The organism is Kitasatospora sp. NPDC048296, assembly GCF_043201815.1.
Classification (GTDB): domain Bacteria; phylum Actinomycetota; class Actinomycetes; order Streptomycetales; family Streptomycetaceae; genus Kitasatospora.
Genome location: NZ_JBICZB010000048.1, coordinates 1 through 57,671, shown reverse-complemented (window position 1 = coordinate 57,671; position 57,671 = coordinate 1). Strand labels below are relative to the sequence as shown.

Sequence of the window (57,671 nt, the reverse complement as noted above, 5' to 3'; positions counted from 1 at the left end):
GGACGACCGCTCCGGCATCCCGTACGGCTGGAGCGACCAGCACCCCGCCCGCATCGGTGTCATGCCGCGCGGAACCGACGGCACGCAGGCGGTGCGCTGGTTCTCCATCGAGCCGGGCAACATGCTGCACGTCGCCAACGCATTCGAGGACGGCCAGGGCCGCATCGTCCTGGAGGGCCCCACCGTGGACCGCGAGGGCTTCCGGCTCTCCTGGAACTGGTGGATCGGCGCGCCCGGGCGCGGTACCGAGCCCGTCACCCGCTCCTACACCCGCCGCTGGGTGATCGACACGGCGGCCGGCAGCGTGGACGAGCAGATCATCGACGACCTCGCGGTGGAGTTCCCGACCCTCAACGAGGAGTACCTGGGCACCGAGAACCGCTACCAGTACGCCGTCTCCTTCCCCGACGAGCGGGGCTACGGCGGCTACGGCGTGGTCAAGTACGACCGCACCACCGGCGCCCGCCGCATCCGCCAGGTCGGCGACGCCCGCATGCCCGGCGAAGCCGTCTTCGTCCCCGCCGCCGGAGCCACCCGCGAGGACGACGGCTACCTCCTCACCGTGGTCTCCGACCTCAAGCAGGACGCCTCGCACCTGCTGGTCCTCGACGCCTCCGGCCTCGACCAGGTCGCCACCGTCCACCTGCCCCACCGGGTGAGCGCCGGACTACACGGCTCCTGGATTCCCGACACCGCCCTCGACGGGAACCAGGACTGACCACCGCCACACACCTCGGGGGACCGTCGCGGCCCGTCCCCCGAGGTGCCGGGCACCCCGAAATTCCCTTATCCCAAGGAGTACTGATGAAGCCCCTGCTGTTCCCGAACGACGCCCAGTTCTGGTACGAGACCCTGCGGTCGTTCGGCCACATCGCCTACGGCGGCGCCGACTTCGGCGAGGTCGTCTCGACGAGCGCGCGCATCGTGGAGGGCGACTACGACAGCTGGCACGACGAGTGGCTGGCCACCGCCGACCGGGTGGCCGGCGAGGCCCGGCGGGCCCTGGAGGCGGGCCACCCGGTCAGCGCCCGGGACGGCTTCCTGCGGGCGTCGAACTACTACCGGTCGGCGGAGTTCTTCCTCCACGGCAACCCGTGCGACCCCCGCCACGACCACGCCTACGACCGCAGCGTGGAGTGCTTCCACGCTGCGGCGGCACTCTTCACCCCGCGGATCGAGCCGGTCCGCATCCCCTACGAGGGCGGCACCCTGCCCGGCTACCTCTACCGGGCCGACACCTCCGGAACGCCCCGGCCCACCGTGATCATGCACAACGGCTTCGACGGCACGGCGGAGGAGATGCACTACTTCGGAGCCATGGCGGGCGTCGAGCGCGGTTACACCGTCCTCGTCTTCGACGGACCGGGGCAGCCCGGGCCGCTCCACCGCGACGGACTGGTCTTCCGTCCCGACTGGGAGAACGTCGTGGGCCCCGTCCTCGACTTCGCGCTGACCCTGCCGGAGGTCGACGGCGACCGCGTCGCGCTGCTCGGCAACAGCATGGGCGGACTGCTCGCCCCGAGGGCGGCCGCGTTCGAACACCGGCTGGCCGCCGTGATCGCCCTCGACGGCGTCTACGACCTCGGCCCGGCGGTCACCGACATCGTGCCCGGCGACCGGGCCGACGTCGAACGGCGGCTGCGCGCCGCCTCGGATCCCGAACTCGACGCCCAGCTAGACCACTTGATGGCCACCAACCCGGTCATGCGCTGGGCTTTGAACCACGGCATGTACGTGATGGGGGCCGACACCCCCCGCGCCTTCGGCGCCGCCTATCTCGACCACCACCTCCGCGACGGCATCGCCGAGAAGATCGAGTGCCCCGCCCTGATCTGCGAGGCCGCCGAGGACCTGTTCTTCGCCGGGCAGGCCCGACAGCTCTACGACCACCTCACCTGCCCCAGGACGCTGATCGAGTTCACCGCGGAAGAAGGCGCCGACGCGCACTGCCAGGCGGGAGCCCAGCGACTCGCCCTCGCCCGGGTCTACGACTGGCTGGACGACACGCTGCGGCACCGGCCCGCGGTCGGCCAGCAGCGCGACGCGCGCCGTGGGTGACGGTGCGTCGTGCCCGCGCCGGTCGTTGACGGCGTGGGCACGACGCACCTCCTCACGGTCAGCGGACGACGTCGATGTAGCTCATCATGCCGTTGTCCTCGTGGGCCGCGATGTGGCAGTGGAACATCCACTTGCCCGGGTAGTCGGCGAAGGCGACCCGGATCACCACCTGGCCCGGGACGCCGTCGACCGCGTGCGGCACGGGGACGGTGTCCTGCCGGTGGGTGTAGGGCTGGGCCACGCCGTTGACGGACACCACCTGGAAGGCGTTGGTGTGCAGGTGGAAGGGGTGGTCCTCGCCGGAGTGGTTGACGATGGTCCACTCCTCGACCGTGCCGACCTTGGCAGGGGTCGCGAAGACCGAACTGTCCATCGCGAACTGCTTGCCGTTGATGTAGAAGGTGTTTCCGTCCGCGCTCTCGGACAGGTCCAGGGTCCGCTGCTGGGCGATGGGCACCGCGGAGAGGTCGGCCGGGGCGGTGGGGACGGCTCCGGTGACGTCCGCCAGCCGGCGTACGGGGTCGCCCGCGACCTTGACCGTGGCCAGCTCCGTGTCCGGGTAGGAGTCGCCCTGCGGGCCGTTGCTGTAGGCGGTGGTGCGCAGCACCGTCCGGGCGGGGTGGGCGCCGGCGGTGACGAGGACGTCGTAGCGCTTGCCCGGGGGCAGCAGCAGGGTGTCGGGGGTGGTGACCTGGGCGACGGGGGTGCCGTCCTCGCCGATGACGGTGAAGTGGTAGCCGTCGAGCCGGAGTTGGTAGAAGATGTCGGCCCCGGCGTTGGCGAGGCGCCACAGCTGGGTCTCGTTGGGCTTCATCGACAGCACCGGCCGCAGCTGGCCGTTGACCAGGCGTACGGTCGGGTTGCCGGAGTTGATCGAGGTGGTGTCGCTGTTCTGCGGGATGTGGCCGGTGGAGTCGAGTTGGACGTCCTTGAGGACGAGGGTGTGTGCCTCGATGTGCCGCAGCGGCTTCGGCAGCAGGGTGCGGTCGTCGCCGACGACGAGGGCGCCGGACAGGCCGGCGAAGATCTGGTTCTCCACGTCGCCGGGCATGGCGGCCATGCCGGGCATGCTCTGGGCGCCGGGCGCGGGGCAGGTGGTGCCCATGGCGTGGCTGTGGTACCAGAAGGTGCCCTGCGGGTGGTCGGCGGGTATCGCCAGCTGGTACGTGGTGGACTGCCCCGGCGCCACGCACAGGAACGGGTCGTCGGACTGTCCCTCCGGGGAGACGTGCAGACCGTGGAAGTGCAGGTTGGTGGCGACCGGCAGGTGGTTGACGAGGTGGATGGTGACGGTCGTCCCCGGGGCCGCCTTGATGGTCGGCGCGACGAACGCACCGTTGTAGGAGTCGCCGTGGACCTCGCGCCCGGAGACGTCGAACCGGGTACGGCCGGCCCCGAGGTCGATGGTCAGGTTCGGGTCCGCGCCGTCCGTCTCGGCCGAGGCCGGGTCGTGGAACGGCAGCCCCACCCGCATGCCCTTCTCCTGGTCGGCCGTCGAGGGCGGCTGCGGAACGTCCGCCGGTGAGGCCGCCATCGCCTCGGCGCCCACGGCGGCCGAGAGCAGGACCGCCAGTGCGGTGACGGCGTGGATGGCGCGCCGGGTGCGCCGTATCTGCTGCCGGTGGGTGTCGGCGGCGTCTTCGATGTCGCGGGACATCAGGTCTCCGTATTCGTGTTGTCCGTGAGGGTTGCCGAGCTGTTGCGCCAACTGCATGGGAGGGAAGTCGAGCTGGAATAGCCGACCGGCGACCAGCATGCCGGTGTCGGCGGTCCCGAGTCACCAGCCGGGTGCAGGACCGGCGCCCGGTGGACAGCCGGGCTCGGGGGGGGGGGGGGGGGGGGGGGGGGGGGGGGGGGGCCGCCCCCCCCCCCCCCCCCCCCCCCCCCCCCCCCCCCCCCACCGGTGCGTCAGGCCGAGGTCGGGGTCACGGATCGCAGACCGTCGGCCGGCTCTCCGTCAGCGGCGGTGTCGGGGGCGTCGGCGGTCGCGACGGGCCGCGGCTTGCGCGGGATGCCCAGGGCGCAGAGTCCGCCGAACACCACCACGCCGACGCCGACCCAGGTCGCCGGGTGCAGCCCGTCGACGAACGTCTGCGGGCTGAGGGGGCTGCCGCTGTGCGCGAAGACCGTGCCGAGGACGGCGATGCCGAGCGCGCCGCCGATCTCCCGGACGGTGGCGTTGGCCCCGGAGGCCTTGCCCTGCTGCTCCGGTCCGGCCGAGGCGAGCACCACGGAGGCCGTGGGCGCGAAGACGAAGCCCATGCCCGCGCCGCCGAGCAGCATCCCGCCGACCAGGTGGGAGTAAGGGGTGTTCGAGGTGGCCTCCAGGTTGATCCAGGCGAGGCCCACCGCCTGGAGGAAGAGGCCCAGCGCCATCAGGCGCCCGCCGCCCACCTTGTCGGTGACGGCCCCGGCGACCGGCGCGACGGCCATCGGCATCAGGGTCCAGGTCAGGGTGAGCACACCGGCCTGGAGGGGGGTGCGGTGCGGAGCGACCTGGAGGTACTGGGAGAGCATGAAGATCGAGCCGAAGACCCCGAAGTACATGCCGGCGGAGACGACGTTGGTCAGTACGAAGGCCCGGGAGCGGTACAGGCTGAGCGGCAGCAGCGGGTGCCTGGCGCGCAGTTGCCAGAGCACGAAGAGGACCAGCAGCACCGCGCCGCCGATGAAGGCGCCCAGGATGCGGCCCGACGTCCAGCCGTCCTGCTGGCCGTTGACGATGCCCCAGACCACGGCGACCAGGCCGACGGTGGCCAGCAGCATGCCGAGCAGGTCCAGGTGGGTGTCGGGGACCTTGCTCTCCTTCAACGCGAAGACCACCAGCGGGACGGCGACGACGCAGACCGGCACGTTGATCCAGAAGATCCACTGCCAGGCGAGGCCGTCCACCACCGCGCCGCCGACCACCGGGCCCAGCGCGATGGCCAGGCCGCTGAAGGCGGACCAGAGGCCGAGCGCCAGGCTGCGGCGCCCGGCCGGCACGGCGGTGGCCAGCAGGGTCATCGAGAGCGGCATCACGGCGGCGGCACCGAAGCCCTCGATGACCCGCCAGAAGATCAGCTGGTCCGTGGTCGTGGAGAGCCCGCAGCCGATCGAGGCGAGCGTGAAGACGGCGATGCCGCCCAGGAAGATCTTCCGCCGGCCGAAGCGGTCGCCCAGCGCGGCTCCGGTGAGCAGCAGGCAGGCGAAGCTCAGCACGTAGGCGTTGACGAACCACTGGAGGTCCTGGGTGCCCGCGTCGAGCTTGACGGCGAGCGTGTGCAGCGCCGTCGACACCACCAGGTTGTCGAGCGCCACCATGAACATGGGCACGCTGCAGGCGACGATCGACAGCCAGAGCGGGATGTGGCGACCGCTGCCGGCCGCGGGTGGCAGGGCCCCATCCGAACTATTCGTCGTGCTCATGACACTCCTTACTGGAGGCCGTCCCGCGGGACCTCCGCGGGACGCGCGGTCGTGCTGGACGAGGACAGCAGAGGGCGTCGCCGGCGGGCACCGGCGCCCGATGGGGCGTGCCCCGGCCCGGGGCGGGGGACCCCGGGCCGGGAGTGCGGGGGCGGGACGGCGCGGCCGCCCGGGTCAGCGGCCGGCGCCGCCCTTGGCGGCATCCAGCCGCGCCTGCTCGGCGAGCTGCCGCTTGGCGTTCTCCCAGGCGATCGGCAGCTCCCCCACCGGCACCACCCAGAAGGTGAACGTCGAGTCCCGCATGGTGGAGCGCAGGCCGTTCATGATGCTGCGGTGCGGCTCGGCCTTGGCGTACGCGTAGAGGGCGTCACGCCCCTCCCACGCGGAGAGCGTGAAGAAGGTCCGCTTCAGCGGCTGGGCGATCAGCGAGGCACCCAACGCGCCCGGCGCGGAGCGGACCTGGCGCCACGCCGACAAAGACTTCAGGAAGAAGCGCGGCACATCGGCGAAGGACCGCACCTCGAAGCGGGATGCCATGACGAACGCCTGCGTGTTCGGCGAGGCCGGATTCGGAATCGTCCAGGGAAGAGTTGGCACTGTACGCCCCGCCTTCATACTTGGTGAGTGACAGTGTCTATATTAGACAGCGTCAGTAACCAATGGCTAGTCGAGCGCACCGTCAACTTCCGGCCTCCAGGCGCGCATCGGTCTGCGCCCGCCATCAGCGCCCCTGGCATCCCCGCGCCCGCTCCCGACGGCCTCGGCCGCCCCTTGGCCGGCAGCCCTCGCCCTCCCGGCTGGCGAGTGGCAGTATCTACAGAAAGGGACATGGCAGTATCTAGATCGAGACCGTGTGGCCGTAGCCGATGCCAGTCGAGGACAGGACGAATTGCGAATCTCCGAGTTGACCCGCCGCAGCGGGGTCCCGAACGCGACCATCAAGTTCTACCTGCGCGAGGGGCTCCTGCCCCCGGGGCGCGCCACCTCCGCGACCCAGGCCGAGTACAGCGAGGCGCACCTGCGGCGACTGCGGCTGATCAGAGCCCTGATCGGAATCCGCGGACTGAGCGTGAACGCCACCCGGGAGGTGCTGAACGCGGTCTCCGAGCACGAGGCCGAGGTGCACCAGGTGCTCGGACTCGTGCTCGGCGTCAGGCCCGTGGACAAGGACGAGGACAAGGACGTGGACAAGGACGAGGAGCCCGACCACGAGCCCGGCAGGTCCGACGTGGACGCCCTGGTGGAGCGGATGGGGTGGCAGCTCTCGGAGCACGCCCCTGCCCGGAGCGTGATCGCCGAGACCTTGGAGACGCTGCGCTCGCTCGGCGCGGACTTCGGCTGGCGCACCCTGATCCCGTACGCGGAGCTCGCCCAGCAGACCGCCGCACTGGACCTGGACCAGCTGAAGAACACGGACGACTCGCTCGAACAGGCCGAGCGAGCCGTCCTGCTGACGATCCTGCTGGAGCCGGCCCTGCTGGCGCTGCGCAGGATGGCCCAGGAGCACGAGTCCGCGGTGCGGCACGGCGGCTGAGCGTCCGCCCCGCGGGCGCGGCGGGCGCCGGCATCACCGCTCGACGTCCACCCGCTCGCTCCCGGTGTGCTGCGGCGGCTCCTCCTCACCCGGGTGGACGTCCGGATGGACTCCCAGCCCCAGGCACAACAACTCCACCAGGCTGAACGTGAGTTGCTGGTGTCGCTCGCTGGGGACCGATTCCCCTCGGACGGTGTTCCACAGAGCCATGTCCCGTACCTGCCTTTCGGCGCCGGCCGCCGAGCGGACCGGAATCGGAGTGTGACACTGGTCGAGGTGCGGTGGGCGGAACCGGACGGGGGTCAGGCTTTCCCGCCGGAGGGCAACTCGGCACCGGGCGGGAGCCTGAAGATGGAGAGGTACCTCACCTCGGTGTCGGCGACGAAGTCACTGTGCACCGAACCGGCCGAGGCCGCGAAGACGTCCCCGGTGCCCATCGGCACGCCCTGGTTGCGCATGGTCCCGCTGATCACGTAGAGGAACTCGGCGTACTCGTGGACGTGCGGTCGGGTCCGGTAGCCGGGCTGACCCTCGACCAGCGCGATGTGGTAGCCATCGGCCCTGGCCAGGACCTTGGCACGGGCCATTCCGCCAGGGCCCCAGGGAATCCACCGGATCCCGTCGAACTCGCCGACCCGTGCGATGTCCCAGCCTTCGAGTGACGGCGCCTTCGGCTCCTGGGCCGGCCCCTCCATCGGTTCCTCCGGCGCTTCCTTCGGTGACGGGGTGTCCGACCGGTCGCGGCTCACCGGCCCGGCAGCTCGCGCAGCAGCTGGGCCGCGGCCTCCATGCCGGAGGAGTAGGCCGCCTCGTGCGAGCCGATCTGGTCCCAGTGCAGCGCCTTGGAGTGGAAGTAGGAACCGCAGAGCTTCACCCGGGTGCCCTCGTTGACCCGGTAGATGTCCTTCTGCAGCTCCCGCACCCGCACGTCGATGATCGGGTGGGTGTACGGGAACTCGGCGATCACACTCTCCGGGTCGACCTCGCCCGGGTAGTCCAGGGTGACGAAGTAGTCCTTCTCCGCGGTGAAACCGTGCAGCTTGTTCATGTAGTACGCCACGTAGGTGCGGGCCTCGCCGCCGTCGACCGCCACCTTGCCGTAGTTCCACGCCTCCCAGCGGCTGCGGTCGCCCGGCATCACCGAGGCGTCGGTGTGCAGGACGACCCGCGAGCCGTTGTAGCGGATCGGGGTGAGCACCTCGCGCTGGCGCTCGGTGGGGTTCTCCAGCAGGGCGAGCGACTCGTCGGCGTGGGCGCCGAGCACCACGTAGTCGAAGGTCTCGCTGCCGTTCGCGGTGGTCACCGTGACCGAGTCGGCGTCCTGGCGGATGCCGATGGCCGGCTCGGCCGTGCGCAGCTCGGCGCCGATGGCCGCGATCGCCTTGCGGACGTAGGAGACGGAGCCACCGCTGACGGTGCGCCAGTCGACCCGGCGGCCGCCGAGGCCGCCCTCGTCGTGGCCCAGGAAGAAGGCGATCACCGTGGCGGCGGGCATCTCCCAGATGAGCTCGGCGGGCACCGACCAGACCGCCGAGGCGAGCAGGATCACGTAGGAGTGGCGGAACTCCTCGCTGTAGCCGCCGCGGTCGAGGTACTCCCCCAGCGGGATGTCGGCGAGCTTGCGCACGAAGTCCTTGCGCCCCTCGGTGTGGAAGCGGTGGGCCTCGCGCCAGATCGTGAGGAACTGCGGGTACCGGTCGCCGTACTTGGCCACCACCTCCTCCTCGCTCCACTCCAGCTCGTTGGTGCCGTACTCCAGGCCGCTGTCCAGGTCGAAGAAGTTGAAGCCGCCCAGGTGCTGCACGGCGCCCACGCCCAGCTCCTCGAAGAACCGGAAGATGTTCGGGTAGGCGGGGCGGTTGAAGACGACGAAGGCCGTGTCGATGCCGAGGATCCGGCCGTTCTCCTCGACCTCGACGGTGTTGGCGTGGCCGCCGAGGCGGTCCTCCCGCTCGAAGACGGTGATCCGGGCGTGCTCGCGCAGGTGGTAGGCGGCGGAGATCCCGGCGACACCGGCACCGACGACGGCGACGCGGGGGGTGGGGTTCAGCGGCATGGCTGTGTCCTTCACAGTCCGATGGGGATGGGCGAAAGCTCGGTACGGCGCAGGGCGCCGGGGCGCCCGTGCTCGACGGCGACGGCCAGGACGTGCTCCGGGCCGGGATGCAGCAGGTCGAACCACCAGCGGTCGCCGGCGCCCGCGGGCTGCTCGAAGTCCTCGACGGTGATCCGGCCGGCTGCGGGCCCCCGGAAGCGGAACCCGCCGAGTCCTCGGGTCATCCCGGTGCCCAGGGCCTTGAGGTACGACTCCTTCAGCACCCACAGCTCGCTCAGCCTGGCGTGGCGCGCCGCGGGTTCGAGGGCGGCCAGCTCCGCGCGTTCGGCGGCGGCGAAGTGGCGGCTGAGGTGGCCGGCCGACTCGGGGTCGGCCGGCGCGCGTTCCACGTCCACACCGCAGGCGCGGTCCTGGGTGACCACGCAGGCGATGAGGCCGTCGGTGTGCGAGAGGTTGAACCTGACGCCCTCGCACTCCGGTTCCGGCTCGGGCCGGCCGAACTCGCCGAGCCGGAACCGCCAGCCGTCCGGCGGACGGCCGGTGCGGGCGCTGAGCGCGTGGCGGCAGAGCAGCCGCGCGCCCAGGTAGCGGCGCCGGGCACCGGCGGTGCACAGCCGCTCGTGCCGGGCCCGCTCCTCCTCGGTGAGCAGCGCGGGCCCGCCCCGTTCGGCGGCGAAGGCGGCCACGGCGTGCTCGGGCAGCAGCCACAGGTCGACCGCGTCGGAGCGGATCGCCCGCCTGGTCACACCGTCCTCCTCCCGCACGCCGCTCGCTCCTCGGTCATCGGTCATCGGTCATCGGTCGTCGGCCGTCAGTCGCGGGCGGCGGACAGGTCGCCGGTGCGCTCCGCGAGCGGGAACTGCCAGTGCGAGAACAGCCGGTTCCCGTGGTACAGGTGGCGCAGCACCCCCATCACCTCGTCGATCACGCCCGGGTCCGTCACCGCCTGGTGCGGGTACCACCGCCGGCGCAGCCGTTCGAGCTGGAGCAGCAGCAGCGCACCGCTCGGCAGCGGGTCGTCCAGGGCGCCGTGCGAGTGGACGAAGGTGAGCACGCAGGCGGCCGCGGCGTGCAGCAGGCAGTACTCCTTGGCCAGGTCGAAGAGTTCGGCCGACTGCCCGTACTCCCGGCCCGGTGCGGCCCGCAGCGCGGCGTTGCGCTCGGCCAGCGGACCGGCTTGGGCGAGCAGTTCCTCGGCCACCGCGGCGGCGCGCAGCAGCCGCTCCCGCTCCTCCTCCTTGGCCTCCCCGGCCAGCGCCCGCAGCCGGCGCAGCCCGTCCGGTGCGGCGAGCAGCGCGTCGTCCAGGCCCCGGCTGTGCAGCTCCTGCTCCCAGGGCCGGTAGGGCGGCATGGCCCGGTCGATCCCGTAGAGCACGGCCGCCCGTTCGACGGCGGCGGCCCGGACCTCCTCGCCCGCCCCGGTGGCCGAGGCCAGCAGACCCTTCAGCTGGCTGCCGAGGTTGCGCAGGTTCACCACCGTGTTGCCGTCGGCGAAGTTGGCCACCAGCAGGTCGCGCAGCATCTTCTGGTAGACGCCGTAGTGCGGGTGGCCGCGCAGGAAGAACCGGGCGCCCAGCACCACGCTGAGCTGCGACATGGTCCGCTCCAGTACGGTCGGCACGAGGTACTTCGCCACCGACGACCAGACGCTGGCCTGCTGCGGCACCACCTGGAGCGCGCGCACCGCGCCCAGGCTGACCGCGTCGCAGACCATCAGGTCCGCGAAGACCTCGGTCAACTGGCGCCTGCTGTACGGGATGTCGCTGACCGCCCTGCCCAGGATCACCCGGCCCTCGGCGAAGTCGAGGGTGAGCCGCAGCCCGGTGTCGACGGCCGACAGCGCGATGCTGCTGATCTGCGCGCGGGCGGTCTGGGTGGCCTTGATCGCGATCTCCAGGCCCTGCCCCTCGGTGCCGACCAGGGCGGAGTCGGGCACGAAGACCTCGTCGACCTCGATTCCGCTGATGTCCATCGCGCGCAGGCCGTGCAGCCGCTCGCCGGGCAGCTCGACCACCGAGCCGACCGGCGTCCGGCGCTTCTCCAGCACGAAGATCGAGAAGCCGCCGGGGCCGCCGCGCTCACTGGTCCGAGCGAAGACGCACATCCCGTCGGACCGGGTGGCGTTGCCGATCAGCCACTTGCCGCCGGTGAGCAGGTAGCCGCCGTCGACCTTACGGGCGGTCATCTCGTTCGCCAGCAGGTCGCTGCCGTGGCCGCGCTCGGACAGCCCCCAGGAGAGCCGCAGACCGTGCCTGACGGCCTCCACCACGGCCCGCTTCTGCTCCTCGCCGCCGCCGATCCACACCGGCATGAAGGCGAGGTTGGTGATGATCATCGCGGTGGCGGTGGTCGGGTCCCGGCGGGCGATCAGCCGCACCAGGTTGAACTCGGCCTCCACGTCGCCCGCCCGGCCGCCCTGGGCGGCGGGCAGGGCGTACTCGGGCACGCCCCAGCGGCGCAGGTCGTTGACGAAGGTGTGCGGGTACTGCTCGCGCTCGTCGTGCTCCATGATCTCGGTGAACGGCATCCGGCTGCCCGGGTCGTGCGGGTCGCCGAGATGCGCTTCGAGCCGGGCCGCCAGCGCGGTCAGATCGGCCTTGGGCATCAGGATTCCTCTCGGGAGACGGCGAGCCGGACGGGCAGCGCGGTGAACAACCGGTCACCGTCGCGCAGCGCGGCGACGGCGTCGAGCGCGGGCAGCAGCACGGACCCGTACCGCCGGGGGTCCGTCCCGTCCGCGCGGGCGAGCAGGTAGCCGAGCACCGCACCCGGCCAGCCGGTCGAACCGGGCTCGGTGCCGTACAGCGAGCCGTGGCGGTTGGCCCGCCACAGCTGGACGCAGCAGGCGGCGGCGTGCAGCCAGCTGTACCGCTCGGCCAGGTCCACCGGCGCGTTCGGGTCGGCGCCGGGCCGCCGGGCCGCCGCGGAGCGCGCGCCGAGCCCGGCCACCGCCTCGGTGAGCTGCTCGACCAGCGCGGTGGTGCCGGCCGCGGCCGGGTCCGCCGCCGACTCCTTCGCCAACTCGTCGGCCGCCCCCGGCAGTCCGTCCAGCACCGGGTCCGCGCCCCGGGCGAAGAGGTCCAGCCGGGCCGGGACGTACGGCGGCAGCTCCGCGTCGAGCGTGAAGACCGTCCGCAGCTGCGCCTCGGCCTCCTCGGTGGGCCCGGCGTGGGCGGCGGCCCGCTCGACCAGGGTGGGCAGCTGGCCGGCGAAGGACTTCAGGTTGGCCAGCGCGCTGGCGTCGATCACCCGCACCACCGCCGAGTCGCGCTGGACCTTCTGGAACAGCCCGTCGCGCAGCACCGAGCGGGTGGCGAGCACCGAGGCGCAGCGCCGGATCAGGTCGTCCGAGGCGTCAGCCACCACGTGCTTGGCCGCCAGCCCCCAGACGCTGAACACCTCCGGCACCACGTGCACCCCGCGCGCGGCGGACAGCGCCACCGCGTCCGCGGCCAGCAGCGCCGCCGAGGCCACCGCCAACTCGCGGCGGGAGTAGGGCGCGTGGGTGAGGACGGTGCGGCCGACCCGGCGGGTCCGCGCGAAGTCCAGGGTCAGGCGCACCGCGGTGTCGGCGCAGCCGAGACTGCCGGCCATGCTCATCAGCCGGACCGCCTGCTGGGCCTTGACGGCCACCTCCAGCGCCTCGCCGCGCCGGCCGACCAGCGCCCCCTCGGGCACCGGCAGACTGTTGAAGCGCAGCCGGGCGAAGTCGATGCCGCGCATCCCGCCGGTACGGGGGGCCGGCAGACGGGCGAAGTGGTCCGCGGGCAGCCCGGCCGGCTCCAGCAGCACGGCCGAGAAGGCGCCCGGGCCGCGCTCACCGGTGCGGGCGACCACGTAGACCGCCTCGCAGCGGTGGCCGAGGCCCACCATCCACTTCTCGCCGTCGAGCAGCCCGTCCGGGGAGAGCCGGACCTCGCCCGCGAGCAGGTCGCTGCCGTGCTCCGCCTCGGTCAGCGCGAAGGCCACGGCGCCGCCCCGGCGCAGGATCTCCGCGGCCCGCCGCTGCTGCTCCTGGCTGCCGTGCAGCTGCAGGCAGGTCGCCGCGATGATGCTGAACATGGTGCCGGGCATCACGTTGACGTCCCGGCGGGCGGCGGCCCGCACCAGGGTCAGGCTGCGGTCGAAGGACTCGAAGGTGCCGCCCCACTCCCGGGGCAGGTAGTTGAGGTGGAAGTCGGCCCGGCGCAGCGCCTCGCACAGGTCCTCGGGGAACTCGTCGTGCTCGTCGCGGGCCACGGCCGCCGCGAAGCCGTACGGGTTGGCCGCGTCGGTCGGGTCGCCGAGCAGCAGCTCCAGCGCCTCGGGGGTGAGGGCCGCGGGCCGGTCGGCGCCCGGTGCGGTGGCGCTCACCGGATGCCCGCCGAGCTGCCCAGGACCGGGGCCTCCAGCGGCACCGGGCGGTAGTCGGCGGCGGGCGCCGGGATGTGCACCCCGGCGTTGCGCAGCTGGGCCAGCCGGGTGTGGAAGGCGGCGCCGCGCATCAGGTGGTGGGCCACCTCGGCGACCCGGCGGTTGCCCGGGGTCCTGAGGTAGCTGCCGGTCACCCAGTCGTTGAAGCTGCCCATCGCCGGGCCGGTCCAGATCTGGTAGTCCATGGTGCGGTCCGCCTCGCCGGTGACCGCCCAGCGCGAGGACATCCCCAGGTACCAGCGGAAGACCAGCGCCATCCGGCGCTTGGGGCTGCCCGCCGCGCGGACCAGCTGCTCGGGGTCGCGCCGCTCGAAGTAGCGCACGCACTCCTGCCAGACGTCCTCCAGCGGCCTCCGGAAGACCTGCTGCTCCAGCTTGCCCCGCTCGGCCGCGGGCAGCGCCTCCAGGCCGTCGTGGGCCTGGTAGAGCTGGTACAGCCGCTGCGCCCGCATCGGGAAGAGGGTGCCCTTCTTGAGCACCTGGAGCTCCACGCCCATCTCGAACATGTCGGCCGCCGGGGCCATCTCGCAGTCGGCGATGCCGGCTTCGGCGAGCAGCGCCTTGGCGGCCGGGGAGGCCCCGGACTCCACGCAGGACTGGTTGACCGAGCCGGTGACGACGTACGCGGCGCCCATCGCGAAGGCCGCGGCCACCGCCACCGGCGTGCCCAGCCCGCCGGCCGCGCCGACCCGGATCGGCACGGCGTAGCGGTGCTCGCGCTGTACGGTGTCGCGCAGCCGCAGGATCGGCGGGAACAGCGCCGGCAGCGGGCGCCGGTCGGTGTGGCCACCGGAGTCGGCCTCCACCGTGATGTCGTCCGCCAGCGGGACGTGGTGTGCGAGCGCGGCCTGCTCGGCGGTGATCAGGCCCTGCTCCAGCAGGGTGGTGACCAGGGCGGCCGGGGCCGGGCGCATGAAGCGCTCGGCGGTCTCGGCCCGGGAGACCTTGGCGATCAGCCGGTTCTCGGCCACCACCTGGCCGGCCGCGTCCCGGCGCATCCCGGCCAGCCGGTAGCGGACCACGTGCGGGGTGAGGCCCATGTAGGCGGAGGCCTCCACGCAGCGCACCCCGTGGCGCAGGAACAGCTCCACCGCCTCCCGCTCCAGCCGGTCCTCGCTGGGGCTGTGGATCAGGTTGACGGCGTACGGCAGCCCGGGGACCTCGGCGGCGAACCGGGCCAGCGCCTTCCCGATCGTCTCGGGCAGCAGCCCGGCCGCGCCGTAGGAGGCCAGGAAGCCCGCCCTGGCCAAGGCGATCACCAGGTCGGCCGAGGCGATCCCGCCCGCCATCGCGCCGGCCATGTACGGCTGCCGGACGCCGTGCGCGGCCAGGAAGGCGGCCGAGCCGAGCCGGTGCGGGGGCAGCGGCGCGGCGGCGGCGAGCAGCGGCAGGCCGGTGCCGCCGGCGGCCACCGAGCCGCCGGAGACGGCCCCGATGCCCTCGGGGGTGACGACGACGGCACAGTGCTCGTCCAGGTCGGCCAGCACCTGGTAGATCCCGGCCGGGTCGGTGCTCGGGTATCGCTCCCCGTACCAGCGGAGCGGGATGTCGCGGTTGTCCATGGGTCCTCGGTTCTCCATCGGCTGTGCGGGCTCCGGCGGCTGTGCGGGCCCGGGCGGGCGGGGCGGTCAGGCGCCGGGCCGGACCTCGACGGCCACGTCGGTGAGTTCGTAGATGCGCAGGCCCGGCTTCCACAGGTCCGCGTCGGCGATCACCAGCAGCCGGCCCTCCTCGCGGCGCACCTCCTTGATGTGCGCGTCGAACCGCATCTCGCCGTCGTGGCGCAGGATCTGGCCGCGGTACTTCCAGCTCATCTCGACGTCGGTGGCCATCGCGAACCGGGGCCGCTCGATGCCCTCGGCCAGGTCCTGTTCCAGCACGAACAGGCGCAGCGCCTGGAGGACCGCCTCCACGCCGAGCGATCCGGGCATCACCGGGTCGCGGTGGAAGTGGCAGTCGAAGTACCACTCGTCGGGGCGCACCCGGCGCCGGCCGTACAGGTAGCCCCGGCCGTGCCGGCCGCCGTCGGCGACCAGATCGACCCGGTCGACCAGCGCGAAGTTGCCGCCCGGCAGGTGCAGGTGGCCACCGGTGGGGTCGGTGAAGGCGGGCGCGTCGGCGGGCAGTTCGATCCGGCGCACGCGCTCGGCCGGCACCCGCTCGCGCTCGATCCACGGCGGCAGGTACTCGCCGTTGTCCAGGCCCACCTGGTTGGCCAGCGCCGCGTCGCTGAAGTAGCCGAAGAGCGACTCGCCGGTGTAGAACACCTCGCCGTCGACGGAGAGTTCGTAGCTGAAGTTCTGCAGCACGGCCCCGGAGACGGCGCTGGTCATCAGCAGCTTGGAGGTGTGCCGGATGGTCCTGCCGCGCAGGTCGATGTCCTTGACCAGGGTGGCCCGCCCGTCCAGGTTGCGGATCGCGTACTTCTCGTCGGGCTTCTTGAGCGTGGCGCCGAGGTAGTAGCCGAGGAAGATGGCCGCCTGGAGGGAGCTCTCCATGTAGACGCAGTTCGGCATGTGCGGGTGGGAGTTCTGCCGGTAGTACCAGGCGTCGGCCGGCGAGTCGTACTCGCAGACCATCACCGAGCCGGGGCTCAGGTCGCCGCGGGTGCCGCTGAGCGACATCACGCGGTCGACGAACTGGAAGTCGCCGTTGGGGATGTAGGGCGCCCGGCTGGTGCGGTAGATGTCGAACTCCGGGCCCATCGCGATGCCGAGGTCGCCCTTGGCGGCGTGCGCCAGGTGCATCTCGTTGATCATGGCGGGCTCGCCGTCGCGGTTGGTCCGGCCGAGGAAGACGGGGAAGCCGCCGACCTCCGGGCGGTAGGGGGTGCCCTCCTTCTCGCGGACCTGGAGGCCGAGGTTGCGCATCCGGATGACCGGCTTGTCGCCGAGGTGGACCAGGATGTCGGCGACCACCGAGGGGCGCGGGAGCAGCGTCAGCTCCATCACCTCGACCTCGTAGCGGATCTCGCTGTGCTCCGGGGTGATCTGGCCGCGGACCTGGACGTCGATCCGCAGGTCGGTCATGCACTGGAACCGGGCGTCGGGCAGGGTCAGGTGCATGCCCTGGTGCAGCAGGTAGATCTGCAGCAGCTGGACCGCGCCCTCGGCCACCAGGGAGCCGGCCAGCACCGGGTCGTCCGGGAAGTGGCAGGCGAAGTACCAGGCGTCCGGCCGGAGCTGCTTGACGGCGCTGAGGGTGCCGAGCCCGCGCGGGCCGCCGGTGCGGTCGATGGTCACCTCGTCCACCATCCGCAGCCGCTCGTCCGGCAGCCGCAGCGCCGGGTTGATCCCCGGCGCCTGCGCGTGGTGCGGGCCGAAGACCTCGCCGGGGCGGCCCTGGGCCAGCAACTCCAGGTCGGCGGTGGTCAGGTGGTTCTTCTCGGTGTGGGCGAGCGGCTTGAAGGTGCCCTTGGTGAGCGCGGCGCGAGCGGCCCGCTCCTTGTCGGTGATCACCACGCCGAGCGGGGCGTCCAGCTCGGCCTGCGAGAAGAAGCCGGCGCAGGCGTCCTTCAGTTCCAGGATCAACTCGCCGTCCGCGTAGCAGAGGTAGCTGAAGAAGAAGATGGTGGTGTCGCCCTGGTGCACGAAGCGGTCGATGGAGATGTCGTAGCGCAGCGTCTGGCCGGTGCGGGGCAGTGGGCCGTGGAAGATCAGCGAGCTGTCCAGCAGCCGGTAGACCCGCTCGCCCCTGTTCCTGAAGTCGATGCCCAGGTAGCTGATCAGCAGCAGGTCGCACTGGCCGGCCTCGACCGTCACCGCCGGCGGCACGCCGCCGTCCACGGCGTACCAGGCGTCCTCGGGGACGTCGTACTCGGTGGTGATGGTGGCGGGCTCGAAGACACCGGTCTCACCGGACAGCGCGGTGACGCGGGTGACGAAGTGGTACGGCTGGGCGGGCAGCCGCACCCGCTTGGCGTAGGTGTCGATGATCTCGAACTCGGGGCCGAAGACCTTGGCGACCGAACCGGTGGCGAACTCCAGCAGGTCCGCCTCGTCCCAGATCACGCCGGGGCGCGCGGCCGCGGGGCCGGCGGCGGGGGTGAGCGGGACCGGCGTGTGCACGACCGGCGCGGGGACGGCGGCCGGGGCGGGCAGCGCCGGGTGGGCGGCCTCGGGGGCCGGCACCGGCTGTGCCGGGATCGGCCGGTCGGCCGCGGGCGCGGTGTCGAGCAGCGCCTCGGCCCGGCTCAGGGTGGCGGTCTGAAGGACGCGCTGCGTCTCCATCACCACCGAGTGGGTGGCGAGCATCTGTCGGCGCAGCTCCCGGACCAGCTCGGCGGCGGGCCTCGCTCCCGGAGCGGCGGCCGGCGCAGCGGCGGCAGGAGCAGCGACGACCGGAGCAGTGGCGGCAGCGGGCGCGACCGGAGCCGGGGCCGAAGCCGCGGCGACGGGCCTGGTCGCGGGCAGCAGCCGTTCGGCAGCCACCGCGGCCGGCGGGGCCGGGGCGGCCTGGCCCGCGGGCGCCGGCGACGCCCACGGCAGGAAGGTGATCGGATCGCCGTCGAAGGCGATGACCTCCGGGTCGGCGAGGGTCGGGTCGGCGGGCATGGGCGCTGGCTCCTCCGGCGAGGCGGTCAGGACGGGGACGACATGCGGACGGGTCTGCGGCAGCGGCCCGGCGGCCGGGGCGACCGCGGTCAGCCCGCGGGCGATCCGGGCCGGGATCGGCTCGCCGCCGCCCACCCGGAACCGGGTGGCGCGGCCGGTACGGGCGGCGGAGCGGGCCGCACCGGGCTCCGGCTCCCGGCCCAGCAGCGCCGTCAGGTCCACCGGCAGGCCGTGGCCGACCAGTCGGGCGACCAGCTGGGCGACGGACTTGGTGGCCGGCACACCGCGGCGGTCGATCGGGACCGCGACGTGCGCCGCGTCGCCGAGCGTGTCGCGCACCCACCGCGAGCAGGTGGCGCTGGGCCCGACCTCGATGAAGTAGCGGAACCCGCGGTCGTAGGCGGTGCGCACCAGGCGCGGGAAATCGATCGTGGAGCGCAGGGTGTGCGCGATCCGCCGGGCGACCTGCTCGCGGTCCAGGTCGGCCAGCGCCTCGTAGTCGTACGCGCTGAACAGTTGCAGGTCGCCGATGGACCCGGTCGGGTAGCTGTTGAGCCCGGCGAGGCCGTCGAGCTCCGCGTCCACCACCGGGTTGTGCATGACCACGTTGACCGGAGAGCGCGCCGCCGGGCAGCCCGACTCGGCGATCAGCGCGGCGCACTGGGCCGGGTCGCCGGCGATGACGAGTTCCCCGGGGGTGTTGACGTGGGTGAGGTGGACCCGGTCGTGGCGGGCGAGCGCGTCCCGGACCTGCTCCTCACCGGTGAGCAGCACGAAGGTGGCCCAGATGTCCTTGTCCGGGGTCCGCTCCGGCAGCTGCCACAGCTCGCGCACGGTCCGGCGCGGGCCGCAGAGCCGGTCCTTGAAGATCGGCGTGTCGCTGATCAGGTCGTCCCGGCGGCCGCCGGAGCGCCAGCCCCCGGTGGCGAAGAGCATGCTGCTCTCGCCGAGGCTGTAGCCGAAGCCGCCGTGCGCCCGGACGCCCAGCACCTCGCGGACCAGCTCGGTGTAGAGGATGGCGAAGCTGGTTCCGGTGGCGAGCATGAACGGGATGTCCTCGCCCAGCCGCGCCTCCAGGTGCATCAGGTCGCGCCGCTGGGGGGCGACCTGGGTGCGCGGGTAGAGCAGCTCGGCGCGCAGCAGCCGGGCGGGTTCGTCCGCCTGCTCCTCGAACCGGTCCAGCAGGCCGGGGAAGGCCCGGAAGAAGTCCTGGCCGAGCCCCGGGTAGGAGTTGAAGGCGCCGGGGTAGACCAGCGCGACCTTGCCCTCCGGGCCGATCGGGCGGGCCGTGAGGTAGGACCCCGCCGGCGTGGCCCACTCACCGCCCTTGGCGAGTGCGGTCGGCAGGTCGCGGGCGGCGAGCTGCAGTTGCAGCCGCAGCTCGGCGGCGTCCGTGCCGACCAGCACCACGCGCAGCTGCTTGCCGGGCATCGCCCGCACCGCCTCGCGGGCGAGCCGGAACGGATCGGCGCCCTGGGCCAGCAGCTCGCGGTGCCGCTCGATCGAGACGAGCAGTTCGTCCAGCGACTCGGCGACCAGCGGCAGCAGCGCCGGGCCGCCGGCCCGCTGCCAGTCGCTCGGGGCGACGGCGCCGCGGGTGGCCCCGGCGGACAGCACCAGGTGTCCGTGGGCCCCGCCGGAGCCGATCAGGTCGAGCGCGGCGTACCGGCGGGCCCCCTTGGCGGCGCGCAGCCACGGCCGGGACGCCTGCGGGACGTAGAGCGCGGAGGCGGCGAACGCCTCGGCCAGCTCGGGGGCCGGGCGGCGCCAGGAGCCGGTGCCGGGCAGGTAGCCGTGGTGCAGGCAGAGCACGGTCCGGATCAGTCCGGCCATGGCCGCCGCACACCCGGTGTCGCCTACCTGCGCCTTGGCGCTGCCCAGCGCCACACTGCCGCCGCCGGCCGGGTAGACCCGGGCCAGCGCGGCGAGTTCGGCCCGGTCGGCGGCGGCGCTGCCGTCGGCGTGCGCCTCCAGGTAGCCGATGTCCGCGGCCGTGACGCCGGCCTCGGCCAGCGCGGCCTCGGCCGCCGCCACCAGGGACTCGGTGTCGGCCTCCGGCAGCTCCCCGTCCACCGGCGTGGCGTGCCGCACGGCGACCGCGTCCAGCCGGGCGTAGCCGCGGTGGGCGGAGTTGCCCGGCCGGGTGACCACGACGGCGCCGGCGCCCTCGCCGATCCGCCGCCCCTGGCTGCCCTCACCGAAGGTCAGGCCCGCCTCGGCCACCACGCCGGGCCGCAGCAGCAGGTTCTCCGCCGAGCCGGCCAGGTCCACCGCGCCGACCAGCACCGCCTCGATGTCGGGGTCGAGCAGCAGCAGCCGGGCGATCTCCAGCGCCTCGGCGGTGCCCGAGCCGTCGGAGGAGACGGTGAACGAGGGGCCGGTCAGGTTCCACAGCGAGGAGATCCGGCTCGCCATCACGTTGCCGATGTAGCTGAGCACCTCGTTGGCGACGATCGGGTCGACCACCGCGTCCCGGCCCACCGCGGCGATCGCGGCGAGCTGCTCCTCGGTGAGTTCCAGCCCGGCCCGGTCGAACTCCTGGCGCAGGAAGGCCCCCAGGCCGTAGCGGGTGAGCCGGGCGTGGGTGTAGGGCTCGATCTCCATCGCCACCACCACCGCGATCCGGCGCGGCTCGGGCGTGCTGCGGCCCGGCGGCACCGCGCGGCTGAACCCGGCGTCGTGCAGCGCCTCGTCGGCCACCTTGGTGGCCAGCGCGTGCTGGAGGTTGTAGGTGCGCAGGTCGGCGGGTGGGATCTTGTGGTCCACCGGGTCGATGCCCACGGTGTCCACGAAGGCGCCGTGCGGCAGTGCCTGCGGGCCGACGCCGGCGGCGCGCTCCAGCGAGCCGCCGACGGTCTGCTCCAGGCCGCGCCAGCGCCGCTCGGGCATCGGGCCCAGCGAGTCGGCACCCGCGTGCACGGCCTGCTCGAAGGCCTCCACCGAGTCGAACGAGCCGAAGTGCGCGCCCAGGCCGATGACGTCGAGGGCGGGCAGTGCGGCCGTCGGATCGGCTTCCGCGGCCTCGGGCTGCGGCTGCGAGTCCGAGCGCGGGTCCGGCTGCGGGTCCGACCGCGGCTGGGAGAGCACCACGTGCGCGTTGGTGCCGCCGAAGCCGAAGGCGGAGACCGCCGCCCTGCGCGGCCCGTCGCCCTGCGGCCACGGCCGCCCGGTGCGCACCAGCACCTCGTCGCCGACCCGGCCGTCCTTGGAGCGCACCAGGTGGTCCACGCCGATGGTCGGCGGGATGCGCCCGTTCTCCATCGCCAGCACGACCTTGAGCAGGCTGCTCAGTCCGGCCACCGTGAGCAGGTGCCCGATGTTGCCCTTGACCGAGCCGATCAGCGGCACCTTGCCCCGCTCGCCGAAGAACGCGGCCACCGACTCGGCCTCGGTGGCGTCCCCGATCGGGGTGCCGGTGGCGTGGCACTCCAGGTAGTCGATGCCCGCCGGGTCGATCCCCGCCCTGGCGTACGCCAGCTCGTAGGAGTCGAGTTGGCCGCCGCTCTGCGGGACCAGCAGGTGGCGGCCGCTGCCGTCGTTGGACAGGCCGATGCCGTCCACCACGGCGTAGATCCGGTCCCCGTCGCGCAGCGCGTCCGCGAGCCGCTTGACCGCGACCATGCCCGCGCCCTGGCCGGTGAGGATGCCACCGGACCGGTCGTCGAACGGCTGGCTGAACCCGTCGCGGGGATAGGCGTGCAGATCGGAGAAGGAGAGGTGGATCAGGGTGGGGTCCGGGGCGCAGACGCCGCCGGCCAGCACCAGGTCGGCCTGGCCGGCCGCGAGGTGGTCGCAGGCCAGCTTGAGCGCGTACAGGGCGGAGGAGCAGGCGGCGTCCAGGGCGTAGCGGGGGCCGCCGAGCCCGAGGGCGGTGGCGGCCAGCCCGGCCGGGGAGCCGCTGACCCGCAGGTCCTGCGGCTGCAGGCCCTTCCGGTCGATCAACGGGGTGCCCGGGGCGAGCCCGTCGAGGGCGGGCAGCCGGGCCAGGCGCAGGCCCTCCAGCACCGCCTCCTGCGCGAGCGGGACGCTGACCTTCGCGGAAGTCGGGGTGGGGAAGGAGTAGTTGCCGAGGATCAGGCCGGTGCGGGCCAGCACCTCGTGGCGGTCCGCGTTGCCGCTGTCGCGCAGCGCCTCCCGGGCCACGTACAGCGACCAGTGGAAGATCCGGTCGAGCCGGGAGAGCCGGTCGGGGTCGAGGAGGTAGCCGGAGGGGTCGAAGTCGAAGTCGGTGACGAAGCCGCCCCGGCGGCAGTAGATGCCGTGCTGCGGGTCGGTGTCCTGGGCGTCGAGGGCGGGGCCGAAGACCTCCTCGCCCCCGTCCCGGCGGCTGTCCGTGCCGGCGTGGAGGTTCTGCCAGAACCGGGCCGGGGTCTGCGCTCCCGGGAACAGGCAGGAGAGGCCGACGATGGCGTACGTGCTCATCGGAGCTTGGGGTGTCCCTTCTGGGGGCGGTCGGTCCGGCCGGCGGGCGCGATCTTGCACCGACCGGACCGACCGGGTCTCATCCGTCAGTCGGACGCGGGCGGTCAGCTGCTGACGAACTTGGCCGCCAGCTGGGGAGCCGAGACCACCGAGACAGCGTCCAGGCAGGTCAGCACCCGACCGTCGGGGGCGCAGGCGGTGATGGTCAGGGACGCGGCCCCGCTACCGCCGTTGCCCGCGGCCGGCTCGATGACGACCAGGAACGGCTCGCCGTCGGGCAGCGGGTGGTGCAGGTCGGCCCGGCCGACCGAGAGCGGCAGTCCGGCCGTGCCGCGGAAGAGCTTCACCCAGACCAGGCCCGCCTGGAGCAGCAGGTCGGCGGTGCCGGGCGCGAACCGGGAGCCGGCGAACGCGCCGCCGGCCGGCCGGTGTTCGGGCAGCTCGCACTCCAGGACCAGCCGCTCCCGGGACTCGGCCAGCACCCGGCGCACCCCGCGCAGGGACGGACCGTGGAAGAGGGTGCCGTCCGCGTAGAACCCCGCGGCGTCCCGCCCACGGCCCAGTACGGGCAGCTCACCGGCCAGGACCGCCTCGGCCGGCGCGGCCGAGAGGTCGACCACGGCCGCGTAGTGCGGGCGCGGGGTACCGTCCGCGTCGGTCGAACGGATCGCCACCTGCATCGCGCCCCCGGCCGGGGTCAGCACCAGGCGGCAGGTGTCGGGGTGGCCGCCGTCGAAGACGATCCCCTTCTGCACCACGAAGTCACGCACCCGTCCCACCGGGACACCGCCGACCCGCTCGGCCGCGCCGATCGCCCAGCCGAGCGCGACCGCCGCCGGGAGCACCGGCTCGCCTCCGATCACGTGGTCGGTCACGATCGGGTCGCCGGCCAGCGAGCCCAGCCGGCGCTCGACGGTGACGGCCGAGGCGGGCACCGCCGCCTCCCGCTCGGACAGCGGGGTGGTCGGGCCGAGCACGGTCACCACGTCGTCGGCGCGCTCGTCGGCGAACTGCTCGACGAACATCTGCGCACCGGTCCGCACCGGGATCAGGACCAGACCGCGCTCCTCGAAGACCGCCTTGATCTCCGGGGAAACCATCCCGCTGTCCCAGGCGCCCCAGTTCAGCGAGGTGACCCGGGCCTGCGGGTGGCGCTGCTTCCAGGACGACGCCCAGGCGTTGAGCACCTCGTTGGCCATCGCGTAGTCCGACTGGCCGCGGTTGCCGAAGAACCCGGCCACCGAGGAGAAGAGCACCACGTGGCGCAGCGAGTCGGCGTTCAGCGCGGCCGTGAGCGAGCGCAGCCCGGACAGCTTCGGCGCGAGGACCCGCTCGATCTCGGAGGCCTTCTTGTGGGCGATCAGCTGGTCGGCCAGCACGCCGGCGCCGTGCACCAGACCGGTGATCCGCTCCCGGTGGGGGGCGAGGACGGCGGCGGTGGCGGCCGCGTCGGTGATGTCCACCGGGAGGTACTCGACCTGGCTGCCGGCGGCCCGCACCTCGGCCAGGGTGGCGTTGATCTCGCGGATGCCCACGACGGTCCGGAAGAGCTGCTCGACCCGCTTGGGGGTGGGCTTCTCGCCCGCCGCCTTCAGTCCGGCGGCCGCGGCCGCCTTCAGCGCGGCGTCCGGCACTCCGGCCGCCCAGGCCGGCTCCTCCTCCAGCGGGGTGCGACCGAGCAGCAGCAGCCCCGGACGGTGCCGGCGGGCCAGCTCGGTCACGCAGGCCGCGGTGATCCCGCGGGCGCCGCCGGTGACCACCAGCAGGTCCTCGGTGCCGAGCGGCGCGACGCCCCGGCCCGGGGCGGTCAGCGGCCGCTCGGCCAGCGTCAGGCCGACCCGCCGGACGCCGTCCCGGCCCACCTGGATCGGCTCGGCCCCGGCCGCGTGCAGCTCCTCCAGGACCGCGGCGGCCGCGGCGGCCGAATCCAGCGCGGGGGCCAGGTCGACGGCCCGGCAGAACAGCTCACGGGCCTCCACCGCCAGCGTCTTGACCAGGCCGGCCACACCACCGGCGGGCGCCGACTCCTCGGCCACACCGTGCAGACCGAAGGCGCCGTCGAGCCGGGTGACGGTCACGAAGGCGGCCCGGCCGAAGGCGGCGGCGGTGGTCAGCGGCTCGACCACGTGCTTGGCCACCAGCAGGGTGTGTGCCAGTCGGCGCACACCGGAGGCCCAGTCGGTGTCCGGGGTGGTGGTGAGGTCCAGCACCAGGTTGATCCCGTCGACCAGCACCTCCTCGACGCGGGCGGCGAGTTCGGTCACGCCCCAGCTCGACAGGGCGTGGTCCAGCACGCCCGAGGCGCGCTCGGCAACACCGGGCAGGCGCAGCACGTGCACCTTCCAGCCTGCCTCCGCCAGCTGCTCGACGAGGACCGGGGCGAGCTCGCCGCCGTCGTCCACCACGAGCGCACCGGCGCCCTGCGGGTAGGCCTCGACCAGGCGGTCCGGCTCGGGGAGGGTGACCAGGGCGGCCTGGGCGCGGCCGATTCGGGCGGACCGCTTGGGCGCGGCGGCGGGGTCGGCAGCGGGCTCGGCGGCCGGCTCCACCGTGGCGGCGGCCGGAGCCTGCGCCGCGGCGACGGTGCCCGCGGGCTCGTCCGTCCCGGCCATGAAGTCCACGATGTGGCGCAGCGTCCGCAGCTCACCCAGTTGCTCCGGGCCGGCGGCGGTGTCGACCGCGAACCGCTCCTGCAACACACCCATGATCTCGACCCGCTTGATCGAATCGATCCCCAGATCCGCCTCGACATCCATGTCGAGCTCCAACATGTCCGCCGGATAACCCGTCTTCTGCGCCACCACCTCCAGCAACGCACCCTCCACCACCACCGGATCCAGCCCGGTGACGGCCACCGGAGCAGCAGCGGCAGCGACAGGCGCCGGAGCGGCAACCTGCTGCTGGACCACGGCGGGGGCGGGCAGCGCGGCGGCCGGCTGCGCGATCTCCGCGACCGGCAGCGCGGCCGGAACCGCGGCCGGGACCGCGACGGGCTGGGCCGGTGGCGCCACCGGCGCCGCCGCGGCCCGGGGCGCCGGGCTGGACGGGACGGGGGCGCCGCCCAGCTCCAGGCCGGCCAGGTCGCGCAGGACCTCGTTGGCCCGCAGGTGGGTCCGGCCGATCGCCAGGCCGTGCTCCTTGACGGCGGTGACCCCGGGGAGCACCTGGCTCAGCCGGCCCTGCTCGTCGGCGCGCTCCAGCAGTCCGGCCAGGCGCTCGGCGCTCTGCAGCTGACCGTTCAAGTAGTCGTCGTGCAGGAGCAGATGGTCGGCGATGAGATCGGCCAGGCGGTCGTTGTCCACGTGAGCTGTCTCCGGAGCGGTGGGGGCAGGGGTGGCGGGAGCGGGCGCGGCGGCGGCCGCCGCGGGGGCCGGGGCAGAGGCCGGCGCGGGGGCCACCCGAACCGGAGCCGGGAGCGGCGCGGGCCGCACGGCGACCGGCGCGGGGGCGGCAGCGGGCACAGCGGCGGCCGGGGCGGCGGCAGCGGGCGCGGGAGCGGCTGGGGCGAGCTGGGCGGCGGCGGCCGGCTGCGGCACCCGGTAGCCGTTGTCGATCGCGTCCCGGTAGGCCGCCCGGCGCTGCGGCGAGACGTAGTTGATGCCGTTCAGCGAGATGGTCATGCCCTTCGCCGGCTCGCTGCGCCACGGCTCGGCCGCGTACCGGTCGGCGGTGGCCACCGGCAGCCCCAGCACCGCGAGTTGGGCCACGGCCTGCTTGAGCACCAGCTCCGCGTCCCGGTTGGCGCCGCCGTCGAGGGCGAGCACCGTGTGGTCGCGGTCGCCGAGGACGCGGCGGACCAGCTGGCTGAGCACGGCGCTCGGGCCGAACTCGACGAAGACCCGGAAGCCGGCCGCGTACAGCTCCTCCACCCGCTCGGCGAAGTCCACCGGATGGATCAACTGCTCGGCCAGCACCCGCCGGTTGGCGTCGAGGTCCGCGCCGTAGACGGCGCCGCGGGTGTTGGCGAGCACCGGGCCGCGCGGTTCGCGCACCTCGGCCGCCTGCACGTGGGCGCGGAAGGCCTCCACCGCGTGGGCGACGTACGGGCTGTGGAAGGCCGCCGAGACCGGCAGCCGGGCGGCCCGCAGACCGGCCTCCTTGGCCGCCGCCACCAGGCGCTCGATCTCCTCGGTGGCACCGCCGACCACGATCTGGTCCGGCGCGTTGCGGTTGCAGACGGCCAACCCGGGCCGGTCGGCCAGCAGTTCCAGCACGCGCTGCTCGGGCGCGGAGACCGCGGCCATCGCACCGGCGTCGAAGCCGGGCTGCTCGGGCGGGGCCATCGCGGCGCCACGGGCGTGGGCCAGCGCGAAGAAGGTGTCGTCGTCGAGGGCGCCGGATGCCCACAGCGCGGTCAGCTCGCCGAAGCTGTGGCCCAGGAACGCCTCGGCCGTGAAGCCGAGTTCGCTCAGGTAGCGGTACTGCCCGACCGACAGCGCGCCGATGGCGGGCTGCGCGTAGGCGGTGCGCCGCAGCGCGACCTCCTGCTCCTGGCGCCCGGCCGCGGTGAACGACGGCGCGGGGAAGGCGACCCGGGAGAGCGTCTCGGCGCCCGCGAACTGCTCGTTGGCCCGGTCGAAGGCGGCGCGCAGCGGCGGCAGCGCCAGCACGGCCGTCTTGCCGGGGTTGACGTACTGGCTGCCCTGGCCGGCGAAGAGCGCGGCCACCTTGCCGGCCTGCACCGCGCCCCGGCGGAAGTACACGCCCTTGGGGTGCGACCAGGACTGCGCCTCCGGCCGGGCGCGCAGCTCGCCCAGCGCCACCTCGCGCAGCGCGGCCAGCTCCTCCTCGGTCCTGGCGACCAGGGCGAGCCGGGCGCGGCCGGCCGGGACCGGACCGCCGGCGGCCGGCGCGCCGTCCGCCAGGGCCGCCGTCAGCGCTGCGGTGTCCGGCGCGTGCCACAGGTGCACCCGGGCGACCGGGAACATCACCTTCAGGTCGGCGCCGTTGCCGTACTCCTCCATCACGACGTGGAAGTTGGTGCCGCCGAAGCCGAACGAGGAGATGGCGGCCCGCCGCTTGCCCAGCTCCGGGTCGCGGATCCACGGCCGCGACTCGGTGTTGACGTAGAACGGCCCGTTCTCGAAGTCGATCGCCGGGTTGGGCTCGTTGACGTTGATGGTGGGCGGCAGCAGCTTGTGGTGCAGGGAGAGCGCCAACTTGATCATCCCGGCCGCGCCGGCAGCCGCCTTGGTGTGGCCGATCTGCGACTTCACGCTGCCCACGGCCGCGTACTTGCGCGCCTCGGTGGCCTCGGCGACCACGGCGGCCAGCGCGCTCAGCTCGGTGGCGTCGCCGACCGCGGTGCCGGTGCCGTGCGCCTCGAAGAGCTCCACGCTCGCGGGCGAGCAGTCGGCGTCGTGGTACGCGCGGCGCAGCGCGACCATCTGGCCTTCCTTGCGCGGGGCGTAGATGGACTTGAACCGGCCGTCGCTGGAGGTGCCCAGGCCCCGCAGCACCGCGTAGATCCGGTTGCCGTCGCGCTCGGCGTCGGAGAGCCGGCGCAGCGCGAGCATGCCGATGCCCTCGCCGATCAGCGTGCCGTCCGCGTCCTTGTCGAACGGGCGGATCCGGCCGCTCTTGGACAGCGCCGGGGTCTTGCTGAAGCAGAGGTACATGAAGATGGTGTTCTCGGCGTCGCAACCGCCCACCAGCATGGTGTCGGCGCGGCCTTCGAGCAGTTCGCTGACGGCGGTCTTGACCGCGCCCAGCGAGCTCGCGCAGGCGGCGTCGACGGTCATGTTGGTGCCGCCCAGGTCCAGGCGGTTGGCGATCCGCCCGGCGACCACGTTGCCCAGCATGCCTGGGAACGAGTTCTCCTCCCACGGGGCGTACGCCAGGCGGAACTTGGCGGCGATCTCCTCGGCGTCCCGCTCGCTCAGGCCGCAGCTGCGCACGACCTCCTTGAGCACCGGGGTCTGCAGGCGCGCGGTGAGCGGCTGGGTCAGCTGGTTGGCGCCGGTGATGCCGAGGACGACCCCGGTGCGCGAGGCGTCGTACCAGGGCTGGTCGGCACCGGCGTCCTTGAGCAGGTCGCGGGCGACGACCAGGCTGAGCAGCTGGAGGACGTCCGTCACCTCCAGGGTGTTCGGCGGCAGGCCGAACTCCATCGGGTTGAAGGCCACGTCGGGGATGAAGCCGCCGCGCCGGGAGTAGGTCTTGTCGGGCACCGACGGGTCCGGGTCGTAGTGCTCGTCGACGTCCCAGTGGGTCGCGGGCACGTCGTCGATGCAGTCCGCGGCCGAGGTGACGTTCGCCCAGAATTCCCGCAGGTCACGGGACTTGGGGTAGAGCGCGGAGAGGCCGACGATGGCGATGGGGTCACGGGCGAGCCGACGATCGAGGTCGGGTTCCTGCGAAGGGTTCACGGCGAGTCTCTCTGGATCTCTCGGGATCTGGACGAGCGGGATCTGGACGAGCGGGATCTGGACGAGCGGGATCTGGACGAGCGGGATCTGGACGAGCGGGATCTGGACGAGCGGGATCTCCGGTCGCGGCGCCCGCAGCGCAGGGCTCCGCCGCCCGGCCGACGGGCGGGCGGGGCCGTGCGGCCGGTCAGTACCGGGGCCGGCGGATCAGTTCGGCGATGACTGCGGCGGCGTCCGGGCGGCTGAGCATCGTGTAGTGGTCGCCCGGTGCGGTGTGCACGGCCAGGCCGTGCGGGGCGAGCTCCGCCCAGCCGAGCGTCTCGTCCTCCGGGATGAGGCTGTCCGCGGCCTTGACCAGGACCAGCGGCACGGACGAGGGCGCCGGGCGGTGCGTGGCGGTGAGCCGGTTGTTGCGCAACAGCCCGTCGACGTAGGTGTCGTAGAGCTTTCGCAGGCCGGGAAGCGGTGTGCCCGCGGCCAGCGCGCCGCAGTCGATCGCGACGTCGAGCAGGCGGACCAGCCCGGTCCCGGTGTCGAGGCCGACGCTTCCGCCGGGGCCGAACGAGACCGTACGGCCGCGCTTGGCCCCCAGGTACATCGCGAACCAGCGCAGCAGCAGGGGCGGGTCGAGCGCGTCGTCAGGCTGCTGGTAGGCGTCGGTGGGGGCGATGCTGTCGAGGAGCACCAGCCGGTCGGGGCACTCCGGCCGCGTCAGGCGCTCGGTCATCGCCTGCGCGAGGACACCGCCGAAGGACCAGCCGACGAAGGTCACCGGGCCGCCGGCCGGCTGCCGCACCCGGTCGGCGCGGTACTCCGCGACCAGCCGGTCCACCAGCGAGGCGACGGTCAGCTCGGTGCGCCCGCCCGACAGCGCGGCTTCGAAGTACTCCGGGACACCGGCCAGGTCGAGGACGACGGCCCCGCAGTCCCCGGGCAGTGCCTGCGTGATGCCACCCCAGACGCTCGACGGGAGCGCGCCGGGGTGGACGGCGTACACGGTGTGCTCCCCGGGGGCGGTGGGCCGGTGCCGGAGCGCCAGCGGTGGCGCGTCCGGACCGCTACCGGCTCCCCGGAGCGCTCCGGCCCTACGCCGAGGCGGCACGCTGCGCGACCTCCTCGGCCAGGTACTCCGCCAGGTCCTTGATGGTCGGGTGGTACCACAGCGTCGTCGTGCCCAGTTCAAAACCCAGCCAGTTCTCCATTTCGCCGGCCAGGATGAGCGCCTCGGTGCTGTCCAGGTCGAGCTCGTCGAAGTACTGCTCCGGCGGAACCGTGGACGGCTCCACCCCCAGCCGGTGGGCAATCTTCTCAATCAGCCACTGCTGGGCTTCGTCGACCGTGATGTTCCCCATTCCGATCCTTTCCCGACCTTGTGATTGGGCTGTCCACGGACGCGCGGAAAACGGCACACCGGGGCCTCGTCGGAGTTTTCACGAATGCCGCGGCCGAATTCGCCGGGCCGTCCGCAGGTCGTGACCATAGGCCGGTGCCGGGTGCCGGGCAACTCGATCCGGAGCCCGAATCGCCCGCTGACACCGATCCTGCTGATCAGTCAGTAGCCAAGAAATCGGGCCGACCGCGCCGAGCTGCGGGATCGTCGGGGTGAACGGCTGACGGGGCGGCCTCCCGTCAGCCTGGCGCAAACGTGTCAGCGCGCCTGTCAGCGCGCCTGTCAGCCGCCTTCAGCCCGGCACTGGCCACCCAGCGTCACCGTGTGCGTCCGGCCCGGCAGGGTCGTCTCGCGGTTCTCCTCGATGTCGCGAACCCAGGCGCCGATCGAGACGCCGGGCATCGAGGCCAGCCGCGCGGCCACCATCCGCAGCGCCAGCGGGCGCCGTCCGCAGGCCTCGGCCAGCGCCGCCGCGGCCTGCGGCTCGGCCGCCGTCCGCTCCCGGCCGAGGAAGGCTTCGAGCAGTTCACGCGCCTCCGGCCCGGACAGGGCGTCAAGGGCGAGCGACCTGGCGCCGTTGCGGGCCACCAGGTCCGTCAGCGGGCGCCGGCTGGTCACCAGCACCAGGTTCCCCGAGGTGCCCGGGAGGAGCGGGCGCAGCTGGGCGGAGGACCGCGCGTCGTCCAGCAGCACCAGGACCCGCCGCCCCGCCAGCACGGTGCGGAAGAGCGCGGACGCCTCCTCCGGGTCGGCGGGTATCCGGTCCCGGGCCACGCCCAGGGAGCGCAGGAAGCACCCCAGGACCTCCCCGGGGCGCGCCGGGCGGCCGGTCCCCGCACTGCCCTGGAGGTCGGCGTAGAGCTGACCGTCCGGGAACCGGTCGAGCGTCCGGTGGGACCAGAGCACGGCCAGGGCCGTCTTGCCCAGTTCGGCCGGCCCGTGGATGGCCGCGACGGCCATCGAGCAGTCCTCCCGCCGCCGCGCCAGCAGCTCGTCGAGCTCGGCCAGTTCGCTCCGGCGGCCGACGAACGGACTGATCAGGGGCGGCAGCTGGGCGGGCGCGGCGATGCCGTCGCGCGCCGGGAACCTGGCTCGCGGCGGCGGGAGGTGCTGCCGCTCGTCCCGGCGTCCCGGCGCCTCGTCGCGTTCCGGCGCCTCGTCACGCCCTGGCGCGCCGGCCTGCCCGGCGACCGCGCCGGACTGGTGCAGGATGCGCCGGCGCGCCTCCCAGACCTCCTCGCTCGGCTCCACCCCCAGCTCCTCGCGGAACTGCCTGCGCAGGTCGCAGAAGAGCCGCAGCGCCGCCGCCCGGCGACCCGAGTCGGCCAACGCGAGCATCAGCCGCGCCTGCACCCCCTCGTGCAGCGGCTCCTCGCAGGCCGCCATCCGCAACTGCTCGACCACGAAGGCGGGCCGGTCCCGGCCGAGCGCCAGGTCCGCGAACTCGACGGCCAGCTCGATCCGTTGCTGGGCGATCGCCACCGCGGCCGGGTGCTGCCGGAGCACCGGCAGGTCCTCCAGCACCGGGCCGCGCCAGTACTGGAACGCCCGGCCGAACAGCTCCAGGGCGAGGGCGGGGTCGCTCTCCCGCGCCGCGGCGGCCCGGCCGCCCAGCTCCTCGAAGCGCAGCAGGTCGAGCATCGCGGGGTGGGCCTCCAAGAGGTACCCGCCGCGCACGGTGCTGATCCGGCAGTGCCGGCCGGGCCCGCCGCCCCCCTTGATGGTCCGGCGCAGCCTTGCCACGTAGCTGTGCAGCAGATCGGTGCCGGAGGGCGGCGCCTCGCCGCTCCACAGCACGTCCGCCATCTCGCCGTGACTGACCGTCCGGTTGGGCTGGATGGCCAGCAGTCCGAGCAGGACGCGCTGCTTGAGCGGTAACGCCACCGCGCGGCCGTCGCACGAGACGGACAGCGGCCCCAGGACCCGGATGTCGTACGGCCCGTCGACCTGCGCGGTCGTCCCGGTCCGACCGGCGTCCTCCTCCCAGGGGGCCTTGCCGCGGTCCAGCCCCACGGCCTGCGCCAACCGGTCGAGCGAGTCGCGGCGCGGCTGCGCCACCCGGCCGGACTCGATGTAGCGCAGGGCGCGGACGCTGAGCCCGGCCCGCTCGGCCACCTCACTCTGCGTCAGACCGGCGGCCAGTCGGGCACCCCGCAGGATCGCCCCCCAGGAGTCCACGGTCATGCCCACAACACTTCCTTCCCCCGACGGGCGCATGACGCACCGTGACGGATCGGCACTGACCGTGCGGGGCGTCGGCGCCGACTGTAGCGAGGCCGCGTGTCATCCGGCACACACAGTGGCGTCACCCCGAGGATGTGAGATGCGACACATCAGTGCCGGTGCCGCCCCCGCAACTGCCTCTCCGGGCGACGGATTTTCCTCCCCCGAGTTGCCGCTCGGCCGGACCGCCGCATCATACGTCGAGGTCGGGCTGCCCTTACCGACTCCGGAGGATGCCGCCAGAATCGATACAGCAAGGCTTCCTCCGATTCATTTACGGTCCGTGTGGTCACGCAATCATGAAGCAGCAGCGGGACACCGGGCTGGATTTATCCCTTCGGCAATGTCCGGTTCACATCGCCATGGCAATGTCTGGTTCACATCGCAGTGACACCAGCATGTCGCACTGTCATGAAGAGAGCGGCTTTTCCACCTGGGTGGCATCTCTTTTGGGGGATTACAAAGCACATGCTGGCGGATACTGCGCACAACTGGCCCCTGACCGGAAGAGAAGTCGAACTAGAGGCGATCGAGGACGCCATCGGCCGCGGCGGCGGAGTCCTCCTGGACGGCGATCGCGGCACGGGGAAGAGCCGGCTGCTGGCGGCGGCCCTGGAGCGGGCCGCGGCCGCGGGCCGGACCGTCATCTCGGTCGGCGGGACGGGACGGGGACGGGAGGACTCCGTCGAAGCCTTCGGATCGCTGACGGAATGCCTGGAATGGTTCACCGCCTCCCGGCGCCGGGAGGCCGTCGCCGACCCCGCGGTGCTCGGCGTCGACGACGCCCATCTCGTCGACGACACGTCAGCGGCCCGGCTGTACCAGCTGGTCGCCTCCGGCCGGCTGGCCCTGGCGACGGCCGTCGAGCGCGGCGCACCGGTGCCGGCCGGGATCGACAAGCTCTGGGTCACCCGCCTGGTGGAGCGCATCGAGCTCGGCCCCTTCGACCGGACCGCGGTCGCCGGCGCCCTGCACGGCCGGCTGGGCGGACACGTCGACACCGCCACCCTGGAGCGGCTCCGGGCCGCCACCGGCGGCAACCCGCTGATCCTGGGTGAGCTGGTCGAGGGTGCTCTCGCGGACGGCTCGCTCCGGCAGGTCAACGGGATCTGGCGGTGGCGGGGCCTGGCCGAACGCCCCACCGAGCGGCTGGCCGCCGTCGTCCACCTCGGCCTGCGCGGCCTCGCCCCGGACGAGCAGGAGCTGGTCAACATGCTCGCGGTCGCGCAGCCGCTGGAGGCGGAGATCACCGACCACTGCGGCCTCACCCAGGCCGCCGAATCGCTCAACCTGCGCGGGGTGGTGGCGGTCGAGTACGGCGGGCACCGGGTGCGGCTGCGGCTGGCGCTGCCGCTGAGCGGGTTCGTGGTGGCCGCCCGGATGTCCGATCTGACCGCGCGCCGGCTCCGCCGCCAGGTGGCCGACTGGATCGAGGGCACCGGCGCCCGGCGGGCGGACGACGAGTTGCGCGTCATCACCCTGCGGCTGGACGCGGGACTCGTCCCCGGGCGGCGGCAGTTACTGCGACTGACGCGCACCGCGTTCCGGCGGCAGGACCTGGCGCTCGCGGAGCGCCTGTGCCGGCTGGCGCTGGACGGCTCCCCGACCGACGCCGGGGGGCGGGCCCGCGACCGGTGTCCCCGGCCCGGTCCGGCTTGGGAGCCGGCGCTGCCGATCGGCTCGACAGCCGGTTCGGGGACCGGCTCAGCAGTCGACTCGACGACCGGTTCGGCGACCGGCCCGGGGACCGGCTCAGCGGGGTTCGGCGCCGCTTCCCGCCCACTGCCGACGCGCGTGGCGTCGGCCGGTGACGAGCCCACGGCGGCCCCCGACGACGTGCCGACCGCCCTGCTGCTGGGCCGGATCCTGGCAGCCCGGGGCCACCACGCCGAGGCCGAGACGCTCTTCGCCGCCGGCCTCGACACCGGCGCCCGGGTGCCGGTCGCCGACCTGCTCGCCGCGGTGCACGGCCGGGCGGCCAACCTGGCCTTCGGCCTGCGCCGGCTGGACGACGCGGCAGCCGTGCTGGACCGGGCCGTGGCGACCGTGGGCGCCGACCGGGCGCCGGCCCTCCAGGGCTCCCGGGCCGTCATCGCGGTCACGGCCGACCGGCTGCACGACGCGGTCGCGATCGGCGACGCGGCGCTGCCCGACGAGTCCGCCGACTCCCCCGTCACCCAGGTCCTGCTGCCGGCGGTGGCCTTCGCCCGGATGCAACTCGGCGACCCGGCCGGTGCGTTGGAGCTGCTGTCGCGGTGCGCGGCGGCCGTGGCCGGCTGGGACGACGACGCCCGGCTGCGCCACCATGTGCTGCTCGCCCGCTGCGCGTTCCTGATGGGCGATCTGCACGGCTGCGAGAGCGCGCTGGAGGCCATGAGCCGGCACGCCGCCGAGGAGGACCACCAGCGCCGGCTCCAGATCGCGGTGCTCCGCTCCCGCCTGTGCCGCGCCGCCGGACGGCCGGACGAGGCGGTAGCGCTGCTGCGGGAGGCGAGCGTGCTCCAGGGGCGGGACGACTGGTTGACCACCCAGGCCTGGACGCTGGCCCAACTCGCCGGCGCGCTGGCCGAGTCCGGTCGGCAGTCCGAGGCGCTGCGCACGCTGGTCGAGGCCCGGCTGGTGCAGAGTGAGGCGGTGGCGCACCCGATCGCCGCCGACGACATCGCGCTGGAGCGCGCCCTGGTCCTGGCCCACTGCGGGGACCGTCCCGGAGCCGCCGGCCAGGCGCTGGAGGTGGCCAGGAACTCGGCGGCGGCCCACCGCACGGCCACCGCCGTGGCCGCCCTGCACCTGGCGGCCCGCGTCGCGCGGGCCGCTCCGCTCACCGCCCAGGCCACCCGGCTGGCCGCGCACAGCAGTTCGGAGCTGGTCCGGTTGCAGGCCGAGCACATCCGGGCGCTCGCCGAGTCCGACGGCGACGCGCTGAGCGCGGTGATGACCCGGCTCCGCGAGCTGGGCGCGCTCCCGCTGGCGGCCGAGGCGGCGGCGCAGGCCGGCCGCGCCTACCGGGCGGCCGGGCAGCACCACAAGAGCCGTGAGGTCCGGAGCGGTTGCGGGGAGATCCTGGCCGACTGCGGTGGCACGCTGCCGCCGTGGTGCGCGGTCGAACCCCGGTGGGAGGGCGCGACCGCGCAGCTGACCACCAGGGAGCGGGAGATCGCCGCGCTCGCCGCGGCCGGGGTGTCCAACCGCGACATCGCCGGCCAACTGGTGCTCTCGGTACGGACGGTGGAGAATCACCTGCACCGCGTCTACCACAAACTGGCGGTCACGGCCCGAGCCGAGCTGGCCCGGGTGCTGGCCCAGGCGGAGGCCGCCGAGCCGGTGCTGCTCAGCGATGTCCGGGCGGCCCCGGCGGCGGCCCCGGCGGCAGGTGCGACGGCCGAACGGACGCGGTCCAGACGGAGACCGCCGGGCGCCACCAAGGGCCCGGGTCGCCGGGCTGCCGGCTGATCCGCCCCGTACCCGCACCCGGGTGTACGGTCCGGCCCGCGGGCCGGACGCTCACCCCGTGCCGGCCGAGCCGGTACCGGACCGCCCCTGGTAGGGCAGGTCATCGCGCACCGCCGCCAGATGGTGCCCGGGCTCGCGCTGGGCCACCAGGGCCGTCAGGTGCTCGACCGCCGCCCGCAGGCTCTGCTGCTCACAGATCAACTGCTCGATCTGCAGCCTCAGTTCGAGATTTTCGGGGGCGCCGGGGAGATCGCCGCCGGACCGCGCCGGAGCCGACCGGTCGGCCGACGCGAGTTGACGGCTTCTGGCGGACAGCAGCGCGACCGGCGCCAGGCCGCGCTCGCCGCCGGGACGACCCCGCTCCCGGGCGGCCCCGGCGGGTTCCTCGACCTTCCGGCCGCACCGCTCGAGCGCGACCGCCAGCTGCTCGTGGAACCTCTCGCGCCCCGGGTGAGTGGTGACCAGTTCCTCCAGCTGTCCCACCACCTGCCACTGCAGGCCCAGCCGCAGCGCGGCGTCGTAGCGGTCCTCCAGCGCCCGCAGCCGCTCCTCCTCCAACTGCGCCGCGGCACCGGCGCAGAGCGGGCCGCCGGCCCCGCCGTCCAGGGCCGGGCCGCGCCACAGCTTCAGCGCCTTGCACAGCAGCGAGTAGGCGGTCCGCGGGTCACTCGCCACCAGCCGCCGCGCCCGGATCACCTCCAACCGGAAGTGCGAGCTGTCGATCTCGTCGGGCCGGGCCTGCAGCAGGTAGCCGGCGCCGCGGGCGATCAGGCGCGGCGCGTTGGCCCGCGCGGGCTCCGCCTCGATCAGCACCTGGCGCAGGCGCGACACGTGCGCCTGGAGGGCGTTTACGGCCTTGTCCGGGGCGTCGCCGCCCCACAGCTCCCGGATCAGCAGGTCGGTGGGTACCGGCGCGCCCAGCCGGGCGAGGAGCGCGCCGAGCAGCATCCGCTGCTTGGGGCTGTTCAACTGGACCCGCCGCTGCCTGGCCTCGTCGAAGATCTCAGCAGGACCCAGGATCCGGAACTGCATCTCTACCCCCATGGCTCGGTGCGGCCCGTGCTGCCCAGCAACCCGAGTCGACCACGAGCCAGGCTCCAGCACGTGAGTACGAGCTACTCAAATGTGTTCGAGCAACTGCCCGGCCACCCCATCTCGCCGCCGCCCCGGGCCGCACGCCCGCCCCGCACCGCGCCCGCAGGTGAGTAGCGGCTACTCAGGTCCCATTGCCCACCCGTGTGGCGGTGCCGCGCTACCCGGCCGTGGCGGGGGCGTGCACCGCGTTCGACCACATGAGCTGGACGGGAACATCGCCACTCCCGTCCGCGAGTTTCACCGACCGGAAAATGGCCGAGATGGGAGCCAGCCCGCGATCGGCCTCGTTGATGGGCAGATCGCCGATCTCGCCCTGGCCGATCTCCGAGTACCAGCCGACCTTCGACTCGTCGTTGAATCGAACGGCGTCCTCGACGTCGGGATCCGTCCGCGCTTCGTTGAGCTCGTGGTAGAAGGTGGCGACGACGTTTTCCCAGGATTCGTTGAATTGGACTATTCCGTTGGATCCTTCCGAAAAGACCCCGACCGCGTAGTAGGTCGTCACGGTCCGGTTGCCCTTGGTCACATGCACCGATCCGTGGTACCCGCCCAGTCCGTGCGTCGAGTCACCGTCATCGTCGTCGATCTTGACCAGGGCGCGGGTGCGGCGGGAGTGTTCCTCTTCGGCGCCGGGCGGGGGCTGGAAACCGGGCGAGAAACCGTCCACGAGGATGACCCCGGGCGGCAGCATCATGTTGATGACGCACTGCCCGGGATCGTTGTCGCCGAGCACCCCGCTCAGGAACAACTGGCCCGCGAGCTCCTCCACCTGATCCTTGAAGAACCGCGATCCCCCCGGGGCGTCCAGGTCCACCACGGCGCGCGGCAACGCCCTGGAGCTGATGCTGTCCGAGTAGTACTGGCCCATGACCGATTGCAACGCGCTGTCCGACATCGCCGCCGCGAGCGCCTTGTCGATGTTGTCCATGTCGCTCTCGGCCCAGGCCGCGGCACCGCCGACGAAGCGGTTGACGAAGACCAGGTCGGCGATCGTCCTTCCGTGATGGTCCTTCAGATCCCAGGTCGGAATCTCATGGAACCCGTCGGCCGTCACCGCGGCGGCCGCGGCCTCCCCGGCAAGCGCGGTCCGCCTGCTCGCGAGCGCCTGAGCAAATCGCGAGCGGGGGCCCACCACAATGCCGCGCGGCCTGATCTCCCCGTTCTCGGAATAGATCATGGCAGATATCCCCTTAGGTATACGCTGGGACAAATGGCGCCACGAAGATGTCGGGGGTCTGGGCACATTCCATTTCTCGCGCACACACCCGTGCGCCCGGCCGGCTGCCAACCGGTGGAACGTGCAGCCAAAGGAGCTGGAGGGCGGACGCCGCACACATTTGCCCCGATTTCAGTCTACCGCCGACGTCCACCGCTGACGTGTCGTAGGGCGCCGCCGTCTCGGCCTGCCGGCGGCTTGTGGGCGTACACGCACTCGTCGCGTCACCGCCGGTCACAGCCCTGTCGGACTCCCCGTGCAGGCGGATCACCCGCGTTCGCCGACCCGCCGAGCGGCGGCCCGGTCGGTCGGCAGCCGCTCGCGGCCGTGCCCGAGGCCCCCGGCGAAGTCGCTCACCGCGCCGCTCACCCGCGCAGGCATCGGTGCCCGCCGCCGTCGTGTCAGCCCGACCTGGCCGGGCCCAGGCGCCTTCGGAGGTGGCGGGGGGTCAGTAGGCAGTGGTCCGCGAGGTCCTCCAGGAAGGCGGCGACGACGGGATCGGGGGTGGTGCGGGTGTAGGCCGTCAAGGCGCGGCTGACCGGGGGGTCCGGGCGCAGGACGGCGCCGTTGAAGCGGGGCGGGACGGTGTTGGCGGGGACGAGGGTGGGGCCGAGTCCGGTGGCGGCGTAGTTGGCGGCGGCAGGAGCCTGCTCGGTGCGGACCGCCACCCGAGGGCGGAAGCCGGCTGCGGCGCAGGCCTGGTCCAGGAGGTCGGCCAGGCCGCTGTCGGGGGTGAAGTGCACCCATTCCCGCTCGGCGAGGTCGGCCAGCCGGACGCGGGGCGCACCGGTGGAGCCGGCCGCGGGATCGTCGGTGTGGGTGATGACGAGGAACTCCTCGGTGCCGAGGTGACGCACCGGCCCCTCCCAGCCGGGCGGTGGCGGTCCGACGGCGATGTCGGCCTGACCGGCGTTCATGGCCGCTGCCAGTTCCTCGGTGCGTCGGTGCTCGAACAGCCGGACCCGCACGCCCGGGTGGTGTCGGCGCCAGGCGCCGAGGGCGGCGGGCAGCAGGCCGTAGCTGATGGAGTAGAGGGTGGCGAGGTGGAGTTCGCCGGTGGCGAGACCGGCGGTACGGCGGGCGGCGGTGGTGGCGCGCCGGGCCTCGGCGAGGGCGGCTCGGGCGTGGGGGAGCATGGCCCGCCCCGCCGGGGTGGGCCGCACGGTGCGGGGCAGGCGTTCCAGCAGCGGGCTGCCGATCTCGCGTTCCAGGGCCTGGAACTGGTGGGAGAGGCCGGGCTGGGTGATGTGCAGGAGTTCGGCGGCACGGGTGAAGGAGCCCTCGTCGACGATCGTCACCAGATATTCGAGCTGTCGCAGCGTTGGCATGTGTCCAGCTTATGGGTTTGATAGGAAACAGTCCTTGGACGCATACCGGCCCCGCTCCGCAGGATGGGGTCATGTCCGGCGAGGCGGTATCGGGGCCTCGCCGCTTCCCGCTACCAAGGAGTTGTCCCCATGTCGAACGCATCCGGCGCCGGTGTCCTCGCGGTCTTCAAGGCGGCCCCGCACGCCACGGACGAGGATTTCGCGAAGGTCATCGACGCGGAGCTGGCCCGGGCCAAGGAACTCGTCGACCAGGGTGTGATCGTGCACGGCTACCACCGCGCGGACTGCGTCGGTGCGGCACTGGTCATGGACGCCGTGACGGTCGAGGCCGCGCGCGAGATCATCGCGACCTTCCCCGCGGTCGCGGCGGGCCTGATCGAGACCGAGACGGTCATCCCGCTGGTTCCGCTGCAGCTGCCGCAGGACTGACGAACCGCGGGACGGCCGGGCACCGCTGCCCCGGCGCTGCCCGGCCGTCCTCCGGAAGCTTGGAGAAGCCTTCCATGCACGATCCCTTCGCACCGTCCGGGCCCGTCCTCGACCCGGCCGCCCGTGCGCTCGCCGACCAGGTGGCGGCCGGGCCCGACCCGCGCCGGCTTCCCCTGTCGGAGATCCGCGCCCGGCTGGACCTGGCCCAGTCCGGCCCGGTCGAACGCCCCGACGCCCACATCGAGGACTTGTCCCTGGCCGGGCCGGACGGCGCGGTCCGCGTCCGGCTGGTACGGCCGACCGCTCAAGGCCCGGCACCGCTGCCGGTGATCCTCTACCTGCACGGCGGAGGGTGGATCGCCGGCAGTGCGATCAGCCACGACCGGCTGGTCCGGGAGCTGGCGGTGGGGGTGGGCGCGGCCGTGGTCTTCGTGGACTACGACCTCGCCCCCGAAGCCCCCTACCCCACCGCCCTCCGGCAGGCCCGCGCGGCAGCCCACTGGGTGGCCACGCACGGCCTCGGGCGCGGACTGGACCCGGCCCGGATGGCCGTGGCCGGCGACAGCGCCGGCGGCAACCTGGCCGCGGCCCTGACCCTGCCGGCCAAGGAGCACGGCGGGTTCGCCTTCCGCCACCAGGTCCTCATCCACCCGCCCCTTTCGGCGTCCTGCGACACCGACTCCTACCGCCGCTTCGCCCGGGGCTACTTCCAGAGCGCCGACCACCTGCGCTGGCTGTGGCAGCAGTACGTACCCGATCCGGCACGGCGGAGCGAGCCGACCGCAGCGCCACTGAACGCCGAACCGCACGAACTCGCGGGACTGCCACCGGCGTTGGTGATCACCGCCGAGGCCGACGCGCTCCGCGACGAGGCGGAGGCGTACGCCGCGAAGCTGCGCACGGCCGGTGTGCCGGTCACCTGCGTGCGCTACCAGGGCACGATCCACGCCTTCGTCGTCCTCGACGCCCTCCGGGAAACCGGTGCCGCCCGCGCCGCGCTCGCCCAGATCGTCGCGACCCTGCGCGAGGCGCTCCACCCACGACAGGAGACCCCGTGAACACTCCCCCGCCCGGGCCCGCGATCACCGTGGGCAACATCGCCCTGTCGTTCCACCGCGCCACCGCGGCCGTCACCCGCCGCGTGCTGGAGGCCCACGGCCACCGGGTCGAGAGCATCGAGGCCCCGCACGAGCAGCTGTTCCGGCTCCAGGCCGCCGGCCGCATCGACGTCCTGGTCTCCGCCTGGCTGCCCTCCAGCCACGACACCTACCTGTCGGCCTACCGGGACCGGACCCACCTGCTCGCTCCCCACTACCACCCCTACTGCGTATGGGCGGTGCCGCCGTACGTCCCGGCCGACGCGGTGCGCGAGGTCGCCGACCTCGCCCGGCCGGACGTCGCCGCCCGCATGACGCGCGCCATCGACGGCATCAACCCGGGCGCCGGCATCAGCCGATTCTCCGCCCGGATGGTCGCCGCCTACGGCCTCGACCGGGCCGGTTACACCTTCACCCCCGGCACCGAGGCCGGGTTCATCGCCCGCGTCGAACAGGGGATCGCCGACCGGGAGTGGTTCGTCATCCCGATCTGGCGCCCCCAGTACCTCAACCGCCGCCACGGCCTGCGCCCGCTGGCCGAACCCCAGGGCCTGCTCGGCACCGTCGACGCCGCCTCCCCCGTGATCCGCCGGGCGAGCCTCGGCCGCATCCACCCCGAGGCGCTGGCCCACCTCGACGCCCTTCACCTGGGCAACGACGGCGTCGAGGAACTCGACGCCTGGATCAGCGCCGACGGCCTCACCCCGCTGCAGGCCGCCGACCGCTACCTCGCGGCCCACCCGTAACCGCCCGCACCGACCCCCCGGAGACAGGGAAATGAACCCGCACCCCGACACCATGCCCGCCGTCGCCTACCGCACCAGCCTGCCGATCGACGACCCCGCCGGCCTGGAGGACCTCGTACAGCCCGTTCCCGAGCCCGGCCCTCACGACCTGCTCGTCCGGGTCGAGGCGATCGCCGTCAACCCGGTGGACTACAAGGTCCGTCAGAACGCCGACCCGGGCGGCGCGCCCCGGGTGCTCGGCTGGGACGCCGCGGGCACCGTGGTCGCCGTCGGCGAGCAGGTGACCCTCTTCCGGCCCGGCGACGACGTCTACTACGCCGGCGCACTCGACCGCCCCGGCGCCAACTCCCGCTTCCACGCGGTCGACGAGCGCCTGGTCGGCCCCAAGCCCGCCACCCTCTCCTTCACCGAGGCGGCCGCGCTGCCGCTCACCTCGCTCACCGCCTGGGAGGGCCTGTTCGAACGCCTGGGCCTGCGCCACGGCGACCTCGAACAGACCGGCACCCTGCTGGTCACCGCCGCGGCGGGCGGCGTCGGCTCCATCGCCACCCAACTCGCCCGCACGCTCACCGGGTTGACCGTGGTCGGCACCGCCTCCCGGCCCGAGAGCGTCGAGTTCGCCCGCCGGATGGGCGCCCACCACGTGATCGACCACCATCGCCCGCTGGTCGAGCAGCTCGCGGACGTCGCACCCGGCGGCATCGACCACGTCTTCGGCACCGCAGGCACCGACCGGAACCTCGCCGCCTACGCCGAGGCACTCAATCCCTTCGGGCAGATCGTCGCCATCGACGACTTCGACACCCTGGAGATCGGCGCCCTCAAGGCCAAGAGCATCTCGTTCCACTGGGAGTTCATGTACACCCGCTCGATGTTCCGGACCCCCGACCAGGCCACCCAGCACCGCATCCTCGCCCAGGTCGCCCGGCTGGTCGACGCCGGTCTGATCACCACCACCGCCACCCGGGACCTCGGCCCGATCAACTCCGCCAACCTCCGCGAAGCCCACCGCCTCCTGGAGTCCGGCACCGCCATCGGCAAGACCACCCTGACCGGCTGGGCGCTCGAAGCGAAGGCTCGGCCTGCCGCGGGGTCCGCCCGGGGCCTCTAGGACGATGGCGTGTACCGCCCGGCGCCATCGGCAGCGCCGCCGTGGCGCAGCGTTTCGAGGGATACGCCGCGTCGGCGCCGTACGAGTTCCCGCAGGGTGCTGACGTTGCGGTAACCGACCCGGCCGGCGATCGCCTCGGCGCTGAGCGTGGTGGTGCGCAGCAGGAAGGTCGCCTCGTCCAGTCGGATGTCCTGGACGAAGTCCAGGGGTGATTTGCCGAGGACGGTCTGCGCGGTGCGCTGGAGAGTCCGCTGGCTGACGCCGAGCGTGCGGGCGGCTTCGGCCAGCGGGGGCGGATCGGCCAGGTGCGCGCGGGCCCACCGTTCGAAGGCGGTCATCAGCGGGTCCGCCTGGGCCAGTTGGGTGGGGAGGGCGAAGGCTGCCTGTGAGGGTCGGTCGCCGATCAGCAGGTAGCGGGCGACGAGGTCGGCGAGGGCCGGGCTGTGGCGCTGCACCACCCACAGCGCGAGGTCGATGTGGGCGAAGGCCGCGCCCGCGGTGGTGACCGGGCCGTCCTGGATCAGCGTCCGGGAGTCCTCCAGCACCACAGCGGGGTAGCGTGCGCGGAAGGCTGGTCCCAGCCACCAGCTCGTGGTCGCTCGCCTGCGTTCGAGGGCCCCCGACTCGGCCAGGAAGAACGCTCCGCTGCACGCGGCGGCCAGTGGGGTGCCGGAGGCGGCGAAGGCGGCGGCGAGGTCGAACAGCCAGGCGTTGGCGGGCTCGCGGACCGCTGCGACCACCCGCTCGGGGGCCTGGAAGCCCACCGCCGGCATCAGCAACAGGTCCGTGCCGTGCGGGAGTTCCCCGACCGGTACGGTCGTCAGGCTCAGCCCGTTCCCCGTACGGACCTGCGGCCCCCCGCCGACCACGGTCACCGAGAACGGTGGCGCGCCACCGTCCCGCGCGCTCAGCGAGTTCGCCGCGCCGAGCACATCCATGATCGCCGAAAGCCCCGAATCGAAGACGCCGTCAACCGCTGCCATCATCACCCGCATGGCGCAAACGGTACTCGAAACGTCGTTTCCGCCGCTCGTGGCGGATCGATCACGGCCCTAACGTCTTTCCCGGGCCGGACGTCCGCCACCGGCCCCACCGCGAAGCCGCAGACGGCATCGCCACTCAACCACTGACCTAGCATGGAGATCCCGTCATGACACTGAAGCTCGGAGTCCTCGCGTTGCTGACCGCCAAGCCGGGCAAGGAGGCGGAGCTTGCCGCCTTCCTGGACGCCGGCCGCGCCGTCGTCGAGGACGAGCCCGGCACCCGGGTCTGGTACGCGTTCCAGGTCGACAGCGCGACCTTCGGCATCTTCGACGCCTTCGCCGACGAGGACGCGCGCCAGGCCCACCTCACCGGCCGCATCCCCGCCGCGCTCGCCGAGGTCGGCCCGGAACTGCTCGCCACCGCCCCCGACATCCGCCTGGTCGACGTCCTCGCGACCAAGAACCCTTCCTGACGCGACGACGCCGGGAAAGCGCCGATCTCCAGTGCTCGCACCCGAGGTGGAGATCGGCGCGCCCGGCCGGCCGCGTCTCCTGGGAGGGCATCCGCCGGAACCGACCAAGAGGAGGACTCCCGTGCATCCACGTCCCCGACGGACCGGGCGGCGGCGCCGACCGGCCACCTCGGCAGCGGTCGGCGCGACCGTCCTGGCGCTGGCGGCCGCCGCCGGCTGCGGCGCGGCACCGGCCGGCAAGCCCCCCGCCCATCCGACGCCCCGACAGCCCGCAGCCGCGGCAAGCGGCCCCGTCGGAGGAGGTGCCGCCTGGACCGGGCAGTTCACCGGCTACGGCTCCCCGTCGTGGCAGCACGCCTGGGGCGTCGCCGGCCAAGGCGCCTGGGGCGGCGACAACCTGGCCGAGGTCTCCGACCCCACCGCCCCCGGCGACGGTTCCGCCCTCCAGGTCACCTACGGAGCAGGCTCCTCGGACAACAAGTGCGCCGACTGCCCCGCCACCGGAGGCGGACAGTTCTACACGGACCTGAACGCCCTCGGCCTGTCCGCACTCGCCCACGGCAGCACCCTCGACCTGGCGTACCGGGTCAGGTTCCCGGCCGGCCGCGACTGGGGCAGGGCCGGGAAACTGCCCGGACTCTACGGGGGCCGGATCGGCCAGGAGTCCGGCGGCAACCACGGCAGCGGCTGGTCCACCCGGTACATGTGGCGCGGCGCGAACGGCGCGCCCGACAACGGCGAGGTCTACCTCTACACGCCCACCAGCTCCGGCCCGACCGGCTACGGCGTGGACGAGGGCCTCGGCGACTGGCGGTTCCTCGCCGACGGCAAGTGGCACACGGTCGAGCAGTTGGTGAACCGGACGACCGGCGACCTCACCGTCTGGTACGACGGCCGGCAGGTCCACTCGGCCCACGGCGAGGCCTCCGGCATCAGCTCCCTCCCCTTCGGTGGCGTCCTCTTCTCCACCTTCTACGGCGGCCACGACACCAGCTGGGGGCCGGCGAGCACCCAGCAGGCCTACTTCGCCGACTTCGCCCTCTCCCCGGGCGTCCAGCACTGACCGTCAGGACGTGAACGGCACCGCCCGGCACGCCCGGTCGACCGGCACGCGGAACCCGGGTCCCGCCCTCGCCGCGGGCGCCCCGGCCGGATCAGCGGGCGCTGCCGATGTTCCGGTCGTGTTCGGCGCCTTCGAGCATGAGGGTGGTCTCCTCGACCCGGCGGAAGCGGCCGTCGGGGGCGAACTCGGCGAAGAGGTAGACCTCCACGCGGACGGTGGAGCCGTCCGTCTTGACGACGGTCATCGTGTGGCGGTCGGCGTAGCGGTCGCCGTCGACGAGTTCGTCGTGGACGGTGATCGAGCCGCCGGCCACGACCGTGCGCAGGTGGGCGATGTGGGCCAGGAACTCCTGGCGGTCGTTCCACTCGCCGTCGGTGCGCTGGCGGTAGTCGGGGGCGAAGTGCCGGTCGGCGGCCTCGTCGAGGTCGAGTCCCGGCGTGAGGAGCAGGTCGGTGAGGGCGGCGGTGATGTCGGTGTGACGCATGGGGGGTTCCTCCGGTGGGACGGCTGGATGGATCGAGAATATGCGTGCCTTAAGCACGCATCTCACCATACAGGAAAAGCGTGCTCGGCGCACGCTAACCTGAAGGGGTGACGAATCCGACCGGACACGAGATCGCCGAGGCCCTGGGACTGCTGCTGCGGCGCAGCACCCGCGCCGGCCTGCACGCCCAGCTGACCGACGGCCTGGGCGAGGCCGTCGACGAGCTCACCTATCCGGTGCTCAGCGGCCTGGCGCGCACCGGCCCGTGCAGCGCCGCCGACCTCGGCCGCGAGATCGGGCTGGACCGCACCACCGTGACCCGCCGCGCCGACCGGCTGGAGGGGGCCGGCCTGCTGCGGCGTGAGGCCGACCCCGGCGACCGGCGGGCGACCCTGCTCGTCCTCACCGAGGCCGGACAGGACGTGGTGCGGGCCACCTGGGAGCGCCTGGCGGCCCGCATCGAGGGCTCCCTCGCCTCCTGGCCGGCAGCGGACGCCCGGGCCTTCGCCCGGCTGTTGCGGTTGTTCGTCGACGAGGGGCCCTTCCAGGCCTAGGACCTGGCGCCGCGCGAAGCGGGCCGCTGTTCCGCCGCGGCTCAGCCCTCCGCCGCCGCCAGGGCCGTCTTCGCCGCGGCCGAGCGGGCCATCGCCGCCAGGACCTCACGCAGCTGGTCGAGAGTGGCCTCGTCGGCCACCCGGCCGCCCTTCATCTTGGGGCCGGCCACCGGGATGGACATCGACTCGGGCAGCACGTCGGCGCCCATCATCCGCAGTGTCTCGGTGGTCCAGGCGCGGGCCCGCTCGCCGCCGGTGGTGGCGGGCGAGGCCGTCACCACGGCGACCGGCTTGCCGACCAGCTCTCCACCCCCGACGATCCACTCCAGGCCGTTCTTGAGCACCCCGGACATCCCGGCCGCGTACTCGGGGCAGGTGATCAGCACCGCGTCGGCGCTCTTCAGCTCGGCCCGGAAGGCCATCACCGAAGCAGGCGGGCCGGCGACCTCCACGTCGTGCTCGAAGTACGGCAGCCCCGCCAGGCCCTCGAATATCGTCAGCTCGGTGCCCGGACCGCACAGGTCGGCGGCGGTGAGCGCCACCGAGCGGTTGAGCGAGCCCTCGCGCAGGCTCCCGACGATCGCCACGAACTTCATTCCTGTCCCATCTCTCGTTCTGCGTACGCCCATTGTCACGCGATCGAGCCAACCGCCGCGCGCCGTACCGCCGTAACGGCCGCCACGATCTGACGACTGACCAGGTGGCGGTGGTCGGCCAGGTAGAAGTGGCCGCCGTGGTGGACGTGCAGTCCCGGTAATCGCGGTCATCGATCCCCGCGACCGTAGGGAGGTGCCGGCCGGCCCAGGTCCGGGGAACTGCCCCGGGCCGTCGCGGCGCGGCTCCCGGAACCCCCTAGACTCACCCCCGGCCACAGCGCGGAAGGCGGCCTCACCCCCTGAATACCGAAGCACCCCGAGCGAAGGAGCGTCCGGCCGCCCATGGCTGACGAGATCACCGTCGAAGCCCTGTCGCACCCGATCACGGAGCCGGAACGGGAGCCGGAAGCGGAACCGACAGGCCCTGCCCGCCACCCGATCGGCTCGCTCGGAGTCCTGGTCGGCGGCATGCTCGCCGTGCTGGTCGGACGTCACGTCCTCGGCGACTGGACGGGACCGGCGTGGCTGGAGGCCTGGGGCGCGGTCTTCGTCGCCGTCTGCGTGCAGGCGCTGCCGTTCCTGCTACTCGGCGTGGTGCTGTCGGCGGCGATCGCCGCGTTCGTCCCGGCCCGCCTGCTGGAGCGGGCGCTGCCGAGGAACCCGCTGCTCGCCGTACCGATCGCCGGTGCGGCCGGAGTCGTGCTGCCGGGATGCGAGTGCGCCTCGGTGCCGGTGGCCGGGCGGCTGATCGCGCGCGGGGTGGCTCCAGCGGCCGCGCTGGCGTTCCTGCTCTCCTCACCGGCCGTCAACCCGGTGGTGCTGGTGGCCACCGCCGTCGCCTTCCGGGGGCAGCCCGAACTGGTGGCCGCGCGGTTCATCGCCTCCCTCGCGACCGCGGTGGTGATGGGGCTGCTCTGGTCGCGGTTCGGCCGCCCGGAGTGGCTCAGGCCCAAGGTGCCGTCGAGCGGGCCGACCGGGTGGCCGGCCTTCCGGGCCTCATTGGAGCACGACTTCCTGCACGCCGGCGGCTTCCTGGTGATCGGCGGGATGACGGCGGCCACCCTCAACGTCGCCGTGCCGCGCGGCCTGCTCAAGGACCTGGCCGGGCTGCCGGGCGTCTCCGTCCTCGTACTCGCCGCACTCGCCGTCCTGCTCGCGGTCTGCTCGGAGGCGGACGCCTTCGTCGCGGCCGGGCTCACCTCCTTCTCCACCACCGCCAAGCTCGCGTTCATGGTCGTCGGCCCGATGGTGGACGCCAAACTGATCGCCCTCCAGGCCGGCACCTTCGGACGGGCCTTCGCCTGGCGCTTCTGCGCCGCCACCTTCGTCGTCGCCGTCACCGCGGCGACCCTGACCGGCTGGTGGCTCCTGTGAGGCGCGAGGTCCGGGCGCTGCTGCACATCCTGGTCGGCGCGGCGGTGCTGCACATCTCGCTCTTCAGCGAGCTGTACCTGCGGTACGTGCGCAAGGGCCTGCGGCCGTACCTGATCGCGAGCGGCGTACTGCTCGTCGTGGTCGGGCTGATCGGCGCGGTGGTCGCCGCCCGGGAGTTGTTCCGGCCCGGCCACCGCGGGGACACGGACGACGGACACGAACACGGACACGAGCGCGGGCACGAGCACGGGCACGAGCACGGGCACGAGCACGGCGCTCCCCGCACCGCGTGGCTGCTGCTCCTGCCCGTACTGGCGATCTACCTGCTCCAGCCCCGGGCGCTCGGAGCCTTCACCGCGCAGCACTCGGACAACACCGCCGTCAAACCCGCCGAGGCGGCGGGCGGCTTCGCGCCGCTGCCCGCGACCGACCCGGTCGGCATGCGGCTCGCCGACTTCGACTCCCGCGCGCTCTGGGACAGCAACGGTTCGCTCAAGGGCCACCGGATCCGGCTCACCGGCTTCGCCACGCCCGGCCCCGGCGACGGGAGTTGGGACCTCGCCCGGCTGACGATCTCCTGCTGCGCCGCCGACGCGTCGAGCAGCAAGGTCGTGATCCACGGCGCCGGCGCACCGCCCGAGGGCGCCTGGGTCGAGGTGACCGGCGAGTGGCAGCCGGACGGCGCGAGCGGCCAGGACGGCGCGGTTCCCACCCTGACCGCGACCCTGGTCCGCCGGATCGCCGAACCGGAGAACCCCTATGAGTGAGCGCCCGCCGGCTCCGACCGGCAGACCCACGGGCCCCCGCCGCGGCACGGCCACCGTACTCGCGCTCGGTGTCGTCGCCGCGCTCGCCTTCATGCCCGCCGTCCCCGACCACCGAAGCGGCCCGGGCACGCCCGCCGCCACGTCCACGCCCGGCGCCGACGCGACGGACCCGACCGTCACCGTGCTCGGCGACGGGTCGACCTCCGACACCGGCCCGCAGCCGGGCCAGCCGGCTCCCGTCCGGCTCAAGCTCGGTGAGCAGCCACCGCAGTTCGTGGTCTTCTCCTTCGACGCCCCCACCGAGGACGGCAACCATCTGTTCTCCGGCGCCCGTACGTCGGCCAGGTCGAGCGGCGCCGACGTGACGTTCTTCCTGCGCGGCGTCGATGTGCTGCCGGCTTCGGTGCGGTGGCAGTACCAGCCGCCACAGCACGAGGTCGGCACCGCCGCCGTCCCCTTCCCCACCGACGCCCAGGTCCGCGCGACCCTGCAGCAGCTCGGCCGCGCCTGGCTGGACGGCGACGAGATCGCCGACGGCTTCATCGGCCAGTTCTGCGGCCCCGAAGGCGGACGGGACTGGTCAACCACCGACTGGCAGAGCGAAATCGGCCAGGGCTACTCGATGGTCAACTTCTGGAAGACCGGGACGGGCTTCACCGACCTGCCCCCACTGCCCTTCGACTACCAGACCGAACTGGCCGGCGGCCGCGCCCCGTGTCTGGAGGGCCGGCCGAACCTGCTTCCCGCCGAGAAGGACGCCGGCTGGCGCTACGACGCCAGCTCGCCGGGAGACACGCAGCGCTGGCCGGCCCGGATCGACGGCATCTGGGAGTTCCCGCTCCAACGGATCCCCTCCGGGGCAGGCGAGGTGCTCTCCGCGAACCAGCCCCCGCAGACGTACCTGAACGCCTTCGACCGCGTCTACCACGGCAGCCGCGCGCCGCTCGTCATCGACACCGATCTCGCCCCCGGGCACGGCACCGGCCCCGACCTCCAAGCGGCCGAGACGGCCATGAAGGACCTGTGCCACCGCGACGGCGTCCGCTGCGTGTCCTTCCGCCAACTCGCCGACTGGCTCGACGCCCAGGACCCGGGCGTCCTCGACCACCTCCGAGCCCTCGGATCGACGAGTACACCCAACTGGGCCGCCGTCGTCGGTCCGTAGCGTTGTGGGCCTGTCCACGGAAGGCGCCGGTGCCACCGGGGTCGATCGCGGATCAGCACCTGGCATGTTCGACTCCGGCTCCGAAGGGAGTACGTGCCCGGGGGCGGTGGGGCCGCGCTCGGGCCACGATCGGACCCCCTCCGCCTCGCCGCCACCCGGGTGCCGTCATGGTCGACCGGCCACCCCAAAGGGTGGGGCCCGGCGGCAGGAGCCGCCGGGCCGAACGTTCGAACGGACCAGGGGTCAGCTGGTCTGGATCGCGGTGTCGTCGATGACGAAGCTGGTCTGGAGGGAGGAGTCCTCCACACCGGTGAACTTCAGCGTGACGCTCTGCCCGGCGTAGGCCGACAGGTCGACCGTCTTCTGGGCGTAGCCGGTGTTCTTGTCGAGGTTGGAGTAGGTGGCCACCGCGGTGCCGTTGACGGTCACGGTGAGCTTGTCGTACTGGGCCGTGGTGGTGGTCTCGGCCGTGTCGATGTGCAGCCAGTAGCTCAGGGTGGCCTTGCAGCCCGTGGGGATGGTGACGGTCTGCGCGAGGGTGTCGGTGTGCGCGGTGCCGTAGCCGTCCAGCCACGCCTTCCAGGAGCCGCTGTGGGCCGGCTCGGACGCCGAGTTGTCGATCACACCGCTGGTCGCGGTCCACGGCGCGGCGGAGCCGGTCTCGAAGCCGGGGTTGCCGAGCAGCTGCGCCGGGGTGCAGGAACCGCCGGTGCCGGTGACCGTCCAGCCGAAGCTGGTGGAGCCGGCGGCGCCGGTGGTGTCGGTCGCGGTGACCGTCACGCTGGAGGAGCCGGCGGTGGTGGCGGTGCCGGTGATCAGGCCGGTCGAGGAGTTGATGGACAGGCCGGCCGGCAGGCCGGTGGCCGCGTAGGTGAAGCTCTGACCGGAGGCCGAGTCATTGGCCTGGACCTGCAGGCTGACCGAGGAGCCCTGGGCGGTGGTCTGGTTGCCGGGGTTGGTGACGCTCACCGTGTTGCCCGTCGAGCCGCCGCCCACGATCGGGTGGGAGATGGCGCAGGCGTTGGTGTCGTTGGACCAGCTGGCCTGCTCGGCCCAGGTGCCGAAGGTGCCGAAGGTGATGTTGGCCGCGCCGCCCGCGGTGCCCGGGGACAGCCAGGCACACTCGTCGGAGTTCTCCTGGCCGTTGTACGAGCTGCCGGACACGTGGTTGGTCCAGCCGCCGGCCGGGTTCTGGTCCGACATCATCTCGTGCCACTCGTGGCCGAGGGTCATCGTCCAACCGTCCAGCGTTCCGGGCGAGTTGACGAAGCCGACGCCGCACCCGGCGCCCGAGTCCATGTTGTAGGGCTGGTTGCTGAACGCGATGTCGCCGTACGGGGAGGTCACCGCGCCGCCGGTCAGCGTGGAGTCACCGTTGTAGTCGTGCCACGCGCAGTACTGGTTCTGGTAGTTGTCGGGGTTGGTGCCGTGCGGCGACAGGATCACGTAGTAGGCGTCCCGGTTGGACGCCGCCGTGGTGTTGCCGAAGTGGGCCGCCGCGTTGACGCCTTCCTGACCGAGCTGGTGGCCGGTGGCGGCGCTCGGTGACGCCGCCGCGTTGTCGTACCACACGCCGGCGAGCACCCCGCCGCTCTGGTACGGGACGAAGTTCGCGTTGGAGGGGCAACTGGTGGCGCCGGCCGCCACGTTCGGCCCGTCGCACCACTGGGTCAGGTCCGCGGACCAGAGTTCGTTGCCGGTGCCGATGCCCTTGAACATCTGCTGCGCGGCGCCCGCCGCCCCGGCCGAGTCGCCCGAGAACTTCGCGTTCCCGTTGGCGTCCGTGCTCTGCGTCCCCCACTGGGAACCGTAGAACACCAGGTAGACCTTGGAGTGGCCGCTCTGGACACCGATCCCGTCGATCCCTCCGCCGTAGGAGAGGGTCTGCGGTCCGGTGGCCGCGCCGGCGGTGGACTCCTGGTGGGTGGAGGCCCACTGCTTCATCTTGTCGTTCTGGGCGATGGTGGGCATGGCACCATGCCGGTAGGGGTGCTGGTAGGCGGGGCTGTACGGGTTGGTCACGGAGCCGCTCTGCGGCGAGGCCGGCTCCTCCGCCGCCTGGGCGGCGCCGGTGGTGGTCAGCGCAGCGGTGACGAGGGACAGCGAGGCGACGGCGGCCAGGGCCAGTCGTCTGGTCGCACGGATGCGGGGAATGCCCATGTGTGGGGGTCCTCTCTCCTGCCGTCTCCGGTGCCGGTCGGCCCTGATGACGGCTCGGGGCATAACGGGATACGGCAATCACACGGGCGGGAGGCGCGAGAACGGTGGGGCGGCCCGTGCTTGCCGGCTGTGCCATGGGGGCTGACAGGCATCGTCCGACGCCACGTCAGCGGCTGAGCAGCAACGCGATGGTGGAGCAGCGGAACCAGCGCCGGCCACCGACCCGAGGGCTCTGGCAGGGGGCGTGAACGGAAGAAAAGCAGCGGTGACAGGCCTCAGTCAACGGGTAGCGCAAAAGAGGTTCCTGCTGCGCCGCCGAAACCTCCGAAAGGGAAGAATCTGACGAGGAATCGGCAATGGGATATCCTCGCAGTCAATTATTTCGGTATCTCCGGAATGGAGCGAAGCCCGGGCCGCCGGCCCGACGTGATCGGCAACGCCCAGTTCGCACCGGCCCACTGCAACACCAACGACCCCGCCGACCAGCCAGTGCCCATCCCCGTCCGGCTCCCCCACCCGAGAACACCGGGAACTCGCTCACCTCGAAGTCCCAGGAGACTCGCCACGACCAAGAGCCCGATACAGAAGGCACGTTGACACCCACGCCCGGCTGGTGACGCGATCGAGGGAGATGCCGCCCCACTCCTGCCGTCCACCGACCGGTGGACCCCAGGTTCAACCGGCCGGGCGTGTCGGGCGCCGCCTCCGGCCGACCAGGATCTCAGCCATGAGTCAACTCCCTGTGCGGATAGCCCGATGGAGCGCCCGGCATGCGTGGCGCGCGATCGCCGGCTGGTTCGCGTTCGTCATTCTCTGTCTCGGTGTCGGCATCTCGGTCGGCTCCCATGCAGCCACTACCGAGGATTACCGGGTCGGTGAGGCGGGGCGAGCCGAGGCGATGGCGGCCGAAGGGGGACTGCAAACCAGGCCCACCGAACAGATCACGATCTACGCCAAGTCCGGCCCCCTGAACACGGCCGCAGCCGGTTCCGCAGTCCGGGAGCTCACCGAGCGGATTCAGCGGCTGCCCCAGGTGGACAGCGTGGCGGCTCCGGTCCGCTCCAAGGACGGCACGGTCCTCAGGGTCCCGGTGGTCCTGAAGGGTCCCGAGCTGGACGGCAAGAAGAACGTCGTCCCGCTCCTCGAACAGACGGCGAAGGTGCGCGCCGGGCACCCGGACCTGGCCGTGGAGGAGGCCGGCTCCCCCTCCATCAGCAAGGGCGTCAACGACCAGCGTGGGAAGGACCTCACGCTCTCCGAGCGCATCACACTGCCGGTCACGCTCATCACCCTCCTGATCGTCTTCGGATCGGTGGTCATGGCCGGCGTGCCGATGTTGCTCGCGCTCTCCTCGATCGCCGCCGCCCTGGGGTTGTCCATGGTCGCGTCCCACGTCCTGCCCGACCCCGGCGTCGGGACCAACATGATCGTGCTCATCGGCCTGGCGGTGGGCGTCGACTACACGCTCTTCTACCTCAAGCGTGAGCGCGAGGAACGAGCCCGCGCCGGCGGCCGCCTCAGCGCGGAAGCCCTGGTGGAACTGGCGGCGGCGACCGCAGGCCGGGCCATCGTGGTCTCCGGCCTCGCGGTGATCGTCTCCACCGCCACCCTGTATCTGGCCACGGACGTCATCTTCTCCTCGCTGGCGACGGGCACGATCCTGGTCGTGGCGGTCGCCGTGGTCAGCTCCCTGACCGTGCTTCCCGCGCTCCTCGTGAAGATCGGACACCGGACCGAGCGCCGTGCGGCCCGCCGGGCGAGCCGCGGCAAGCCGGTCCGTACGAGGCGGGCGGAGGCTGGAACGGGCCGGCTGTTCGGCACCCTGCTGCGGCCCGCGCAGAAGCGGCCCGCCCTCACGCTGTGCGTATCAACGCTGGTCATGCTCGCCCTGGCCGCGCCCGCGCTCGGTCTGAAGCTCGTCGACCCGGGCAAGGACACCTTCTCCCGCGACATCCCGGCCATGCAGGCCTACGACCGGCTGACCGCAGCCTTCCCGGAGCTCCTGGTCACGCACGAGGTCGTCGCCCGCTCCGCGCCGGACCGGGCCGCGCAGGTGCAGCACGTTCTGGCGGACCTCGGCCGGCGGGCGCAGGCCGACCCGCTGTTCGCCGGGAACGCCGAACCGACGGTTCGTACGTCCCCCGACGGCCGGATCAGCGTCCTGGAGCTGGCCGTCCCCTTCCCCGCGAACTCCGCCCAGGCGATCCAGTCGCTCGACCGCATCCGTGAGGACTATCTGCCCGCCACGGTCGGCAAGCTGCCCGGCGTGGAGACGGCGGTGACCGGTGACGTGGCCCGGGGCCGCGACTACGTGGATCACGAGAACGGCAAACTGCCGCTGGTCATCGGGTTCCTGCTGCTGGTCACCTTCGCGATGACCGTGTGGGCGTTCCGTTCGGTGGTCATCGGCCTGATCGGCGTGGTGCTCAATCTGCTGTCCGCCGGGGCCTCGCTCGGCCTGCTGGTCGTGTTCTTCCAAGGGACTTGGGCGGAGGGCCTCCTGGGCTTCGATTCCCTCGGTGCGATCGCGTCCCGGGTACCGCTGTTCCTCTTCGTGATCCTCTTCGGCCTGTCGATGGACTACCAGGTCTTCGTGGTCAGCCGGATCCAGGAGGCCGTGCGAAACGGGATGTCGGCGCGTGAGGCGGTGCTGGAGGGCATCGGCCGGTCGGCCAAGGTGGTGACCAGCGCGGCGATCGTGATGGTGACGGTGTTCGGCGCCTTCGTCGCCCTGCACCTCACCGAGATGAAGCAGATGGGCTTCTGCCTGGCGGTGGCCGTACTGCTGGACGCCGTGGTCATCCGGCTGCTGGTCCTGCCGGCGCTCCTGCTGCTCCTCGGCGACCGCGCATGGTGGCCGTCCCGACCGGCGCGACGGGCGCGGACCTCCGTCCCCGCCGCCGTCACGCTGGAAAGCATAGGCTGACGATCATGATTCAACGGCCGCAGCCCGACGACCGGTTCCGGATACGGACGCTTCACCGGTGGTACGCAGTCTCCTGGGTGCTCCTGGGCTTGTGTCCTCCGGTCATCTCCGTGCTGGACAAAGCCGGAACGAGCAGGTTCTGGTGGTCGTTGGCGCTGCCGGCCGTGATCGCCCTCTGCTACGCGATCGTGGTGGCCTACCCCGGCAATCCCGTGCTGCGCCCGCACACCTTCCTGGGTGTGCTCACCCTCTGCCTGGGCGGGATGTCCTGCGCGCGTGGCGACGGTGCGGCGCTGTTCATCGTGTCGCTCCCGCACTTCTGGCTCCTCGCCAAGAGCCCGCGGCACTCGATCGCATTCAGCGGGATCGCCGCCACGGCCACCGTGGCCGGCATCACCATCCACCGCGGTGCGGACGCGGACTTCTTCACCGGCAACATCATCTTCACCCTCATCGGCTGTACCGCGGGCGTGCTGCTCGGACTGGGGGTGGTCCGGATCGTCCAGCAGAGCGACGAGCGCGCCCGCCGCCTGAGTGCCGAACTGGAGAGCGCCCAACTGCGCCTGCTCGAGGCCCACAAGCTCCAGGGCGCCACGGAAGAACGCGAGAGGCTCGCACGGGAGATCCACGACACCCTCGCCCAGGGCTTCGCGTCCATCATCGTGCTGGCGGAAGCGGCCCGCTCCAGCCTCGACACCGATCCCGGCAAGAGCGCCCAGCAGTTGCTCTCGATCGAGAACACCGCACGCGAGAACTTCGCCGAGGCACGCGTCCTCGTCGGCTCCGCCCCGCAGAGCGGTCTCGCCCCCGGCTCGGTCGCGGGGACCCTACGCCGGACACTCGACCGGTTCACCGAGGACACCGGGCTCACCGTCACCGCGGACCTGCCGGAGGTCGAGTGCGACCAGCCGACCCGGATCGCACTCCTGCGCTGCGTCCAGGAATCCCTGGCCAACGTCCGCAAGCACGCGGCCGCCTCGGCGGTGGACGTCGTCCTCGCGCTGCACGCGCACGGAGTCGAGCTGGAGATCACCGACGACGGCCGTGGCTTCGTGGTCGAGGACTCCCGCGGCTTCGGGCTCAACGGCATGCGCAAACGCCTCGCCGAACTCGGCGGAGAACTCACCGTCACCAGCTCGGTCGGGGACGGCACACGCGTCCTCGCCGCGATTCCCACGAACGGTCAGGTGTGACATGCCGGAAGACGTGCTCCGCATCATCGTGGTGGACGACCACACGGTGATGCGGGCCGGGGTCATCGCCCTGCTGGCCTCCGAGCCCACCATCGACATCGTCGGCGAGGCGGGCGACGGCCGCGCCGCCGTCGAGCTCGTCAAGCGCCTGGAACCCGATGTGGCGCTGATCGATCTGCGCATGCCCGTCCTCGACGGGGCGAGCGCCACCGCCGAGATCGTCGCCGGCCGCCCGCGGACCCGGGTGCTGATCCTGACCACGTATGACACCGACGCAGAAATCGAGCGCGCGGTCGAGGCCGGCGCGATCGGGTACCTGCTCAAGGACACCACGCGTGACCAGCTCGTCGACGCCATCCGATCCGCGTCCCGAGGCGAGACCGTCCTGGCGCCGCGGGTCGCGGAGCGGCTCGTCGCCCGGATGCGGCAGCCCGCCCCGGCGGCCCTGACCACGCGTGAGGTCGACGTGCTGAGCGCTGTCGCCGACGGGCTGTCCAACGTGGAGATCGGCCGACGGCTGGTCATCGCAGAAGCCACGGTGAAGACCCATCTCCTACGGATCTTCGCCAAGCTCGACGTCAGCGACCGCACGCATGCGGTGGTCGTGGCCCTCGAACGCGGGCTGCTGGTCAGACGCTAGCGTGCCGAAAGACGATGCTCACCGTGTCCTCGGCCGGGCCACCGCCATCGAGGTCGGCCACCGCTCGGCCCCTCCGTCGAGTGGCCGGCGCAGAGCCGGCCGGCCGCTCTCCGGAAGCGGTCAAAGGATCGGCTCGCAGCCGATCGCCTTGCCGCCGGCGGTGAGGAACTGCTTCCAAGTCCCTTCCGAGTCGGGGAAGAGTCCCTGGAGGGAGATGTCGGAATCCATCCGGAAGTAGGTAGGCCTGCCGTGGCAGGTCGCCACCACCTCCCTGTCCCGGATGGGCGAGCCCGCCCACTGAGGACGTTTCATCGTGATTCGTGCAGGTCATCGGCCCTGGTGTGGCGAGCCGTTGGGATGCTCGCGCAGTTCATCACGGTGATCACCGCGCGG

Annotated in this window: 39 protein-coding genes (1 of these 39 running past the window's edge); 17 read left to right on the top strand and 22 right to left on the bottom strand. The window is 73.0% G+C overall.

What is annotated here, in order from left to right:
* Both ACGF12_RS25450 and ACGF12_RS25445 read left to right on the top strand, forming a co-directional pair.
* Window positions 1–718: the 3' portion of a carotenoid oxygenase family protein gene (locus ACGF12_RS25450; RefSeq protein WP_393034411.1), read on the top strand. The gene continues 647 nt to the left of window position 1, outside the view; 718 of the gene's 1,365 nt are visible here — the last part of the coding sequence; its start codon lies off the left edge, out of view; it ends in the stop codon at window positions 716–718.
* An 86-nt stretch (window positions 719–804) separates the two neighbouring features.
* Complete coding sequence (locus tag ACGF12_RS25445) at window positions 805–2,058, top strand: alpha/beta hydrolase family protein (RefSeq protein WP_393034409.1); 1,254 nt, start codon at window positions 805–807, stop codon at window positions 2,056–2,058.
* Between the two features lie 58 nt (window positions 2,059–2,116).
* Here ACGF12_RS25445 and ACGF12_RS25440 read toward each other — a convergent pair whose 3' ends face one another.
* The 3 genes from ACGF12_RS25440 to ACGF12_RS25430 form a co-directional block, all read right to left on the bottom strand.
* The gene (locus tag ACGF12_RS25440) at window positions 2,117–3,715 is read right to left on the bottom strand and encodes a multicopper oxidase family protein (protein ID WP_393034406.1); all 1,599 of its coding nucleotides are present in this window, start codon (window positions 3,713–3,715) and stop codon (window positions 2,117–2,119) included.
* A 251-nt stretch (window positions 3,716–3,966) separates the two neighbouring features.
* The gene (locus ACGF12_RS25435) at window positions 3,967–5,466 is read right to left on the bottom strand and encodes a DHA2 family efflux MFS transporter permease subunit (protein WP_393034403.1); all 1,500 of its coding nucleotides are present in this window, start codon (window positions 5,464–5,466) and stop codon (window positions 3,967–3,969) included.
* Between the two features lie 174 nt (window positions 5,467–5,640).
* Complete coding sequence (locus ACGF12_RS25430) at window positions 5,641–6,063, bottom strand: DUF3291 domain-containing protein (protein ID WP_393034400.1); 423 nt, start codon at window positions 6,061–6,063, stop codon at window positions 5,641–5,643.
* A 292-nt stretch (window positions 6,064–6,355) separates the two neighbouring features.
* Here ACGF12_RS25430 and ACGF12_RS25425 point away from each other — a divergent pair, with 292 nt between their 5' ends.
* Window positions 6,356–7,000, top strand: coding sequence for a MerR family transcriptional regulator (locus ACGF12_RS25425; RefSeq protein ID WP_393034397.1), 645 nt, complete (start codon window positions 6,356–6,358; stop codon window positions 6,998–7,000).
* A 33-nt stretch (window positions 7,001–7,033) separates the two neighbouring features.
* Here ACGF12_RS25425 and ACGF12_RS25420 read toward each other — a convergent pair whose 3' ends face one another.
* From ACGF12_RS25420 to ACGF12_RS25365, 12 genes are all read right to left on the bottom strand, one after another.
* The gene (locus ACGF12_RS25420) at window positions 7,034–7,210 is read right to left on the bottom strand and encodes a hypothetical protein (RefSeq protein ID WP_393034395.1); all 177 of its coding nucleotides are present in this window, start codon (window positions 7,208–7,210) and stop codon (window positions 7,034–7,036) included.
* Window positions 7,211–7,302: 92 nt separating this feature from the next.
* A complete protein-coding gene (locus ACGF12_RS25415; protein WP_393034392.1) occupies window positions 7,303–7,695 on the bottom strand; it encodes a cupin domain-containing protein in 393 nt (130 codons plus the stop codon).
* A 50-nt stretch (window positions 7,696–7,745) separates the two neighbouring features.
* A complete protein-coding gene (locus ACGF12_RS25410) occupies window positions 7,746–9,056 on the bottom strand; it encodes an NAD(P)/FAD-dependent oxidoreductase (protein ID WP_393034388.1) in 1,311 nt (436 codons plus the stop codon).
* An 11-nt stretch (window positions 9,057–9,067) separates the two neighbouring features.
* Window positions 9,068–9,847, bottom strand: a complete 780-nt coding sequence (locus ACGF12_RS25405; RefSeq protein ID WP_393034385.1) for a 4'-phosphopantetheinyl transferase family protein — start codon at window positions 9,845–9,847, stop codon at window positions 9,068–9,070.
* Window positions 9,848–9,867: 20 nt separating this feature from the next.
* A complete protein-coding gene (locus ACGF12_RS25400) occupies window positions 9,868–11,661 on the bottom strand; it encodes an acyl-CoA dehydrogenase family protein (protein ID WP_393034382.1) in 1,794 nt (597 codons plus the stop codon).
* The gene (locus ACGF12_RS25395) at window positions 11,661–13,409 is read right to left on the bottom strand and encodes an acyl-CoA dehydrogenase family protein (protein WP_393034379.1); all 1,749 of its coding nucleotides are present in this window, start codon (window positions 13,407–13,409) and stop codon (window positions 11,661–11,663) included. The genes ACGF12_RS25400 and ACGF12_RS25395 overlap by 1 nt, the downstream gene beginning before the upstream one ends.
* Window positions 13,406–15,031 (bottom strand): PfaD family polyunsaturated fatty acid/polyketide biosynthesis protein, encoded by a 1,626-nt coding sequence (locus ACGF12_RS25390; RefSeq protein WP_393034376.1) that lies wholly within the window; start codon window positions 15,029–15,031, stop codon window positions 13,406–13,408. The genes ACGF12_RS25395 and ACGF12_RS25390 overlap by 4 nt, the downstream gene beginning before the upstream one ends.
* Before the next feature lie 66 nt (window positions 15,032–15,097).
* Window positions 15,098–22,444: a beta-ketoacyl synthase N-terminal-like domain-containing protein gene (locus ACGF12_RS25385; protein WP_393034373.1), complete on the bottom strand. Its 7,347-nt coding sequence runs from the start codon at window positions 22,442–22,444 to the stop codon at window positions 15,098–15,100.
* Between the two features lie 104 nt (window positions 22,445–22,548).
* Window positions 22,549–28,812: an SDR family NAD(P)-dependent oxidoreductase gene (locus ACGF12_RS25380; protein WP_393034370.1), complete on the bottom strand. Its 6,264-nt coding sequence runs from the start codon at window positions 28,810–28,812 to the stop codon at window positions 22,549–22,551.
* A 187-nt stretch (window positions 28,813–28,999) separates the two neighbouring features.
* Window positions 29,000–29,809 carry an alpha/beta fold hydrolase gene (locus ACGF12_RS25375; RefSeq protein WP_393034368.1) on the bottom strand — a complete coding sequence of 270 codons (810 nt, stop codon included), beginning with the start codon at window positions 29,807–29,809 and terminating at the stop codon, window positions 29,000–29,002.
* Between the two features lie 88 nt (window positions 29,810–29,897).
* Window positions 29,898–30,164 (bottom strand): acyl carrier protein, encoded by a 267-nt coding sequence (locus tag ACGF12_RS25370; protein WP_393034365.1) that lies wholly within the window; start codon window positions 30,162–30,164, stop codon window positions 29,898–29,900.
* 320 nt (window positions 30,165–30,484) lie between these two features.
* Window positions 30,485–32,386: a BTAD domain-containing putative transcriptional regulator gene (locus ACGF12_RS25365; RefSeq protein ID WP_393034362.1), complete on the bottom strand. Its 1,902-nt coding sequence runs from the start codon at window positions 32,384–32,386 to the stop codon at window positions 30,485–30,487.
* A gap of 507 nt (window positions 32,387–32,893) precedes the next feature.
* On the opposite strand from ACGF12_RS25365, the gene ACGF12_RS25360 reads away from it, so the two are divergent.
* On the top strand, window positions 32,894–35,878 hold the full coding sequence (locus ACGF12_RS25360) for a LuxR C-terminal-related transcriptional regulator (protein ID WP_393034359.1): 2,985 nt from the start codon (window positions 32,894–32,896) through the stop codon (window positions 35,876–35,878).
* A gap of 51 nt (window positions 35,879–35,929) precedes the next feature.
* On the opposite strand, the gene ACGF12_RS25355 is transcribed toward ACGF12_RS25360, so the two are convergent.
* From ACGF12_RS25355 to ACGF12_RS25345, 3 genes are all read right to left on the bottom strand, one after another.
* On the bottom strand, window positions 35,930–36,910 hold the full coding sequence (locus ACGF12_RS25355; protein WP_393034357.1) for a BTAD domain-containing putative transcriptional regulator: 981 nt from the start codon (window positions 36,908–36,910) through the stop codon (window positions 35,930–35,932).
* 220 nt (window positions 36,911–37,130) lie between these two features.
* Window positions 37,131–38,150, bottom strand: a complete 1,020-nt coding sequence (locus ACGF12_RS25350; protein WP_393034354.1) for a hypothetical protein — start codon at window positions 38,148–38,150, stop codon at window positions 37,131–37,133.
* A gap of 440 nt (window positions 38,151–38,590) precedes the next feature.
* Window positions 38,591–39,517 carry a LysR family transcriptional regulator gene (locus tag ACGF12_RS25345; protein ID WP_393034351.1) on the bottom strand — a complete coding sequence of 309 codons (927 nt, stop codon included), beginning with the start codon at window positions 39,515–39,517 and terminating at the stop codon, window positions 38,591–38,593.
* A 129-nt stretch (window positions 39,518–39,646) separates the two neighbouring features.
* On the opposite strand from ACGF12_RS25345, the gene ACGF12_RS25340 reads away from it, so the two are divergent.
* From ACGF12_RS25340 to ACGF12_RS25325, 4 genes are all read left to right on the top strand, one after another.
* The gene (locus ACGF12_RS25340; protein WP_393034348.1) at window positions 39,647–39,946 is read left to right on the top strand and encodes a hypothetical protein; all 300 of its coding nucleotides are present in this window, start codon (window positions 39,647–39,649) and stop codon (window positions 39,944–39,946) included.
* A 74-nt stretch (window positions 39,947–40,020) separates the two neighbouring features.
* Window positions 40,021–41,004 (top strand): alpha/beta hydrolase, encoded by a 984-nt coding sequence (locus ACGF12_RS25335; RefSeq protein WP_393034345.1) that lies wholly within the window; start codon window positions 40,021–40,023, stop codon window positions 41,002–41,004.
* Window positions 41,001–41,789: a glycine betaine ABC transporter substrate-binding protein gene (locus ACGF12_RS25330; protein WP_393034343.1), complete on the top strand. Its 789-nt coding sequence runs from the start codon at window positions 41,001–41,003 to the stop codon at window positions 41,787–41,789. Before ACGF12_RS25335 ends, ACGF12_RS25330 begins: the two co-directional genes overlap by 4 nt.
* Before the next feature lie 31 nt (window positions 41,790–41,820).
* Window positions 41,821–42,900, top strand: a complete 1,080-nt coding sequence (locus tag ACGF12_RS25325; protein WP_393034340.1) for a zinc-binding alcohol dehydrogenase family protein — start codon at window positions 41,821–41,823, stop codon at window positions 42,898–42,900.
* On the opposite strand, the gene ACGF12_RS25320 is transcribed toward ACGF12_RS25325, so the two are convergent.
* Window positions 42,897–43,895: a GlxA family transcriptional regulator gene (locus ACGF12_RS25320; RefSeq protein WP_393034337.1), complete on the bottom strand. Its 999-nt coding sequence runs from the start codon at window positions 43,893–43,895 to the stop codon at window positions 42,897–42,899. The two genes, ACGF12_RS25325 and ACGF12_RS25320, sit on opposite strands and share 4 nt — an antisense overlap.
* A 155-nt stretch (window positions 43,896–44,050) precedes the next feature.
* Between ACGF12_RS25320 and ACGF12_RS25315 the strand changes: the two genes are divergently transcribed.
* Window positions 44,051–44,356, top strand: coding sequence for a putative quinol monooxygenase (locus ACGF12_RS25315; protein ID WP_393034334.1), 306 nt, complete (start codon window positions 44,051–44,053; stop codon window positions 44,354–44,356).
* A 121-nt stretch (window positions 44,357–44,477) separates the two neighbouring features.
* Window positions 44,478–45,419, top strand: a complete 942-nt coding sequence (locus ACGF12_RS25310) for a polysaccharide lyase (RefSeq protein ID WP_393034331.1) — start codon at window positions 44,478–44,480, stop codon at window positions 45,417–45,419.
* A 91-nt stretch (window positions 45,420–45,510) separates the two neighbouring features.
* Here the strand turns inward: ACGF12_RS25310 and ACGF12_RS25305 are convergent, their stop codons facing one another.
* On the bottom strand, window positions 45,511–45,903 hold the full coding sequence (locus ACGF12_RS25305; protein ID WP_393034328.1) for a nuclear transport factor 2 family protein: 393 nt from the start codon (window positions 45,901–45,903) through the stop codon (window positions 45,511–45,513).
* A gap of 107 nt (window positions 45,904–46,010) precedes the next feature.
* Here ACGF12_RS25305 and ACGF12_RS25300 point away from each other — a divergent pair, with 107 nt between their 5' ends.
* Window positions 46,011–46,457, top strand: coding sequence for a MarR family winged helix-turn-helix transcriptional regulator (locus ACGF12_RS25300; protein ID WP_393034325.1), 447 nt, complete (start codon window positions 46,011–46,013; stop codon window positions 46,455–46,457).
* 41 nt (window positions 46,458–46,498) lie between these two features.
* Here ACGF12_RS25300 and ACGF12_RS25295 read toward each other — a convergent pair whose 3' ends face one another.
* Window positions 46,499–47,044: an NADPH-dependent FMN reductase gene (locus tag ACGF12_RS25295; RefSeq protein WP_393034323.1), complete on the bottom strand. Its 546-nt coding sequence runs from the start codon at window positions 47,042–47,044 to the stop codon at window positions 46,499–46,501.
* A 351-nt stretch (window positions 47,045–47,395) separates the two neighbouring features.
* Between ACGF12_RS25295 and ACGF12_RS25290 the strand changes: the two genes are divergently transcribed.
* The 3 genes from ACGF12_RS25290 to ACGF12_RS25280 are packed head-to-tail and all read left to right on the top strand — an operon-like array spanning window position 47,396 to window position 50,359.
* Window positions 47,396–48,427, top strand: a complete 1,032-nt coding sequence (locus tag ACGF12_RS25290; RefSeq protein WP_393034320.1) for a permease — start codon at window positions 47,396–47,398, stop codon at window positions 48,425–48,427.
* Window positions 48,415–49,194: a TIGR03943 family putative permease subunit gene (locus tag ACGF12_RS25285; protein WP_393034316.1), complete on the top strand. Its 780-nt coding sequence runs from the start codon at window positions 48,415–48,417 to the stop codon at window positions 49,192–49,194. Before ACGF12_RS25290 ends, ACGF12_RS25285 begins: the two co-directional genes overlap by 13 nt.
* On the top strand, window positions 49,187–50,359 hold the full coding sequence (locus ACGF12_RS25280) for a hypothetical protein (protein ID WP_393034313.1): 1,173 nt from the start codon (window positions 49,187–49,189) through the stop codon (window positions 50,357–50,359). The genes ACGF12_RS25285 and ACGF12_RS25280 overlap by 8 nt, the downstream gene beginning before the upstream one ends.
* Window positions 50,360–50,602: 243 nt before the next feature.
* On the opposite strand, the gene ACGF12_RS25275 is transcribed toward ACGF12_RS25280, so the two are convergent.
* Complete coding sequence (locus ACGF12_RS25275) at window positions 50,603–52,519, bottom strand: putative Ig domain-containing protein (protein ID WP_393034310.1); 1,917 nt, start codon at window positions 52,517–52,519, stop codon at window positions 50,603–50,605.
* Window positions 52,520–53,246: 727 nt separating this feature from the next.
* On the opposite strand from ACGF12_RS25275, the gene ACGF12_RS25270 reads away from it, so the two are divergent.
* The 3 genes from ACGF12_RS25270 to ACGF12_RS25260 are packed head-to-tail and all read left to right on the top strand — an operon-like array spanning window position 53,247 to window position 57,278.
* Complete coding sequence (locus ACGF12_RS25270; RefSeq protein WP_393034307.1) at window positions 53,247–55,445, top strand: MMPL family transporter; 2,199 nt, start codon at window positions 53,247–53,249, stop codon at window positions 55,443–55,445.
* A gap of 5 nt (window positions 55,446–55,450) precedes the next feature.
* Window positions 55,451–56,638: a sensor histidine kinase gene (locus ACGF12_RS25265; protein ID WP_393034304.1), complete on the top strand. Its 1,188-nt coding sequence runs from the start codon at window positions 55,451–55,453 to the stop codon at window positions 56,636–56,638.
* Between the two features lies 1 nt (window position 56,639).
* Entirely contained in the window at window positions 56,640–57,278 is a 639-nt protein-coding gene (locus tag ACGF12_RS25260; protein ID WP_393034301.1) for a response regulator, read from the top strand.
* Window positions 57,279–57,671 lie beyond the last annotated feature (393 nt).

What these genes read in the sequence shown, in the direction of transcription:
- ACGF12_RS25445 (WP_393034409.1), top strand. Translation starts at nt 805, where the DNA reads ATGAAGCCCCTGCTGTTCCCGAACGACGCCCAGTTCTGGTACGAGACC.
- ACGF12_RS25440 (WP_393034406.1), bottom strand. Translation starts at nt 3,715, where the DNA reads ATGTCCCGCGACATCGAAGACGCCGCCGACACCCACCGGCAGCAGATA.
- ACGF12_RS25435 (WP_393034403.1), bottom strand. Translation starts at nt 5,466, where the DNA reads ATGAGCACGACGAATAGTTCGGATGGGGCCCTGCCACCCGCGGCCGGC.
- ACGF12_RS25420 (WP_393034395.1), bottom strand. Translation starts at nt 7,210, where the DNA reads ATGGCTCTGTGGAACACCGTCCGAGGGGAATCGGTCCCCAGCGAGCGA.
- ACGF12_RS25415 (WP_393034392.1), bottom strand. Translation starts at nt 7,695, where the DNA reads ATGGAGGGGCCGGCCCAGGAGCCGAAGGCGCCGTCACTCGAAGGCTGG.
- ACGF12_RS25410 (WP_393034388.1), bottom strand. Translation starts at nt 9,056, where the DNA reads ATGCCGCTGAACCCCACCCCCCGCGTCGCCGTCGTCGGTGCCGGTGTC.
- ACGF12_RS25405 (WP_393034385.1), bottom strand. Translation starts at nt 9,847, where the DNA reads ATGACCGATGACCGAGGAGCGAGCGGCGTGCGGGAGGAGGACGGTGTG.
- ACGF12_RS25400 (WP_393034382.1), bottom strand. Translation starts at nt 11,661, where the DNA reads ATGCCCAAGGCCGATCTGACCGCGCTGGCGGCCCGGCTCGAAGCGCAT.
- ACGF12_RS25390 (WP_393034376.1), bottom strand. Translation starts at nt 15,031, where the DNA reads ATGGACAACCGCGACATCCCGCTCCGCTGGTACGGGGAGCGATACCCG.
- ACGF12_RS25385 (WP_393034373.1), bottom strand. Translation starts at nt 22,444, where the DNA reads ATGAGCACGTACGCCATCGTCGGCCTCTCCTGCCTGTTCCCGGGAGCG.
- ACGF12_RS25370 (WP_393034365.1), bottom strand. Translation starts at nt 30,164, where the DNA reads ATGGGGAACATCACGGTCGACGAAGCCCAGCAGTGGCTGATTGAGAAG.
- ACGF12_RS25365 (WP_393034362.1), bottom strand. Translation starts at nt 32,386, where the DNA reads ATGACCGTGGACTCCTGGGGGGCGATCCTGCGGGGTGCCCGACTGGCC.
- ACGF12_RS25360 (WP_393034359.1), top strand. Translation starts at nt 32,894, where the DNA reads ATGCTGGCGGATACTGCGCACAACTGGCCCCTGACCGGAAGAGAAGTC.
- ACGF12_RS25355 (WP_393034357.1), bottom strand. Translation starts at nt 36,910, where the DNA reads ATGCAGTTCCGGATCCTGGGTCCTGCTGAGATCTTCGACGAGGCCAGG.
- ACGF12_RS25350 (WP_393034354.1), bottom strand. Translation starts at nt 38,150, where the DNA reads ATGATCTATTCCGAGAACGGGGAGATCAGGCCGCGCGGCATTGTGGTG.
- ACGF12_RS25345 (WP_393034351.1), bottom strand. Translation starts at nt 39,517, where the DNA reads ATGCCAACGCTGCGACAGCTCGAATATCTGGTGACGATCGTCGACGAG.
- ACGF12_RS25340 (WP_393034348.1), top strand. Translation starts at nt 39,647, where the DNA reads ATGTCGAACGCATCCGGCGCCGGTGTCCTCGCGGTCTTCAAGGCGGCC.
- ACGF12_RS25335 (WP_393034345.1), top strand. Translation starts at nt 40,021, where the DNA reads ATGCACGATCCCTTCGCACCGTCCGGGCCCGTCCTCGACCCGGCCGCC.
- ACGF12_RS25325 (WP_393034340.1), top strand. Translation starts at nt 41,821, where the DNA reads ATGAACCCGCACCCCGACACCATGCCCGCCGTCGCCTACCGCACCAGC.
- ACGF12_RS25320 (WP_393034337.1), bottom strand. Translation starts at nt 43,895, where the DNA reads ATGCGGGTGATGATGGCAGCGGTTGACGGCGTCTTCGATTCGGGGCTT.
- ACGF12_RS25315 (WP_393034334.1), top strand. Translation starts at nt 44,051, where the DNA reads ATGACACTGAAGCTCGGAGTCCTCGCGTTGCTGACCGCCAAGCCGGGC.
- ACGF12_RS25305 (WP_393034328.1), bottom strand. Translation starts at nt 45,903, where the DNA reads ATGCGTCACACCGACATCACCGCCGCCCTCACCGACCTGCTCCTCACG.
- ACGF12_RS25290 (WP_393034320.1), top strand. Translation starts at nt 47,396, where the DNA reads ATGGCTGACGAGATCACCGTCGAAGCCCTGTCGCACCCGATCACGGAG.
- ACGF12_RS25280 (WP_393034313.1), top strand. Translation starts at nt 49,187, where the DNA reads ATGAGTGAGCGCCCGCCGGCTCCGACCGGCAGACCCACGGGCCCCCGC.
- ACGF12_RS25275 (WP_393034310.1), bottom strand. Translation starts at nt 52,519, where the DNA reads ATGGGCATTCCCCGCATCCGTGCGACCAGACGACTGGCCCTGGCCGCC.
- ACGF12_RS25270 (WP_393034307.1), top strand. Translation starts at nt 53,247, where the DNA reads ATGAGTCAACTCCCTGTGCGGATAGCCCGATGGAGCGCCCGGCATGCG.
- ACGF12_RS25265 (WP_393034304.1), top strand. Translation starts at nt 55,451, where the DNA reads ATGATTCAACGGCCGCAGCCCGACGACCGGTTCCGGATACGGACGCTT.
- ACGF12_RS25260 (WP_393034301.1), top strand. Translation starts at nt 56,640, where the DNA reads ATGCCGGAAGACGTGCTCCGCATCATCGTGGTGGACGACCACACGGTG.